This is a genomic window from Brevibacillus sp. 1238 (assembly GCF_029892995.1).
Lineage (GTDB): Bacteria > Bacillota > Bacilli > Brevibacillales > Brevibacillaceae > Brevibacillus > Brevibacillus parabrevis.
Genome location: NZ_JARXWC010000010.1, coordinates 1 through 57523, shown reverse-complemented (window position 1 = coordinate 57523; position 57523 = coordinate 1). Strand labels below are relative to the sequence as shown.

General features: G+C 51.6%; 54 protein-coding genes and 1 pseudogene. 42 read left to right on the top strand and 13 right to left on the bottom strand.

What is annotated here, in order from left to right; translation table 11 throughout:
- Positions 1-31 precede the first annotated feature (31 nt).
- The 3 genes from M2298_RS20365 (at position 32) to M2298_RS20355 (ending at position 5542) form a co-directional block, all read left to right on the top strand.
- Complete coding sequence (locus tag M2298_RS20365; protein ID WP_173596944.1) at positions 32-2257, top strand: MrcB family domain-containing protein; 2226 nt, start codon at positions 32-34, stop codon at positions 2255-2257.
- On the top strand, positions 2229-4646 hold the full coding sequence (locus M2298_RS20360; RefSeq protein ID WP_280649033.1) for a DUF2357 domain-containing protein: 2418 nt from the start codon (positions 2229-2231) through the stop codon (positions 4644-4646). The genes M2298_RS20365 and M2298_RS20360 overlap by 29 nt, the downstream gene beginning before the upstream one ends.
- Positions 4647-4711: 65 nt before the next feature.
- Complete coding sequence (locus M2298_RS20355) at positions 4712-5542, top strand: nuclease-related domain-containing protein (protein WP_280649032.1); 831 nt, start codon at positions 4712-4714, stop codon at positions 5540-5542.
- Positions 5543-5809: 267 nt separating this feature from the next.
- Here M2298_RS20355 and M2298_RS20350 read toward each other — a convergent pair whose 3' ends face one another.
- Positions 5810-6379: a DJ-1/PfpI family protein gene (locus M2298_RS20350; RefSeq protein ID WP_280649031.1), complete on the bottom strand. Its 570-nt coding sequence runs from the start codon at positions 6377-6379 to the stop codon at positions 5810-5812.
- A gap of 604 nt (positions 6380-6983) precedes the next feature.
- On the opposite strand from M2298_RS20350, the gene M2298_RS20345 reads away from it, so the two are divergent.
- The 5 genes from M2298_RS20345 to M2298_RS20325 all read left to right on the top strand — a co-directional run bounded on the left by M2298_RS20345 (position 6984) and on the right by M2298_RS20325 (position 9828).
- A complete protein-coding gene (locus M2298_RS20345; RefSeq protein WP_280649030.1) occupies positions 6984-7328 on the top strand; it encodes a low molecular weight protein tyrosine phosphatase family protein in 345 nt (114 codons plus the stop codon).
- A gap of 152 nt (positions 7329-7480) precedes the next feature.
- On the top strand, positions 7481-7615 hold the full coding sequence (locus tag M2298_RS20340; protein ID WP_256436801.1) for a hypothetical protein: 135 nt from the start codon (positions 7481-7483) through the stop codon (positions 7613-7615).
- A gap of 216 nt (positions 7616-7831) precedes the next feature.
- On the top strand, positions 7832-8530 hold the full coding sequence (locus M2298_RS20335) for a hypothetical protein (RefSeq protein WP_280649029.1): 699 nt from the start codon (positions 7832-7834) through the stop codon (positions 8528-8530).
- Between the two features lie 414 nt (positions 8531-8944).
- The gene (locus M2298_RS20330; RefSeq protein WP_280649028.1) at positions 8945-9238 is read left to right on the top strand and encodes a hypothetical protein; all 294 of its coding nucleotides are present in this window, start codon (positions 8945-8947) and stop codon (positions 9236-9238) included.
- 26 nt (positions 9239-9264) lie between these two features.
- A complete protein-coding gene (locus M2298_RS20325) occupies positions 9265-9828 on the top strand; it encodes a hypothetical protein (RefSeq protein ID WP_173596950.1) in 564 nt (187 codons plus the stop codon).
- 94 nt (positions 9829-9922) lie between these two features.
- Here the strand turns inward: M2298_RS20325 and M2298_RS20320 are convergent, their stop codons facing one another.
- A complete protein-coding gene (locus M2298_RS20320) occupies positions 9923-10099 on the bottom strand; it encodes a hypothetical protein (protein WP_173596951.1) in 177 nt (58 codons plus the stop codon).
- 181 nt (positions 10100-10280) lie between these two features.
- On the opposite strand from M2298_RS20320, the gene M2298_RS20315 reads away from it, so the two are divergent.
- Together M2298_RS20315 and M2298_RS20310 are read left to right on the top strand one after the other, a co-directional pair.
- Positions 10281-10526, top strand: coding sequence for a hypothetical protein (locus tag M2298_RS20315; RefSeq protein WP_280649027.1), 246 nt, complete (start codon positions 10281-10283; stop codon positions 10524-10526).
- Between the two features lie 136 nt (positions 10527-10662).
- Positions 10663-10809: a hypothetical protein gene (locus tag M2298_RS20310; protein ID WP_280649026.1), complete on the top strand. Its 147-nt coding sequence runs from the start codon at positions 10663-10665 to the stop codon at positions 10807-10809.
- A 5-nt stretch (positions 10810-10814) separates the two neighbouring features.
- Here M2298_RS20310 and M2298_RS20305 read toward each other — a convergent pair whose 3' ends face one another.
- The 3 genes from M2298_RS20305 to M2298_RS20295 form a co-directional block, all read right to left on the bottom strand.
- Positions 10815-11039, bottom strand: coding sequence for a hypothetical protein (locus tag M2298_RS20305; RefSeq protein WP_280649025.1), 225 nt, complete (start codon positions 11037-11039; stop codon positions 10815-10817).
- A gap of 602 nt (positions 11040-11641) precedes the next feature.
- On the bottom strand, positions 11642-12028 hold the full coding sequence (locus M2298_RS20300; RefSeq protein ID WP_173596955.1) for a RidA family protein: 387 nt from the start codon (positions 12026-12028) through the stop codon (positions 11642-11644).
- Between the two features lie 309 nt (positions 12029-12337).
- Positions 12338-13234, bottom strand: a complete 897-nt coding sequence (locus M2298_RS20295) for a LysR family transcriptional regulator (protein ID WP_280649024.1) — start codon at positions 13232-13234, stop codon at positions 12338-12340.
- Between the two features lie 122 nt (positions 13235-13356).
- Here M2298_RS20295 and hutG point away from each other — a divergent pair, with 122 nt between their 5' ends.
- Both hutG and gltS read left to right on the top strand, forming a co-directional pair.
- Positions 13357-14343, top strand: coding sequence for a formimidoylglutamase (gene hutG, locus M2298_RS20290; protein ID WP_280649023.1), 987 nt, complete (start codon positions 13357-13359; stop codon positions 14341-14343).
- Positions 14327-15514: a sodium/glutamate symporter gene (gene gltS, locus M2298_RS20285; protein WP_122964861.1), complete on the top strand. Its 1188-nt coding sequence runs from the start codon at positions 14327-14329 to the stop codon at positions 15512-15514. The genes hutG and gltS overlap by 17 nt, the downstream gene beginning before the upstream one ends.
- Positions 15515-15588: 74 nt before the next feature.
- On the opposite strand, the gene M2298_RS20280 is transcribed toward gltS, so the two are convergent.
- Positions 15589-15870: a hypothetical protein gene (locus M2298_RS20280; RefSeq protein ID WP_122964862.1), complete on the bottom strand. Its 282-nt coding sequence runs from the start codon at positions 15868-15870 to the stop codon at positions 15589-15591.
- A 238-nt stretch (positions 15871-16108) separates the two neighbouring features.
- On the opposite strand from M2298_RS20280, the gene M2298_RS20275 reads away from it, so the two are divergent.
- A complete protein-coding gene (locus M2298_RS20275; RefSeq protein WP_217023007.1) occupies positions 16109-16675 on the top strand; it encodes a TetR/AcrR family transcriptional regulator in 567 nt (188 codons plus the stop codon).
- 73 nt (positions 16676-16748) lie between these two features.
- The gene (locus tag M2298_RS20270) at positions 16749-19925 is read left to right on the top strand and encodes a bifunctional cytochrome P450/NADPH--P450 reductase (protein WP_280649052.1); all 3177 of its coding nucleotides are present in this window, start codon (positions 16749-16751) and stop codon (positions 19923-19925) included.
- A gap of 85 nt (positions 19926-20010) precedes the next feature.
- Here M2298_RS20270 and M2298_RS20265 read toward each other — a convergent pair whose 3' ends face one another.
- On the bottom strand, positions 20011-20925 hold the full coding sequence (locus M2298_RS20265) for a DMT family transporter (protein WP_122964864.1): 915 nt from the start codon (positions 20923-20925) through the stop codon (positions 20011-20013).
- A gap of 209 nt (positions 20926-21134) precedes the next feature.
- On the opposite strand from M2298_RS20265, the gene M2298_RS20260 reads away from it, so the two are divergent.
- From M2298_RS20260 to M2298_RS20245, 4 genes are all read left to right on the top strand, one after another.
- Complete coding sequence (locus tag M2298_RS20260) at positions 21135-21638, top strand: Lrp/AsnC family transcriptional regulator (RefSeq protein WP_122964865.1); 504 nt, start codon at positions 21135-21137, stop codon at positions 21636-21638.
- 104 nt (positions 21639-21742) lie between these two features.
- Entirely contained in the window at positions 21743-22537 is a 795-nt protein-coding gene (locus tag M2298_RS20255) for an HAD family hydrolase (protein ID WP_173596960.1), read from the top strand.
- A gap of 174 nt (positions 22538-22711) precedes the next feature.
- On the top strand, positions 22712-24004 hold the full coding sequence (gene hcp, locus M2298_RS20250; RefSeq protein WP_173596961.1) for a hydroxylamine reductase: 1293 nt from the start codon (positions 22712-22714) through the stop codon (positions 24002-24004).
- Positions 24005-24159: 155 nt separating this feature from the next.
- Positions 24160-24669, top strand: a complete 510-nt coding sequence (locus M2298_RS20245; protein WP_173596962.1) for a hemerythrin domain-containing protein — start codon at positions 24160-24162, stop codon at positions 24667-24669.
- Between the two features lie 20 nt (positions 24670-24689).
- Here the strand turns inward: M2298_RS20245 and M2298_RS20240 are convergent, their stop codons facing one another.
- Positions 24690-24944 carry a hypothetical protein gene (locus tag M2298_RS20240; RefSeq protein WP_122964868.1) on the bottom strand — a complete coding sequence of 85 codons (255 nt, stop codon included), beginning with the start codon at positions 24942-24944 and terminating at the stop codon, positions 24690-24692.
- A gap of 245 nt (positions 24945-25189) precedes the next feature.
- Between M2298_RS20240 and M2298_RS20235 the strand changes: the two genes are divergently transcribed.
- Positions 25190-26719 carry a nitrate/nitrite transporter gene (locus tag M2298_RS20235; protein WP_122964869.1) on the top strand — a complete coding sequence of 510 codons (1530 nt, stop codon included), beginning with the start codon at positions 25190-25192 and terminating at the stop codon, positions 26717-26719.
- A 99-nt stretch (positions 26720-26818) separates the two neighbouring features.
- Here the strand turns inward: M2298_RS20235 and M2298_RS20230 are convergent, their stop codons facing one another.
- Positions 26819-27523: a Crp/Fnr family transcriptional regulator gene (locus M2298_RS20230; protein WP_122964870.1), complete on the bottom strand. Its 705-nt coding sequence runs from the start codon at positions 27521-27523 to the stop codon at positions 26819-26821.
- A 201-nt stretch (positions 27524-27724) separates the two neighbouring features.
- On the opposite strand from M2298_RS20230, the gene M2298_RS20225 reads away from it, so the two are divergent.
- The 10 genes from M2298_RS20225 (at position 27725) to M2298_RS20180 (ending at position 36793) form a co-directional block, all read left to right on the top strand.
- Positions 27725-28765 (top strand): hypothetical protein, encoded by a 1041-nt coding sequence (locus tag M2298_RS20225; RefSeq protein WP_173599843.1) that lies wholly within the window; start codon positions 27725-27727, stop codon positions 28763-28765.
- Positions 28752-30926, top strand: coding sequence for a molybdopterin oxidoreductase family protein (locus tag M2298_RS20220; RefSeq protein WP_280649022.1), 2175 nt, complete (start codon positions 28752-28754; stop codon positions 30924-30926). Before M2298_RS20225 ends, M2298_RS20220 begins: the two co-directional genes overlap by 14 nt.
- On the top strand, positions 30919-31488 hold the full coding sequence (locus tag M2298_RS20215) for a 4Fe-4S dicluster domain-containing protein (RefSeq protein ID WP_122964873.1): 570 nt from the start codon (positions 30919-30921) through the stop codon (positions 31486-31488). Before M2298_RS20220 ends, M2298_RS20215 begins: the two co-directional genes overlap by 8 nt.
- 18 nt (positions 31489-31506) lie before the next feature.
- A complete protein-coding gene (locus M2298_RS20210; protein WP_122964874.1) occupies positions 31507-32031 on the top strand; it encodes a Rieske (2Fe-2S) protein in 525 nt (174 codons plus the stop codon).
- On the top strand, positions 32021-32212 hold the full coding sequence (locus M2298_RS20205; protein WP_122964875.1) for a hypothetical protein: 192 nt from the start codon (positions 32021-32023) through the stop codon (positions 32210-32212). The genes M2298_RS20210 and M2298_RS20205 overlap by 11 nt, the downstream gene beginning before the upstream one ends.
- Positions 32205-32504, top strand: a complete 300-nt coding sequence (locus M2298_RS20200; protein ID WP_280649021.1) for a hypothetical protein — start codon at positions 32205-32207, stop codon at positions 32502-32504. The genes M2298_RS20205 and M2298_RS20200 overlap by 8 nt, the downstream gene beginning before the upstream one ends.
- Positions 32505-32629: 125 nt before the next feature.
- Positions 32630-33136, top strand: a complete 507-nt coding sequence (locus tag M2298_RS20195; RefSeq protein ID WP_280649020.1) for a hemerythrin domain-containing protein — start codon at positions 32630-32632, stop codon at positions 33134-33136.
- Positions 33137-33141: 5 nt separating this feature from the next.
- Positions 33142-33903 (top strand): YwiC-like family protein, encoded by a 762-nt coding sequence (locus tag M2298_RS20190; protein ID WP_122964878.1) that lies wholly within the window; start codon positions 33142-33144, stop codon positions 33901-33903.
- Positions 33904-34056: 153 nt separating this feature from the next.
- Positions 34057-35538, top strand: a complete 1482-nt coding sequence (locus M2298_RS20185; RefSeq protein ID WP_280649019.1) for a type I restriction-modification system subunit M — start codon at positions 34057-34059, stop codon at positions 35536-35538.
- Entirely contained in the window at positions 35528-36793 is a 1266-nt protein-coding gene (locus M2298_RS20180; RefSeq protein ID WP_280649018.1) for a restriction endonuclease subunit S, read from the top strand. The genes M2298_RS20185 and M2298_RS20180 overlap by 11 nt, the downstream gene beginning before the upstream one ends.
- A gap of 22 nt (positions 36794-36815) precedes the next feature.
- Here the strand turns inward: M2298_RS20180 and M2298_RS20175 are convergent, their stop codons facing one another.
- Positions 36816-38291 (bottom strand): flavin monoamine oxidase family protein, encoded by a 1476-nt coding sequence (locus M2298_RS20175; RefSeq protein WP_280649017.1) that lies wholly within the window; start codon positions 38289-38291, stop codon positions 36816-36818.
- Positions 38292-38429: 138 nt separating this feature from the next.
- On the opposite strand from M2298_RS20175, the gene M2298_RS20170 reads away from it, so the two are divergent.
- The 5 genes from M2298_RS20170 (at position 38430) to M2298_RS20150 (ending at position 43959) form a co-directional block, all read left to right on the top strand.
- The gene (locus M2298_RS20170) at positions 38430-39017 is read left to right on the top strand and encodes a putative glycolipid-binding domain-containing protein (protein ID WP_280649016.1); all 588 of its coding nucleotides are present in this window, start codon (positions 38430-38432) and stop codon (positions 39015-39017) included.
- Between the two features lie 19 nt (positions 39018-39036).
- Positions 39037-39432, top strand: coding sequence for a hypothetical protein (locus M2298_RS20165; RefSeq protein ID WP_280649015.1), 396 nt, complete (start codon positions 39037-39039; stop codon positions 39430-39432).
- 38 nt (positions 39433-39470) lie between these two features.
- On the top strand, positions 39471-39896 hold the full coding sequence (locus M2298_RS20160; protein ID WP_280649014.1) for an HD domain-containing protein: 426 nt from the start codon (positions 39471-39473) through the stop codon (positions 39894-39896).
- Positions 39897-40389: 493 nt separating this feature from the next.
- Positions 40390-42576, top strand: a complete 2187-nt coding sequence (locus M2298_RS20155; protein ID WP_280649013.1) for an endonuclease MutS2 — start codon at positions 40390-40392, stop codon at positions 42574-42576.
- A gap of 462 nt (positions 42577-43038) precedes the next feature.
- Positions 43039-43959, top strand: coding sequence for a phosphotransferase (locus tag M2298_RS20150; RefSeq protein WP_280649012.1), 921 nt, complete (start codon positions 43039-43041; stop codon positions 43957-43959).
- A gap of 35 nt (positions 43960-43994) precedes the next feature.
- On the opposite strand, the gene M2298_RS20145 is transcribed toward M2298_RS20150, so the two are convergent.
- Positions 43995-45416 (bottom strand): sigma-54 interaction domain-containing protein, encoded by a 1422-nt coding sequence (locus tag M2298_RS20145; RefSeq protein WP_280649011.1) that lies wholly within the window; start codon positions 45414-45416, stop codon positions 43995-43997.
- A 484-nt stretch (positions 45417-45900) separates the two neighbouring features.
- On the opposite strand from M2298_RS20145, the gene fmdA reads away from it, so the two are divergent.
- On the top strand, positions 45901-47082 hold the full coding sequence (fmdA, locus tag M2298_RS20140; RefSeq protein ID WP_122964887.1) for a formamidase: 1182 nt from the start codon (positions 45901-45903) through the stop codon (positions 47080-47082).
- A gap of 46 nt (positions 47083-47128) precedes the next feature.
- A complete protein-coding gene (locus M2298_RS20135) occupies positions 47129-47437 on the top strand; it encodes an FmdB family zinc ribbon protein (RefSeq protein WP_280649010.1) in 309 nt (102 codons plus the stop codon).
- 771 nt (positions 47438-48208) lie between these two features.
- On the opposite strand, the gene M2298_RS20130 is transcribed toward M2298_RS20135, so the two are convergent.
- Positions 48209-50092: a helix-turn-helix domain-containing protein gene (locus M2298_RS20130; protein WP_122964890.1), complete on the bottom strand. Its 1884-nt coding sequence runs from the start codon at positions 50090-50092 to the stop codon at positions 48209-48211.
- Between the two features lie 242 nt (positions 50093-50334).
- On the opposite strand from M2298_RS20130, the gene M2298_RS20125 reads away from it, so the two are divergent.
- From M2298_RS20125 to M2298_RS20100, 6 genes are read left to right on the top strand one after another with little or no spacing between them, the layout of a single operon-like run.
- A complete protein-coding gene (locus M2298_RS20125; protein WP_280649009.1) occupies positions 50335-51921 on the top strand; it encodes an ABC transporter substrate-binding protein in 1587 nt (528 codons plus the stop codon).
- Positions 51922-51952: 31 nt separating this feature from the next.
- Positions 51953-52870: an ABC transporter permease gene (locus tag M2298_RS20120; RefSeq protein ID WP_280649008.1), complete on the top strand. Its 918-nt coding sequence runs from the start codon at positions 51953-51955 to the stop codon at positions 52868-52870.
- 10 nt (positions 52871-52880) lie between these two features.
- On the top strand, positions 52881-53792 hold the full coding sequence (locus M2298_RS20115) for an ABC transporter permease (protein ID WP_173599849.1): 912 nt from the start codon (positions 52881-52883) through the stop codon (positions 53790-53792).
- A gap of 14 nt (positions 53793-53806) precedes the next feature.
- The gene (locus M2298_RS20110; protein WP_280649007.1) at positions 53807-54820 is read left to right on the top strand and encodes an ABC transporter ATP-binding protein; all 1014 of its coding nucleotides are present in this window, start codon (positions 53807-53809) and stop codon (positions 54818-54820) included.
- Complete coding sequence (locus M2298_RS20105; protein ID WP_173599851.1) at positions 54810-55775, top strand: ABC transporter ATP-binding protein; 966 nt, start codon at positions 54810-54812, stop codon at positions 55773-55775. The genes M2298_RS20110 and M2298_RS20105 overlap by 11 nt, the downstream gene beginning before the upstream one ends.
- Positions 55776-55823: 48 nt before the next feature.
- Positions 55824-57005: a M24 family metallopeptidase gene (locus M2298_RS20100; protein WP_173596984.1), complete on the top strand. Its 1182-nt coding sequence runs from the start codon at positions 55824-55826 to the stop codon at positions 57003-57005.
- A gap of 183 nt (positions 57006-57188) precedes the next feature.
- Here M2298_RS20100 and M2298_RS20095 read toward each other — a convergent pair.
- Positions 57189-57350, bottom strand: a pseudogene (locus tag M2298_RS20095) (GrpB family protein); the annotation flags it as partial.
- Positions 57351-57523: the final 173 nt, after the last annotated feature.

Below are 57523 nucleotides of genomic sequence, written 5' to 3'. Positions count from 1 at the left end.
TCCACACAGCCCTAATCACTGGAGGAAACAAATGGCCTTACCAATTACTCTTACAAATATATTTAAACACAAGCAAAAATCATACAAAATGGTCGTAATCCTCTGCCTTCTCGACGAACTGAAAAAAGGGAATCCGTCTTTAGCCTTGGACACTCTCAAGCAAAAATTTCTCACTTACTACCAAGAACGGGAAGCGAAAGGCCTGGTAGTAGATTCACCACCTGCAAAACTAAGTAAACAATGGCGGGAGATTACTTTAGCGCAAATCCACCACATCATCCAGACGCCGCTCCAAGCTCTTTCAGAAGTTTTAATGAATGATCGCAACCATACTGAGTATGGCTTCCGAGCAGATATTTTAGAAGAGCTACGCACACCCCAAATCCAAGAGCTGAGCGAGTATACGATACATGAGCTGGAGAATTATTTTAGTCAGCTGAAACCATCCATTACGTTACGTGATTATTTACATGCCATACTATCTACTTATTTGGAAACAAAGCAGCAGCCTTTCAAAGAGAACGACCTTGGAAAATTAGTGAGGCAGAAGATTCCAAATGAGATTTCAAAACTGCCGTTCTTCCCAGAGGAAGGGAAGGCTCAAGGATCTGTAGGACAAGGAAATTGGGCAGATATACCTTGGATCGCGATTATGGACAAAAGAATAACTACGACTACGCAACAGGGTGTCTACGTCGTTTACCTTTTTTCCCAAGACATGAGTGCAGTTTATTTGACTTTGGCCCAAGGAGTAACAGTGCCGTTAAAACAAGGGAAAAAAGAGGGGTACGCGTATTTAAGAAGAAATGCTCAGGAGGTTCGCTCCGTTATTACATTAGATGGTTTCCAAAAGGATGAGAATATTCATCTAACGGAGAAGGGACTTGGTGAAGATTACCAAGTATCGACGATAGCTTACATGAAATATGAAGCAAGCAACTTGCCATCTAATCAGCAACTACTGGCGGAACTGCAGTCGATGCTGGAGTACTATCGAGAGTACGTGGATTATAGCCACAGCTTAGCAGAGGAGATAGCTACGACAAGCGAATCAAGTGTATCTTTTATCAAGAAGGAGCCACTCTTTGTGCATGATTCGGACGTAAAAGAAGCGATAGATACGATTAAAACTTACATTCGACAAAAAGGTTTCCACTATCCTGATCAACTGATCGAAAACTTCTACCTTTCTATAAAAACAAAGCCGTTTGTAATCCTCGCAGGCATTTCAGGTACGGGGAAAACAAAATTAGTGAAACTGTTTGCTGAAGCTCTTGGAGCAACCAGCGAAAATAGGCAATTTCGACTCATCCCGGTTCGTCCAGACTGGAGTGATCCATCTGACTTAATTGGGTACAAAGATCTTACGGGAAATTTTCGGCCAGGTCCATTGACAGAGGTTCTTGTAGAAGCATCTAATCCGGAACACCAGGATAAAGTCTATTTTATTTGCCTTGATGAGATGAACTTAGCACGTGTGGAACATTATTTTAGTGACATTCTCAGTTTGATAGAAACACAGGAGCGTAAAGATGGTCGAATCGTAACAAATCCATTAATCTCGATGAATCAATTGGGCAAAGATGACCGCGCTATTTATGAGGGGCTTTTCATTCCAAGTAATGTAGTTCTGATTGGAACAGTAAATATGGATGAGACGACGCATCCATTTAGCAAGAAAGTTTTGGATCGTGGAAACACGATAGAATTTAACTATATTCAGCTGGATAATTTTCCTGATGCCGAAGAAGTCCATGAAGCAGATATGGAGTGGACAGCAGCATCATCTTTTTTGTCAAGTGATTACATTACGCTACAAGAGGCTTATAAAGATTATTCGAATCTGATCAAGGAATCTACCGAGAAGCTGATAAAAATTAATCTCATTCTCGAAAATATTCACGCACACATCGGTTTTCGTGTTAGGGATGCGATTTGCTTTTACATGGTCTACAATGAACGTTTTCGCCTGATGTCACAAGACGAAGCATTTGATTTTCAATTGCTGCAAAAAATACTGCCCCGCATACAAGGAAGTAATTTGTCTGTGAAACGCGCGCTCATTGAACTTTTGAAAATCACACTAGGAGATACTCGATTACAAGTGGACGAGCTGGTGGGGGATGCTGCGTTGTTATACGAGTTAGATTTGCAAAAGGAATATCTACATGCACCGTACAAACAAAGTAGTAGAAAGCTACTCTACATGCTCCGGAGGCTAGAAGAAGATGGATTCACATCGTTTTGGATCTCTTAGAGAAAGTGTAGAGTTATTGCGAATCGAGACAGATGTCTTTGACCTTTATATAAAAGGCAAACCGTTTCATCCAACCGTAGAGAAACTGCAGCTTCATCGTGAGAACAACTTAGAATGGGAGCCATCGACGTTACGGGTATCCAGTGATTCTTCTCGGCTTACGATGCAATCAAAGCTTGTTTTCTCACCTATAACAGGTGCTTTGATGAATATAGATGAGGGGGATGCGCTCCCCATCTTTTTCGAAACACAGTCGTATGAATTCGTTTTGGTGCGTAAACAGGAGAAGGAGATCACTTTTTTTCATGAGAATGTTCATCTTCGTCAAGCAATCAAGCCACTTGGAAAAGATATCTTATCTGGAATTTTACATTTTCAAAATGAAGTTGGATTGACTGAAATTGTGATTCAAATGAATCGTCAGCCAGTTTTAAAAATTGAGCTCGAAATATTCCCAGTAAAAATGGATTACCGTAGAGATTACCAAAACCTCTTACGTGAAGTGAATGAACAGGTGTACAACCTGGCTTTCGATTTTATGCGAAAGACACATCAAATGACTGGGCTTACCGAAACTCATTCACAAAGTTTGACTGAGTTTTACTCGATTCTCCAATATGTCTTCCAGCAATTAATAGGTGCGATCGAGAGAATTAAAGCTAACCCTCACCATAAGCTAGAATCCCAGCAAAAGGTCATGGATGCATCTCGGGTAAAGCGGGCGAGCAGGCATAATCAAGCGTTTCTTAGCAAGAATCCTCACAGTCTGCTAGAAGATCATGCCAACGGGTTTTTGAGAATTCAGGATAAGCTGTACCGTCCGTCTTTATTAAAAGAAAGTAGACGAGCGATTAATTACGATACGGTAGAGAATCGTTTTGTTCGCTGGATGCTCGTAAAAATCGTCGCAAAACTAAAAGAAATTCGCCTCCATATAGAAACAAGTAGCCGTAATCGCGACGAAGTATTTTTGCAAAAACTTGATCGAATGGTAGAACAAATCAGGCGGGTATTACAACTCGATTTTCTAGCTGCCGCAACAGGGATGAAGCAACTGTCTGTTACGTTAGTATTGCAAATGGCTCCAGGGTATCGCGAAATTTATAAAGCGTACCTGACATTGATGAAGGGGCTTACAATTCAAGGCGAGCTCTCGAAGCTGTCCATGAAGGACATAGCCCAATTGTACGAATACTGGTGCTTTTTGAAGATTAATCAAATTTTAAGTATGAAGTACAAGCTATTAAAACAAGACTTTGTAAAAGTAAATACAAGTGGACTGTTCGTAACATTGGATCGGAGCCAGTCAGCTCGAATGGTTTATGAAAATCCGGCGAACAAGGAGCGGTTTACTCTTTATTACAACGCGCTGCCGTCGGAAGACAAAAGAAAAGTCCCTACTTTATCACAGCGTCCAGATAATGTCTTAACTTTGAAAAAGAACGACAGTCAGCAAGAATTTAAGTATGTTTTTGATGCAAAATACAGACTTAACCCGGCTTACGAAGGGACTAGCTACTCCCAGAAATATAGATTTCCAGGTCCGGAGGAAGACGATATTAATACTATGCATCGTTATCGTGACGCTATCGTCTATTTAGATGGTACTACTCATGAGTATGAGCGAAGCATGTATGGGGCTTATGTACTTTTTCCTTACCCAAATGAAGAGCAATTTCGTCAGCACCAATTCTATAAAAGCATTGAATTAATTAATATTGGTGCTTTCCCATTCTTGCCAGGAGCTACGTCTCTTTTAGAACAATTCTTAGATGAACTTATTTTAGACAGCCCGGAAAAAGCGTATGAACGCTCTACTCGACCGCGTGGTACGGATCGCTACTACCAGGATAAACTGGGAGGTAAAAATGTATTGGTTGGCTCTTTGCGAACAGGGCAGTTGGAATTGGCCTTAAAGCACAAGTCTTATCATGTTCCTTTAAAAAACTTAAAAGATCATAAAGTGTTGACTCAGATTGAGTATGTTGCTTTGTGCCAGTCGAGAAAACAGTTTAGGGAAAATGGAGGCATTCATTGGTATGGCTCCATCACTGACTGGAAAGTAGTGCGCAGAAAAGATATTTTAGAAAGAACGCCACGTCCTGGAACGGAAGAAGAACTGTACGTACGATTTGAAGTGAATAAATGGATAAAAAGAGAAAAGCCAATCCAATTCGGTGGACAAGGAATTTATACGTTACTTCTAACAACTAAGTACATGTTTGATCGTGCCGATGAAATTAGTGAGCTGCGATTAGACGATGAAGAGCAGTTAAAACAATGGCGTGAGAAACGCCGACGCGGGAAAGTGAAAGTTGTTTTAGATCATGAGTATATTGATTTAGCCGAGAAGGTTCGAGTGGAAGAGGTACCGGAGAATCATAGGTAGGTCGCTTAGTGAAATAGCGCTCCTTTTCTCGCTCATGTAGTATTAAGTAGAAAGGAATATATGCCATGTTATCCAAAATTTTGAGTCTCTTTACAAGCACGAAAAAACCACCGAAGCAACCTGCGGTAGAAAAGACGCCAAGTAAAACAATGAATAATGCTAAATCAATCCGGAAAGGAGAGCTAGGAGAGTATAAGGTTACGATTCAGTTAGATCAAATGGCAAAAGAGTATAGGCATATATCGGATTTACTTCTTCCCAATCCAAAAGCAAAATCAGGGTATTCGCAAATTGATCATATTCTCTTTACCCCGTACGCGATTTTCATCATTGAGACGAAAAACTATTCGGGCGAAATAAAGGGGGGAAGAGAGGACAAGCATTGGACGGTTAATAAGCGATTTAAGATGTTAAATCCCTTTTATCAAAATTACGGTCATATCGAATCCATCCGAAGCATTATCCAGGTAGAGAAAGAGAATGTTGTTTCACTTGTGTCATTTACGCGCCGGTGCACATTCAGTGTAGATCCTGAGCTTAGAAAAATCGGCTCAAATGATTTAATCGTGTACGATATCGAGCTAACAGAATTTATTCAACGTAAAATCAACCGTTTAAGAGAGAGGAACAAAGAGCATCGGTTTACAGCGGAAGAAATAGAGAGCATGTATGAATCCATAAAGCGTGAAAATATTACCAATTCAAAAGTTAGGGCTTCTCATGTAGAAGCGCTCAAAAGTGGCGGTACGCTCACACAAAAAACTGATGCCGTTACGGAACATAAATGCGCAGTCTGCGGGAAGGCAGTCACTGATAAAATTGCAAAGTTTTGTTTGGCCAATGAGTCAAGATTTCAAGGAAGAGTGTATTGTTACGAACATCAGAAGGCCCATTAACAATTGTATGATGAGAAGATTGTGGATGAACGAATAAACATTCGTAGGCAAAAATTTTGATTTTTTTCGGGTCTGTCAAGAATTTTGTGTAAATCCAAACAATCAATAATAGAAAGGCTTCATTCCTGGAGGGATGGAGCCTTTTCATATATTAGGGTAATTGAGTTTACACAAAATTTCGACAGATCCAGATTTCGTCTTTTGGTTGTTCGCTTTGCATTTACCTCACGAGTAGAAGGAGGTGAAACTACCGATAGCAACTTGCACCTACGACATCGACGGCTCTCTAAAGTACTGCAAGGGATTTTTGTCCTCAGGCTCTACACCGCCAAGCCTTCGCAACACTTCCTCCGCAAAATCAAGATAATTGGAGCCTGTAGCTGTAATCACGTTCTTATCGATGACAAGCCGTTCATTCCGCTTGTTTTCCCAATTCATCACGTGCTCGTATTCCAGATCACTCGGTTCAATAGAGGCAGTATAGGCAATTTCATTGAGAATGCCGGCTGCGCCGAGCAAGGAAGGCCCACCACAAATCGCTGCGATTAATTTGTTTTGTTCGTAAAATGACCGAATAACTTGTATCAATTTTTGGTCGTGCAGAAACGGATGGGGGGCGCCGCCCGGAATAACCAGGGCTGCAAATTCGTCAACATCGATATCTTGAACGGATCGGGCAGGAAGGTAACATAGCGTAGATAAGGCTGTAACAGCCTCTCCTTTCGGCTTGGTCGAAAAAGTAACAAGCGTGTAGTCGGTTCTCTTGAGTGCCGTGACTAATGTAATTACTTCAAATTCTGCGAATGAGTCGTAGAGGAACAGCAGCAGTTTTTTCAATCCAATCATCCTTTTGCGGTTTGTGGCGCTTCTTTTGTTCGTTGAATTGTGAATAGTATAACATTTGGGTGCGTCTACGACTTGCTTTTGCATGGAAGTGCTGAAAAAGAAAAAAAGCCCCAAAAGAACTGTTAACGATGGCCAAGCCTTCTTGCTGTGCGCTTCGCATCCCAAGCAAATAAGAGATACGTAATGATTAGCAAGAGCCCGATGCCTCCCAATTGAAGACTAATACCGTACACAAAATGAACATAGATCATTACTGGTATTTCAACAATGAGAATGGTAGCGAATAGCCATTTGAAAAAGGTAAGGATCATGGCATGCTCTCCCTGTTTGTTTTGTTGGCAAGTCTAGGGGATTTTACCATAAGAGTAGAGGCGTATCTCTTTATTCATTAGAAACAAGGTAACTTCGTCTTTTTTTGTTTCGTATGAAAATATCCCCATAAAAATATGAAAATGGTACTATTGTGGTGAGTTTGCTTTTTGGAGGGCGGGATGTCTTGCAGCAGGAGTATTGAGTCGAACGACACGGAATAACCGCTGAACAAATAGCCATTGCACACGAGATGGTGAGTGTCGAGGTTCAGAGCGAAAGTAAAATGGAGGCGGCGAGCATCAAAATCTTGTTCATTTGCAGCAGAAATAAATGGCGCAGCTTAACAGCAGAGAAAATTTTTCACGGATACAATCACTATGATGTGAGATCTGCGGGAACAGAGGAAAATGCGCGGATCAAAGTCACTGCTGGTCATATTGGCTGGGCTGATTTGATTTTTGCCATGGAGAAAAAGCATGTTAGAAGGCTGACAGATAAGTTTGGAGCAAGCCTCGCAGGCAAGAAAGTCATTTGTCTCAGTATACCCGATGATTATGGATTCATGGATGAAGAACTGATCGAGATACTCAAGTCCAGAGTGTCCGAGCACATTGAAGTGCCAGACTAGAGGAAAGTTCTTTTTATAAAAAAGGATCGTGAAAAAAGAAGAAAGTGGTCATCCAAACGGAGCGATCGGCAATAAGACGCCAATTCGTTTAAGTGGTGATTTTGAGCGTAGCTGATCCGATTGCGAAGCGGCATCTGAAGGGGGTGTTTAAAATGAGAAAAATCAGTCTCGGGCTGATGTTGTGCCTTTTATTCGGCTCGGTTGGCAGTGCTTTTGCCCAGAGCGGAGAGCGACCAGTTGCTCCTAAAGCTCCGATCGTGACATATCAAAGCGGAGAGCGGCCATAACGGGAGAACTCTCGCCCACATGCTAATACGATCCTCTCATAGCGCCAGAAAAATCAAACACTTACCTCTGTCTACTTGGGGGGATTTTTTATGGGGCGGCTCAACTCTGGATTCGGGTAAGGATGGAGTCACCACAACCACAGCAGCCAGTAGTCTACACAAGGAGAATCCACAATCAGCGCCCGATGTGTTTCAAGCCGTTTTATCGTTGACTGTATGCCCGCAGCCAACTCAGTTTTCCCCAGAGTATATGTCAGGACTGAATTTCATTACCAAGAGGTTAATGGTACAATCGATGCAGATAGCGATAGAAGAAGACGCCGGAAAACGACGAGGAAACGGGGGAACAGCGTGTCTTTTGTATTATTTTTGCCAATTGGGTTTATCGCGGTGGTTGTTGCCATTGTCATGGCTTTTGTCGGGATGAGGAAGGACGCGCAGAAACAAAAGAATGAAGCCAAACGAATTTTTAAGAGAATGAACATCATTGCGGCTGTAGGATTTGTTTCCATCGCGCTGGGGCTTTTTGCTCCGAGTGGACAGAATGAATCGACGGAAAAGGCAGTTCCGGCCAAGGGGGCGGAGGAGTCCGCGGTCCTTCCGGCTGAAAAATTGGCCGAGCTTGAAAAAGCGATGCTAAAGGACTATCACGAAAATTTCTCGATGACATCGTGGTACCAAAAAGAGCTGAAACTGGCGATCGCGAAGGGCGAGCAAGGTTTTTACAAGCTTGGCCTTTACACCGGATTGGCGGAATCAGAAGAAAGCAAGAAAATCGCTGACCAGCTGACGCATCCGTTTTTGGGCATGGTCAATGAAAACGGAGCCGTGCTCCAGGGGCACGTGCAGACGATCGATATTTTTGGAAAAGAAGATAAGCTGTTACTGAGCGTCAAAAATCCGATAGTGAATTAGCGAACGAGGCGGCTGCGATTGCGCCTCTTTTTTGTCGGCAGAGTGTGCCCCTAATCAGAGAAAAGCGCTTTTTCATGGACCATAAGAATGTGTATCAAGCCAAAGAATGCTATCTTTTTGGGGAAAAGATGAGACGGATCAAAAGCATTGTTGCGAGTAGTGTTAAAATAAGCTCGAAATGTTGGTCAATAAAGATGCCTTTGTATGAACAGACGATTTGAACCGTGAAGTAAAGCGATAACATCAACACCAGCGCCAAAAAGTAGCCCCGCTGATTTCGCCAGTAGTACAAATAAATGCACTCCTTTTGCTTGAAATTGAAATTCGAATTGATTTCGTTTATTGTAAATTATACCAATTTATGAGCGCTCAACAAACAAACTCCCCAATTTTACAAACGGAAGTGAACATACGATGATCCCCTTGAAAGACTACCCGCACACGAAAGAAAGCCTGCTCCACTTGCTAAAGCAATCATGTGCCCAAGCAAACTCGCACACCGCGGCGGAACTGGCGGAATGGTGCTGGCTTTTTTGGTCGCGCTGGAGAGCAGATGAGGATGACTTGTTTCAGCAGACAGACGAATTGACCATAGACATCGTCATGGAGATTGCGGAAAAGTGGGTAAGCCAAGAAGGAGCACACGCTGCCCACGATGTGCAGTTCTCCAAGAAACAACTCGCAAAGTGGCTGGAGCGATTGGGGTAACATTAACCAGAGCAGGGAGAGTGCAGATGATTCCCGATGATGTAAAAGAACAGTTGAAAAAGAAATACAATCTGGAGAAACCAACGCCATTCAACTCGGAGCAACGACTCCCACCTCCGAGAAATAGGACAGAATATCCGGCAACTACAGAGTTTCATATAGACCCATACAAAGGGGCGGGAGAGCTGTTGCTTGGCATGACTCCCGACGAAGTGCAGGCCGTGCTGAATTTTCAACCTCGTGCGGGGCGCAGGTTCCATTATGGTACGGATACATGTGACAAAATGGATGATTACCGTTGTTGTTTTGTGTATTTTAAAAATGATACCAATAAATGTCATTTTGTGGAGTTTTATTCGGAGCGGGTTTCGGTCATGTTTCATGGAAAAAACCTCATGAATATTCCTTACGAGGAAGCAGAAACGTTTGTCAGGCAATATGATCCTGACATCCAAACGAACGGAACGGGTTTTGTTTCATTAGCATTGGGCTTTGGTGTTTATGCCGAATTTGCCTTCGAGAACACAAGTCTTCCCGTTGAAACCGTGTGTGTATTTGAAGAAGGGTATTTTGCTAAGAACAAGGAATAAAGGTGATGCCGTCTTCAAGCCTAAAAAACGGCCAGCATGTCGAGGGGATGGATCAGAGGGCGTAACCGCGTAACAAGTTGGTAAGACAAGATGCCTACTCGTAGTGCGGCGCCGAAGGATGCATATAGTCCAGCAACTCGGCCAGCCCCCACAAAAACAGGAGCATGACAACGAGACACAGCCATTTTCCCGGCAGCGACCTGACCTGTACGATTATACCCCAGGCAAGGAGAAAGATGACGACAAACACGGCAGAGAAAAAGTCATACATACCGAGCGCTCCTTTCGCCATGAAGTACGTGTTTGGATGAGATTGGTTACAGGCAGCGGCAGGTGAACAACCAGGCGAAGCGGGCAAGAGACGCGAGAGCAAGTTTAATCGGCAGCGAAAAGCTGTTTTTATGACAAACAAGCATCCACATGAAAAGGCACTAATCTTCGCGGAGGCGCTTATGGCTTATACATACGACCAATTTACGCATGATTTGTTCCAAGGCAGAGAAGTGGAATTTACGTATAAAGAAAAGCGTTACTCCATCACGAATACCCCAAACGGCCGCTATTTTTGCCAATATGGCGCGGAGGATGCCGCATGCTTTGCCAACCCGCAAGAACTCATTGCCAGGGTCAGGATTGAGGAAAAGTCGTTGGAAATGCTGTTTCGATTGAATGAATTTGTTTTGGAAGTTCTCTATTAAAGAAGCCGGATTGGTAAATACACCATTTCGCAGCCGTTTTTCAGTACATCCGTCAACAGCCTCCGGGATATCCGGGGGTTTTTTCAGGTATGCGGGACTTGGTTCATTTCATGAGGACAGAAAGAGCGGGTCGGCCATGGCGGAAATGGCAGGCAAGGAGAGCAGAGCAGGAGTGGGCAAAGTACGATTGGACAGGGGGAAAAAGCTGGGACAGGCCAGAAACAAACAGACCAAAGACAAACAGACAAAAGAAAAAACCAGGGAGCTGCTCCACTGGCATTAGAAGCGTTATGCACGCACAAAATCCGCAAGCCAAAAAGAATAAACAACAATCCCGAAGAACAAAGCGACAATGCCTTGCGTGCGATTCCCGTATTTCAAGTGAAACACACCCATCGCCAAAAAAGAGAAGAACAGCCCGGAAATCGCCCAAAGCGCTCGCGGCTCGTTGCGAAGCTTTGCTTCTCTGTACAGCCAGATGCTCATTAAGATACTGATAATGGGGAAAAACATAGCTTGCACCTCTTGAAAATGAAAGTATGTGGCACTGATTCAAGCTGTCAATCATCTGTTCCAGTAAACAAGGGAGGGTAAAAGGCATTCCAACTGCACGTGTGCTGGTTGGGAAATTGGGGCTTGTTTGCATGAGAAAGTGGATGTTGGATGCACCTGCAAAAGGGAGCCAGCGCGTGCATGGTGTGGATGCATCTGCAAAAGGGAGCCAGCCTGTGCAAGGTAGATGCCCCTGCAAAAAGAAGCCAACCTGTGCATGGTGCGGATGCACCTGCAAAAGGAAGCCAGCGCGTGCAAGGTGTAGATGCGGCTGCAAAAAGGAGCCAGCCCCGTGGAAGGTGTGGATGCATCTGTTAAAAAGGAGCCAGCGCGTGCAAGGTGTAGATGCAACTGCAAAAAGGAGCCAGCTTGTACATGATGTGGATGCACCTGCACAAGCGAACCACCTCGTAAAAAAAGCCCGAGACATCATCATGCCGGGCACATCCTGGAAAGACAAGTCCACCTTTTTATGCGAACCATTCCACAATGACTGAAAGCGAGACGACAACCATGTACACGGATTCCTGGATTTTTTTAAGCACCTTGGCACCTCCTCATGCTTATCGCGCTGCCCACGCTTCCACTTCTACTTTCAATGCTGGCTGGGCCAGGGCAGAGACGTAGGCTACTGTGGTCGAAGGCGGATTGCCGCCGTGAAATTCGTTCCAGATTGCCTGGAAGCTGGTGCGCTCCAGTTTCTCGGTCATCCAGATGTTGATTTTGACAATTCCGTCCAGCGAGACTCCCTCGCTTTGCAGGATGAGGGCCACATTTTGTAAAGCGTGACGCAATTGTTGTTCGACTTCATCGGGGAGGTTGCCAGACGGGTCCATGCCAACCTGTCCGCTCAGCACGAGCAGCTCGGCATCTCTTGGCAAGATCGTCAAATGCGTGTAGGAGCCTACAGGTGGTGCAACCGTTTCGGGGTTTTTTCGAATAATCGTCAAAATGTTCCCTCCTTTTTGTCTGTTCCAGTATACCACAAACTGGGAAACGGATGAGAACGGCCCGCTTGCGGCTGGGAATGGGAAGTTCCCGTAACGCAAGCGAGTGAGGACCGTTAGTTACGTGTATCGGCAAGGAAATAGGAAGGAAACAGCAAAGAAATAGCAAGGAAATGAAGAAGAAAATTAGCAAGAGCATTCTTACAACCAAAGCGTGGCGAATCAATCATTCGAGCAGGCGGATGAAAAAACTGACCAGATTGAACGCACCCGCAGCAAAAGTCAAACGTTCCCTGCCTTTCCTGACAAAAACTACTCTCGTCTCCCACAACCAAACTCCTCTTGTATCCCTGCCAAAAATGCCCGAACCGCCGGAGTCAAGTAACGATTTTTTAAGTAAGCTAAAAAAACGGTTCTTTGCAAAAATGATGAATCAATTTTCTTCCGCACAATGGACGGGTCGCTTACGCCAGCCAAATAGTTTTCGGGAATGATCGTGATCCCCAGATTTTCCCGGATGAGCGACAGCGCGGTTTCGAAGCGTTCGATCTCGAATTTGATGCGCGGCTCCACATCTTCCGTGGCAAAAGCCGACAAGATGTTTTCCCGAGTCTGGAAGCCTTCTGTGCTGATGATAAAAGGTTCAGCCACCACTTCTTTCAGCGAGACGGACTCTTGCTGCGCTAACGGATGGCTCCTGTGCAGGACAAGCACCAAATTCTCGATGTAGAGCGGAATTGTTTCGAGATCGTCTTCTTGGATAGACTGGTTCGTAATGAGCAGATGGGTGTGGTATTTGCGCAAGGAATCTTTGACAGCCTGTCCGCTCAGGACTTCGATCAGCTTGATATTCATGGACGGGAAGTGTTCCTGATAGTTGCGAATGACTTTGGGCACCCAATGCTTGGCCGACTCGATGATGCCGATGATGAGCTGGCCGCTCCCGGTTTCCTTGACTTCCGCCATTTCCTTTTTCAGCGTGTCCATCTGGGAGAGAAGCAGGATCGCCTTCTGGTACAAAATGTTTCCAGCGTCCGTCAGCTCGATCTTCCGCGTGTTTCTTTCCAGCAGGGGCGAGCCCACCTCTTGTTCCAGATTTTTGATCGCGTTGCTTAGCGAAGGCTGGGAAATGTGCAGCTTTTGTGCGGCTTTGGAGTAGCTCAACAGATCGGAAACCGTGACGAAGTAATGCAATTGCTTGATGTCCACCTGAGTCGCTCCTTCGGATTTATAGCTTCAAGCTATTAATTTATTAAAATTATATATTAGTCATAATAAGTTCGCCATTATATAATCAATAAACAAAATCTACTTCAGAAGGTTCAGAAAGGATGAACATCTTGAGAGAGCATGTTTCAGCGACGATATGGACCGGGCGGACAGACCATCCTACGCAAAGAAGCCATTTTCGCTACCATCAAGTGGTGGAACAGATCGAACTAACGCACTTGCAGGCAACGCCAGGCAGGGCTTGCGCGATTGTCGGCTTTGAATGCGATGAAGGCGTACGCCGCAACCAAGGGCGAGTCGGGGCGGCAAAAGCGCCAAACGCGATTCGGCAAGCGCTTGCAAGCCTGCCGTGGAGGCAAAGCGAAAGCAGCCGTCTCCTGGATGTGGGAAATGTCGCTTGCCCGCATGAACGACTGGAAGAGGCGCAGCAGGAATTGGGGCAAGCGGTAGCGGCGATACTGGCAAAATCAGCAACACCGATCATTTTGGGCGGAGGACATGAGACTTTGTACGGACATTATGCAGGTGTCCGTAGCCATATCGGAACAGAAGCATCGCTTGGCATCATCAATATCGACGCTCATTTTGACTTGCGGGCCTACGATAGGCAGCCTTCATCCGGGACGATGTTTCGGCAAATTTTGGAGCAAGACCCGAACAGCGGCTACTTTGTGCTCGGAATCCAGCGGTTTGGCAATACGCAGGAGCTGTTCGACAAAGCGGACGAGCTGGGCGTCCGCTATATTTTGGAAGAAGAGATGACGGAAGCGGGGATGGCGGACATCGTGTCCCAGCTTAACGCTTTTATGGAAGAACGCGATGCGATCATGCTCACACTGTGCACGGATGTGCTGAGTGCAGCAAGCGCTCCCGGAGTGAGTGCCCCATCGCCTTTTGGCTTGACGCCTTTGATCGTCCGCAGTCTAATTCGTACCGTTGCCGCTCATAAGAAAACGCTTTCTTTCGATGTTTGTGAAGTGAATCCGCTGTTGGATGAAAACGGGAAAACGGTGAAGCTAGGTGCTTATTTGACGAACGAGGCCATCGCGGGATTTTTAGGAGGAGACAACAATGACACTCGCACTTAATCAGGTCAGTACCATTTTTCTGTCTGTCGCTTTGCTCGTTTTGGGAAGCTTTCTGGTGAAAAAAGCAAGCTTGCTGCAACGATTTTGCATTCCGGCGCCCGTGGTCGGCGGGCTGTTGTTTGCGATTGTCGCTACAGTGTTGAAAGCGAGCGGGGCAGCGGAGATTTCCCTGGACACGTCTTTGCAAAGCTTGTTCATGCTCACGTTTTTCACTACGGTGGGACTGGGAGCGAGTTTCAAGCTGATCAAGCTGGGCGGGAAGCTGCTCGTCATTTACTGGATTGCCTGTGGCTTTTTGGCTTTGGCGCAAAATGTGATCGGTGTTTCGCTGGCCTCGCTGTTCGGTATTCACCCGCTCATCGGCATGATGGCTGGCGCCGTTTCCATGGAAGGCGGTCACGGTGCTGCGACGGCTTTTGGTCAAACGGTGGAAGATTTGGGGATTCCATCTGCACTCGCGATCGGGATTGCTGCCGCTACGTTCGGTCTTGTAGCCGGGGGATTGGTCGGCGGGCCGACCGTGAAGTATTTGATTGCGAAGCACAATCTGAAGCCGACGGAAGTGGAGGACACAGCGAAAAACGTGGAAGAGGCGGCGCAGCCTATCGTCACGAACGCTTTTTTCACGCAAGTATTGCTGATCACATTTTGTATGGCGGTGGGCACATACTTGGGCGGACTGTTTTCCACGGCGACGGGATTTGTTTTGCCTGGTTATGTGGGAGCGATGTTCGTTGCTGTCATCGTTCGCAATGTCGTTGACAAATTCAAACCGGATGCGATTGATATGAAAAGCATCAACCTGATCAGCGATGTGACACTCGGAATCTTTTTGTCCATGGCGCTGATGAGCATCAAGCTGTGGGAAGTAGCTGCCCTGGCGCTTCCGATGCTGGTGATCGTGTTCGTGCAAGTGGTCTTCATCGTCTTGTTCGGCATCTTCGTATTGTTCCGTTTGCTCGGCAAAAACTACGATGCGGCTGTAATGGTGGCGGGCTTTACGGGTCATGGCCTCGGTGCCACGCCGAATGCGATGGCGAATATGGCGGCAGTGACGGAGCGCTTCGGCCCATCGCGAAAAGCTTATCTGGTCGTGCCGATTGTCGGGGCCTTCCTGATCGACGTGTTTGCGATGCCGATTATTATTACGACGATAAACTTGTTGAAGTAAGACGAGAAAATCCCTGTCCATGGTGTGATCCGCGGACAGGGATTTTTACGTGGGGCTTGCTTATTGCAGCAGCATCAACCGTTTGCGCTTGTGAAAGCGGGAAATACCCGTTGGTAGCGCATGCTTTGCTCGCCGACGACGTAGTAAAAGAGGTTGACGGCTCGGCATGCGTAATTGTAGCACTGAGCTCGGGCGCTCAGGTACAGCTGCTTTTCCTCTCCCCCCTCCACTTTGTTCAAAAGCCTCACCTCAGCGATTGTGCCAAACGTAGATGAGTTTCCGACCGGGCGAATGTGCACGTTTATTTTGATGGCTTGATTGCAGGAAAAACATTTTGGAGCATCCGTGAATTTCACGAACAATCCCCCCTCGATTCGTTTTGAAACAGTATACAATTCATCCTTTTTTTCTCAAATAGTTCCAAAGAAGCAGTTCGGTTTGCAAGCCAGCCGATTCTTGAACAATCCGTGACCAATGCGGTTCTTGTGTTGAAAGAAATTGGAAGTTGATATACATTTGTATCGAATGATAGATAAAACTATCAAAAACAAGCATGAATGTGCGACCATGAGCATGAGAAAGTAGGGCTGCCGAGTGAACCATTCCCGATCTGCCATAAAAGAAGCGCGGCTTCGCGCCATTTTGGATGCCGCTACCGAGTTGTTGATTCAAAAGCCGACAGCGTCGCTGAACGAAATCGCCGAATATGCGGGGATTGGCATCGCTACGCTGCATCGGTACATCGAGAGCAGGGAGCAACTGATGCTTCAGTTGGGGCTGCGTGCCCTTCAAGTTGTGGGGGAGAGCATGCGACAAATCCCGCTTGATGAGGAAAAGCTGGAGGACTACATCCCGGCGCTGATCGAGGCGCTGATTCCGCTTGGCGACAAAATTTACTTCCTGACGCACGACGCGACGCTTTATTACAGCGAGGAAATTATCGCGGCCGAGCACAAGCTCAAAGAGCCGGTTTGCCACGCGATTCGCCTGTTGCAGGAAAAAGGGGCCGTGCGCCAGGACATGAGCGTGGATTGGGTCTGGAATGCGCTGTACATGCTTGTTTTCATTGCGTGGCAGCAGGTGCAGGATGGGCGTCTCGCCAAAAGGCCGGCAGCGCAACTGGTCACGGATACATTGTTTCACGGGGTAAGCGCCAGGTAACGAAGTCATCGCCGTCCGACAGGAAGCAAGGCCATTTCATTGCGAGAGGATGTTGCATGTGAGCGAAGCAGTCATGATTCCGCAACCGAAAACGTACGGTCCACTTGGCAATTTGCCGTCTATCGACCAAAGTCAACCGATTTTGTCCATGGGCGATCTGGCGAAGGAATACGGCCCGATCTACCGTCTTACGCTTCCCGGTTTCACTACTTTGATCGTCACAGGGCACAAGCTGGTGGCAGAAGTATGTGACATTACCCGCTTTGACAAGGAAGTCAGCGGAGTGCTGGAAAATGTGCGCGTATTTGCAGGGGATGGCTTGTTTACGAGCCGGACAACCGAGCCGAACTGGCGAAAGGCACACAACATTTTGCTGCCGACGTTCAGCCAGCAAGCGATGAAGGGCTACCACGACATGATGGTCGATATCGCTTCGCAACTGGTGCAAAAGTGGGCGCGACTCAATCCAAACGAGACGATTGACGTGGCCGACGACATGACCCGGCTCACCCTCGACACGATCGGGATATGCGGCTTTAACTACCGCTTCAACAGTTTTTACAAAGAAAAGCACAGCCCGTTTATCGAGAGCATGGTGCGCGCGCTGAACGAAGCGATGCACAAAAGCTCGCGGCTCGCGATCCAGAATATGTTGATGGTGAAGACGCGCCAGCAGTTCCAGGAAGATATCCAGACGATGTTTTCCTTGGTCGACAAAATCATCGAGGAAAGAAAGCGGAACGGAGATCGCGGTGAAGCCGATTTGCTGGCACGCATGCTCCATGGCAAAGATCCGGAGACAGGCGAAGGGCTGGACGACGAGAATATTCGTTACCAGATCATTACGTTTTTGATCGCCGGACACGAGACGACGAGCGGACTGCTTTCCTTTGCGCTGTACTACTTGCTGAAAAACGAGAGCGTGCTGCAAAAGGCATACGAGGAAGTGGATCGGGTGATGACGACGCCGATCCCGCAATACGAGCAAGTGCAAAAGCTCAAATACATCCGGCTGGTGCTGAACGAAGCTTTGCGCCTGTGGCCGACCGCGCCCGGGTTCGATTTGTTCGCCAGGGAAGATACCGTGATCGGCGGGATGTATCCGGTCAAAAAAGGTGAGACGGTCAGCGTCATTTTGCCGCAGCTTCATCGGGACAAGGATGCGTGGGGCGAGGATGCGGAAGAGTTCCGTCCCGAGAGGTTCAGCGATCCGGCAAAAGTGCCGCATCATGCCTACAAGCCGTTTGGAAACGGCGAGCGTGCATGTATCGGCATGCAGTTTGCGCTGTATGAGGCGACGCTCGTGCTCGGGATGATTTTGCAAAATTTCCGGTTGGTCGACTACGCCAACTACCAGTTGAAAGTAGCGCAGACGCTCACGATCAAGCCGGATGGCTTTACGATTCGCGTCCGGCAGCGCACAGACAGAAGCGCAGTGAGCGTACCTGCCGACAAGCACCGCGAGCAGGCAAAAGGAAACGCACAAGCTCCCGTGAAGCCGCAAGCAGCGAAAACGCCAGTAGGTGCCACGGCCATTCCGCTGCTCGTCCTGTACGGATCGAATCTCGGAACGGCCGAAGGCAAAGCGCGTGAGCTGGCGGATGCGGCGCGCCAGTACGGTTTTGCCAGTGAAGTAGGCGTTCTCAACGACTGGGCGGGAAAGCTGCCGACAAAAGGAGCTGTTCTGATCGTAACCGCGTCCTACAACGGCAGACCTCCGCGAAATGCGGCCGGCTTCGTCAAGTGGCTGGAGCAGGTGCAGCCGGGGGAGCTTGCGGGCGTGCAGTTCGCTGTGCTCGGATGCGGGGATCGGAACTGGTCGAATACGTATCAAAGTGTCCCTGTGTTCATTGACGAGCAGCTCGCGAAAAAGGGCGGCACGCGACTGTCCGGGCGCGGGGAAGCCGATGCGGGCGGAGATTTTGAAAAACAGGTGGACGACTGGCGCGAGACGATGTGGAACGACTTGACGGACGCTTTTGGCCTGCATCGGGAAGAGCAGGCAGAAGGCGAGCAGACGGAGCTGCAAGTCCAGTTTGTGGCAGGACATCCAACCGTTCCGCTGGCGGAAGCGTATGATTGCGTCCAGGCGACTGTGCTGGCGAACCGCGAACTGCAACAGCCAGGCAGCGGTCGCAGCACGCGGCACATCGAGCTTGCCTTGCCAGCGGGAGTCATCTATCAGGAGGGCGACCACATCGGCATCTTGCCGAACAATCGTCCGGAGATCGTCGAGCGGATTTTGCGCCGATTCCGTTTGCAGGGCACGGAGCAGTTGATTTTGCGCGTTCACGGGCGAAGCGCCGTCCATCTCCCTTTGGATCGTCCCGTCAGCTTGCGCGATCTGCTGTCGACGAGCGTCGAGGTGCAGGAAGCAGCTACCCGCGCCCAGTTGCGAGCGCTGGCCGCCTGCACGGTTTGCCCTCCGCACAAGCGGGAGCTGGAAACGCTGCTGGACGAGACGGTCTACGCCGAGCAAGTGTTGAAAAAGCGGCTCACGATGCTCGAATTGCTCGAAAAGTACGAGGCTTGCGAATTGCCTTTTGCCAAGTTCCTGGACCTGCTGCCGCCGCTAAGGCCCAGGTATTACTCGATCTCCAGCTCTCCGATGCACTGGGAAGATCAGGCCAGCTTGACAGTGGCAGTAGTGAACGGGCCTGCCTGGAGCGGCCAGGGGCAATACCACGGAGTAGCTTCTACCTTTTTGGCAGAGCGCAGCGCCGGAGAAAAAATATGGATGTTCGTCCGTACTCCCGAGTCGGGCTTTCAGCTGCCAGAAAATCCGCTGCTGCCGATCGTTATGGTCGGTCCGGGAACCGGGATCGCACCGTTTCGCGGGTTTTTGCAAGCGAGAGCTGCTTTGAAAGAACAAGGAGTGCCGCTTGGCGAAGCCCACCTTTATTTTGGCTGCCGAAACGAACTGGACTTTTTGTACCGCGAGGAGCTGGAGCAATACCAAAGAGACGGCATCGTCACCTTGCATACGGCTTTTTCCCGCTCTCCCGGCATGGTCAAAACGTACGTCCAGCACCTGCTCGAACAAGATGACGTGTACTTGGTCGACTTGCTCGATAACAGAGGGCGCTTGTATGTGTGCGGGGATGGTACGCACATGGCGCCGGATGTGGAAGCGACTGTGTTGCGGATTTACCAGCGCGTCCGTGGCGCGGACCCGGCGGAGGCGCAAGCGTGGCTTGAGCAGCTGCAAGCGGAAGGCCGATACGCCAAAGATGTCTGGTCGCGGACGTAAACGAGTCGTTGCGGCCAGGAGCTTTGGGGGAAGGCAAAAGCATAAAAACCGACCTGTCGTTAAAACTGGGTCGGTTTTTTCGTGTTTACGTTTGCCGGGCGGTCAACTGGCTGGTCGCCACTGCTTTTGCTTTCGTTTTGCCATATGAAAACAGAAAGCATCCCGCAATCACGATGCTGCTGCCCACTCCTTGAATCCACGTCATCTGCTCGCCGAGAAACAGGAACGCCAAGATTGAAGTGAAGATCGGATTGAAATTGAGGAAAAGGCCGGAAGTAGTCGCGCCGAGCTTTTGCACTCCGATGTTCCACAACACCATGCACACGACCGTGGAGATGACCCCGGTATACAAAAGCGAGCCGACAAACGAGCCATTCCAATCAGATACGGCGAAGTCAGCCAGGTTAAAAGGCAGGAGGATCACCAGGCCGAAAACAGCCGAGTAAAGAATCGACATCATCGGAGTCGTCTTCGTCATGGCCCATTTGCTGCAAATCGAGTACACGCCCCAGACGCCAACAGCGGCCAGCATCCACAAATCACCCGAGTTGAATCGCAGGGAGAGCAAGTAGTCGGCATTGCCTTTGGACAAGACGAGCAGCACGCCTGCGAGCAAGAAAACCATGCAGCCGATTTGGAACATGTTGATTCGTTCCTTCAGAAAGAGAAAAGAAAACAGCGCAATCGAGATCATGTTTAACGTCGAAATCAGTCCGACATTCGTCGCAGTTGTCCTCTCCAGCGCAAGAAATTGAAACAGATTGAAGAGGACGACACCTGTAACGCCCATCAGTACGAGCGGCAGCACGGCTGCTTTTGGCGGCAAAAGCTTTTTTTCCTTCCACCAGACCATTGGCAACAGACACACGATCGCAATTAGCCAGCGCAGGCTGGTCAACGTAAGCGGGGAAGCGTGCCCGACGAGCGATTTTCCCAGGACGAAGTTTCCGCCCCACAACAGGCTGGTGAGCAATAGCAACAGTACATAACGATTTGGCATAGCAAATAGCCCCTTTTTCATGAACGGTGTCGTTTGGAATCAGCTTGTTAATGAACATAACATTTTTGTTGAACATTCAAAATAAGATTCTGTATAATAAGGAAAATTCGAAATAAAACTCACGTAAAGTATCTGTACAGGAAATTTCATTCGTTACAGACAAGGAATCTTTGGCGTTTTTGGAAGAATGAAAAGAGGGGGGGAACCGCATGGAAGCATTTGTAAGCAAGGTGCTGGATCAGGTCGACATTCACATCCTGGATGTGCTGCAAAAAGATGCGACGATCAGCAATGCCGAACTGGCGCGGAGAGTGAGTTTGTCGCCTCCCGCGACGCATACCCGGGTGAAGCGTCTGGAAGCGGAAGGCTATATCAATCGGCAAGTGGCGATTTTGGATCAGGAGAAGCTCGGCTTCGACCTTTTGTGCTTCGTGTTTATCAGCACGAACATTCACCAGGAAAAGGAGCTGGAGACGCTGGAGAGCGCCCTGCGTTCCATGCCGGAGGTGCTGGAATGCCACTGTTTAACCGGGGAGTACGATTACTTGCTCAAGGTCGCCATCAAGGATCGCAAAGGGTTGGACAGCTTCATCCGCAAGCTGAACCGACTGGGCATTTCCCGGTTGCAGACGAACCTGTCGCTGCGAGAGATCAAATCTTCGACCGTCTTGCCGATTGCGGCGGAGGAACAGGAACAGCCTGACAGCTTGTAGGAAGCTTCGGCTGATTTTTCGCAGAAGTCTGTTGATAAAACAGCCGATTTCCGTAATCATAGAGGGAGAGACAGATGACGAGCAGGAGAAGGGGACCGAGAGAAATGGCAATCAAAGCGGTTTTATTTGATCTGGACGATACGTTACTGTGGGATGAGCGCAGTGTAAAAGAGGCGTTTCAGGCGACTTGCGGGGAAGCTGCCAAGCATTACGAGCTGGACGGGGAACGTCTGGAAGCGGCCGTGCGCCAGGAAGCACGGGCGATGTACGAAGCGTTCGAAGCATTTCCTTTTACGAAAATGATTGGCATTAACCCGTTCGAAGGGCTGTGGGCGCAATTTGCAGAAGGCAAGCAGCAGGAATTTCGCCAGCTGCAATCGTTCGTTCCGACGTATCGGAAGGAAGCCTGGACGCGCGGCCTGCGTGCGCTTGGCATAGAAGACGAGGAGCTTGGACACAAGCTGGGAGAACTGTTCGTCGCTGAGCGGAGAAGCCGCCCGATCGTCTATGAAGAAACGTTCGAAGTGCTGGACCAGTTGAAAGCGAAGTACAAGCTGTTGCTGCTCACAAACGGTTCGCCTGACTTGCAAAAGGAAAAGCTGGCTGGCGTGCCAAACCTCGCCGCTTATTTCGACCATATCGTCATCTCCGGCGATTTCGGACGAGGCAAGCCCGCGGCGGAAATTTTTGAACATGCGATGAGTCTGCTGGGCATTACAGCGGAAGAGGGCGTCATGATCGGCGACAAGCTGACGACGGATATTCAAGGCTCGAATGCAGTCGGCATGCGCAACATGTGGATCAATCGGCACGGCGCGACTTTGGCGGGAGATATCGCCCCTGTGCACGAAATCGTGAGCTTGCGCGAGATTCAGACGATTCTCGATACAGTGGAGTAACACGGTTCCATTCACGTGGAAAAGACAAGCCCGCCAAGCGATTTGGCGGGTTTTTTGCCGTGAAGAAGCTGATTTTTTCAAAGCGTCCGAAAGTGTGATGTTTATCACCACGCCCAAGTCGCAGCCGCCGTATGATCAAGAGGAAGATCAGCCAACACAGAGGAGGAAATAAAGATGTTTTGTTATCAATGTGAGCAAACACCGACGGGCGGCTGCAAGGTAATCGGCGTATGTGGCAAAAACGAGGAATTGGCGAGCATCCAGGACACGATCATTTTTGCCCTGAAAGGGATCGCCGCCTATGCGACACATGCGAGACAATTGGGGTACATCGATCCGGAAGTGGATGGGATCACGCAGGAAGCTTTATATTTCACGCTGACAAACGTTAACTTTAACTTAGAGGAACACTTGCAAATGGCAATGAAAGTCGGGGGCGCAGCCATCAAAGTGATGGAATTGCTGGACAAGGCGCACACAGATCGCTTTGGCATTCCAGAGCCGATTACCGTCTCCCAGAACAAAATCGAGGGACACTGCATCGTTGTGACCGGGCACAATCTGTTTGCGTTGCGGGAACTGTTGGAGCAGACCGCAGGCAAAGGCATCAATATATACACCCACTCGGAGATGCTGCCAGCGCACGGTTATCCCGAACTGAAGAAGTACCCGCATCTGAAAGGCAATATCGGCAAAGCGTGGTTTGACCAACGGAGATTGTTTGAAGAGTTTCCGGGGGCGATCCTGGCGACGACCAACTGTGTGATGCCGATCAAAGGCACTTATGCGGACCGCTTCTTCTCCTACGATATTACGGGGCTTGAGGGCGTGACCAAAATTGAACACGACGATTTTACGCCACTCATCGAACGGGCGCTTGCCTTGCCAAAAGCCCATATCGAATCGGAGCAGACGCTGACGACCGGATTTCATCACGAGACGGTATTGGGAATCGCGCCGGAGATTATCGATGCTGTCAAGGCTGGGCAGATCAAACGCTTTTTCGTCATCGCCGGATGTGATGCGCCAGGCAAAGGCGGCGACTACTATCGGGAATTGGCTACTTCCTTGCCGCCAGAAACCGTCATCCTGACGACTTCCTGTGGCAAGTTCCGCTTCAACGATGTGGATTACGGCGTCGTTCCGGGCACCAATATTCCGCGCTACATCGACCTGGGGCAGTGCAACAATTCCGGTTCTACAGTCAAGATCGCGACAGCGCTGGCGGAAGCGTTTGGCTGCGGGGTCAATGAATTGCCTGTGAGCATCGTCCTCTCCTGGTTTGAGCAAAAGGCCGTCGCAATTTTGCTCGGATTGTTCAGCCTGGGCATTCAAGATATCCGAATTGGTCCCAAGCTGCCGGAGTTTATCCAGCCAGGCGTTCTCACCGTGCTTCAAGATTTGTTCCGGATCAAATTGATTGGCGATGCGCAAGAAGACATGAAAGAAATGCTTGGCGTGCACTAATGGCAGGAAAAGATGGCTGTCCCTTGTGGGGCGGTCATTTTTCTTTGTTTGCCGAAAAAAGGGGGGGGCACAAGGGGGAAGGTGTGACGTACTTAACAGCGTCTCTCCCTCTTTTCCATTACAGTAGATTTGTGAAAAGAAAAGGGAGGGGAAGCATGATGCCGTTTGGATGTTCCATGGGAATGACTCCGGAAGAAAACGCTCTTTGTGCCGCTTTAACCCAACTGAAAACAGAACACGGTCCGCTCGTGGAAAAAATGGTGGAACTTCAGCGACTTGCCACACAGTTTGTGGCTGCCGACGCGATTCGCAAAGAAGAATTGCTAACGGAACTGCAAACGAACGCAAACGCCTTTATTGCCGAGCTTGAGCCTCACTCCGCGAAGGAAGAGGACGTATTGTTTACGATGATGGCCAAGTATGTCGGGAGGGAGGCGGGGCCTATTGCCGTGATGGAATACGAGCACGAACAGGCGAAACGCTTTCTGAACCGCTTTTTGGAGGATGGCTTCCCTGACTATTTGCAAAGCGCTGTCGAGGTTTTGCTCCAGCATTTTCAAAAAGAAGAGCAAGTGCTGTTTCCCATGGCCCAACAGCTGCTGAATGAAGAGGAAAAGCAGGAGCTTCTGGAAAAAATCGCGCCGCAACACCCAGAGCGCTTGTGAGCACAGCGAAGGCAAGCCCTCTAGTCAACCAGGCTGTGCTCGATGAATTGCTCTTCAAGCGCTTTCAGATCGTGCGCCCAAAACTTGATGACTTCCAGGGCAATCTGGTGTTGAAGCTCCGCCTTGCTTGTCAGCTGGAGAACCACCTTTTTCCGATAGTCGGAATGGATGCTGTAAAACGTACAGTCTGCCTGCTGTCCCTGGATCGATAGCTGCTTGTAATAGGGGAAGCCGCATAGAAAAAAGACATCTTGTATATCGGCAATTGTCATCATCTCATGTCACCTCGAACTCAGTCGTGCCCCAAGCATAGGTCAAGACGAGCTGGATTGACTGTGCGTACGATCACACGGTTCCAAACGATTTTGTGAATGAGCGCGATTGTGATTTTCCTCACAACGAAGCGTCGAGGATGAGGATAAGGTAAAAAGGGGGATGAGCATTGGGAGTTCGGCCTGACACAGAAACATCCTCGTCTGGCGGACTCCGTTTTTTTCCTAACGAAAAGGAGTGGTGATAGATGGTTCGCAAAATTCAGCTACCCTTGCAAACATTCAGCCTCGTTGCTGGATTCATGGTCTGGGTCATCTTGTCTTCTTTGATGCCGTTTATGAAAGAGGAATTGCAATTGTCAGCAGGACAAATCGCCTGGATTACGGCGATACCTGTCTTGCTAGGCTCCTTGTTGCGTATTCCGATTGGCTATTATACGAATCGCTTCGGGGCGAGACTGCTGTTTACCGTCAGCTTTCTTCTGCTGCTCGTGCCTGTGTACTACATAAGTGAAGCACGTTCGGCGGCGGATTTGATGATCGGAGGGTTTTTTCTGGGGATTGGCGGCGCGATCTTCTCGGTAGGCGTGACTTCCTTGCCCAAATATTATCCGAAGGAAAAGCACGGCTTCGTCAACGGCATTTACGGAGTAGGCAATGCCGGGACCGCGCTCTCCACGTTTTTCGCGCCCATCGTGGCGAAGCAGATTGGCTGGTCAGGCACTGTGAAGCTTTATCTGGGGTTGCTCGTGCTGTTTGCACTCCTTAACTTCGTCTGGGGCGACCGTAAAGAAACGCGGGTTAAAACTCCCGTGATGGAGCAGATCAAAGGGGTTTACCGAAATGAAAAGCTGTGGTTTCTCAGCCTGTTTTACTTTATTACGTTTGGCTCGTTCGTCGCTTTTACCGTCTATTTGCCAAACTTTCTCGTCAGCAGCTTCGGGTTGGATAAAATAGACGCGGGCATGCGGACAGCGGGATTCATTGCGCTGGCTACCATCGCCCGGCCGCTGGGAGGCTGGCTCGGAGATCGCTTCAATGCTTTGAAGGTGTTAATGGTGGTCTTTGCCGGACTGAGCTTGTTCGGGGTCGTTCTGTCGTTCTCGCCGTCGTTGCAGCTGTATTCGATCGGATGCCTGGCGATTGCTGTCTGCGCGGGAATCGGGAACGGGACGATTTTCAAAATGGTTCCGTACTACTTTTCCAAGCAAGCCGGGATCGTCAACGGGATCGTTTCCGCGATGGGCGGGCTTGGCGGATTTTTCCCGCCATTGATTCTCTCGCTATTATTTAGCCTTACAGGTCACTACGCTATCGGGTTCATGGCCTTGTCCGAGGTAGCGTTAGCCAGTCTGATCCTCGTCTTCTGGATGTACTATCAGGAAAAAATGCAGTTGGCCAAAACGATCGTCGACAACACGGGAGAAGCCATCGTCATCACCGATACGAAAGGGATCATCCGCGATGTAAATCCCGCTTTTTCTGCGGTGACGGGCTACGAGCGTCACGAAGTGGTCGGCAAAAATCCGAAGCTGTTAAAATCCGGGATGCAGGAACCGGGCTTCTACCAGCAGATGTGGCAGCAGATTGCCGCCACAGGCTTTTGGCAGGGCGAAATCTGGAACAGGCGCAAGAGCGGCGAGGTTTATCGCCAATGGCTGACGATCAGCTCGATCCGGGATGAAGCGGGAGACGTCCAGTATTACGCAGGCATGTTTACCGAGTTGACACCACAACAGCTTCAACCAGGCAATCCGGCAGTTTCTGCGACCAGCTAGAAAAAAAGGCAGCCATGTTCGCGTGGCTGTCTTTTTTATACAAAAAAACGCTGCACGCGCTCTCCTGCTTGGAGGAGACAAACGGTGCAGCGTTCGTTGTTACATTTGGCAAATTTCCGGCGGGCAATCGTCACAACAGATTGCTTCTTTCAAATACTCCACATCTTTGATCAACAGGTATCCGTGCGGCATGATCTCGATGACATCCAGCTTTTTCAAATCGGCGAGCATCCGGTTGACGCTTTCGCGGGTGAGGCCGATGAATTGGGCAAGATCGCGATTGGTGAGAGAAAGCTTGATGAGAATGCCGTCCTCTCGTTCTTCTCCGTACGTATTGCTCATGCGGATCAGCGTGGAGTAAAAGGCTCCGATTTTGCCGTTCAACAGCAAGTCGCGGAACTTGGATTGGATTCTCCGGTTCATGATGGCCATCCAGCGCAAAAAGTCGACGCAAAACTCACCGTTTTCCAAGAGCAGCTTCTCCAGTGCGCTCCGCTGGATGACGTTGACCTCGCCCGGCTCGTGCATGGTCGCTGTAGACGTATAAGTAACGCCTGACTCAAAAAGCCCGACCATTCCGACCAGCTCGCCTGGCCCAAATACTTGCAAGGTCAATTCCTTGCCGTCGGCTGTTGCTTTGGTCAGCTTGATTTGTCCTGATTCCAGCAAGTACAACTTATCTGCAACTTCCCCATCGATAAACAGGACGGACTCTGTAGGGGACATTTTTTTCTTCGTGCCGATTTGTGCCAATTGATGAACAAAAGCAGGAGAAACCTGCTCAATAAACGTGAGACTTTTCATGAATCGTTGCACCTCTGCTTTCCTTGCCGCTCTGCTCTCGCATAACCTGCTGCCCCATTATAGCACGGAGATTTTGACAAAGGCGTGTCATCTTCTGGGCGATCGCATGCAGGTGTGAGGTATGTCACTTTGGAGCGCCAGCGGCCTTGTTACAATAAAGCCAACGATCGACAAAGCTTTGTACCAGAGGAGGTTGTTCGCATGGAGCGGGCATTTGCGTCCAAAGTGGCCAGAAGGGCTTTCTATACAGTCTGTGTGTTGTTTTTGGCTTCGTACCTAGGTTCTCGTTTTTTTACCCACATGGATTTTGCCTTGTACGGTTACATGGTGGGAACAGTCGTGTTCATCGGCGGGTTTCTTTATCGGTTCTCGGCTTGGGCTGACCGACCGCCAACGAACATTATCCTGAAAAAAGGGTTGCGGCTGTTGCTGCGCAAAAGCACACCGCAAACGGCAGTGGATCATCTGGCGACCTACCGCTTTATCTGGAATCGCGGCTGGTATCGCTGGACCCAGCACATCCTGCTTGGCTGGGGCTGCATTCTCTCGGCACTGGTGACATTTCCGCTCGTCTTCGGCTGGATGTACTTCACCATGGGGGATAACGGCACCTACACCGTCGTCGGGATGGGCATTGATCTTTTGCAAGTCAAAGCGGATGGCTGGATTGCCTTTTTGTTCTACAACGCGCTTAACATTACGGCGTTCATGGTGATCGCAGGAGTGTGCATGGCGCTGTACCGCCGCTTGAAAAACTGGCAGGCCCGTGCGGAGCAAAGTTTTCTGTACGATTTCTTGCCGCTCTATCTGCTTCTGTTCATCAGCATCACCGGCTTGCTTTTGACGGTGAGCAACCTGTTTCTCCACGGCTTCGGCCATCCGGTGATGAGCATGATCCATCAGTTTTCCGTCATCGTCACCTTGATTTATTTGCCCTTTGGCAAGCTGGCGCACATTCCGTTCCGGCCGATGAGCGTCTTCGCCCGCAATTATCGCGAGCATTATGCCGAGCAGGAAATGAAGCATTGCAAGGTGTGCGGAGAGCGGTTTGTGTCCGCCGAGCAGTCTGGTGACGTGATCGACGTCTTGCAGGAAAACCAGATTCGCTTCGAAACGGCAGAAGGCTTCCATCTTGCGGAGTTGTGCCTGCCTTGTCGCAGAAAATATCGCATCTTCCGTTTTACCGGCATTCCTACCCATCACCGATCGGAGAAAGAGGCGAACCAGCATGCAAAAGGATAAATTTTTCAAGGAGATCCAAAACAAGCTCCATCCGGGAGAAAAGCTGGTCAGCACGCATTGCAGCTATTGCGGCATGCAGTGCGGGATGAACCTGCGTGTCGATACGAGAACGAATACGATTATCGGGGTAGAGCCGCGTTACGACTTCCCCGTCAATTTAGGCAAAATGTGCCCAAAAGGGGTTACCGCTTATCAGCAGGTCAACCATCCTGACAGGATCAAAAGGCCGCTCATCCGCCGCAATCCGGCATGGAAAGGAACGGCGGAAGGCTTCGAAGAGGTGTCCTGGGACGAAGCGCTCACTTTCATTGCAAGCCGATTCACGGAATTGCAGGAAGCATATGGCAAAGATACGCTGTCAGTCTACTCCGGAGTTTCGATGACGAACGAAAAATGTTACTTGACAGGCAAATTCGCCCGCGTGGGGCTGCAAACGCGATATATCGATTACAACGGGCGGTTTTGCATGTCGTCAGCAGCTGCCGGGTTTAACCGCAGCTTTGGCATCGACCGTGGCTCAACCGTCCCGTGGACAGATATTCACCAAACCGATTGTTTGCTGATTGCCGGTTCCAATGCGGCGGAATGCCATCCGACCAGCATGTTTCGGATTTGGGAAGTGCAAAATCGCGGCGGCTACTTGATTGTAGTGGACCCGCGTGAGACACCGCTTGCCCGCCGCGCTGACGTCCACCTCGATTTGCGGCCAGGGACAGACCTCGCATTGGCGAACGGACTGCTGCACCTTTTGATCGAAAATGGCGCCATCGACGAGGAATTTATTCACAATCACACCAATGGCTTTGCCGAAACAAAAGCGTTGGTCGAAATGTATACACCTGAGGTCGTCAGCGAGATTACAGGCATTGCGCAGGAAAAAATCATTCGCGCAGCCGAGATTTACGGCAAGGCACCTGAGGCCATCGTGATGTTTTGTCGGGGTGTCGAACAGCAATCCAAAGGAACGGATAACGTATCGGCCTATACAAATTTGGCGCTTGCGACGGGCAAGATCGGCCGTCCGAAATCAGGCGTGGCGACCTTTACTGGACAGGGCAACGGCCAGGGAGGGCGGGAACACGGTCAAAAGGCAGATCAGCTGCCTGGCTATCGGAAAATGGATAATCCGCAGCACGTGCAGGAAGTGGCTTGCGCCTGGGGGATTCCCGTGGCGGAGATGCCGCAAAAAGGCGTATCTGCCTACGAAATGTTTGAACTGATGCACAACAAGACGATTCGCGGGATGTACTTGCTCTGTTCCAACCCGGCGGTCAGTGCCCCCAATCTGAACTATGTCCGGGAAGCTCTGAAAAGTCTCGATTTTATGGTCTGTTCGGACTTTTACCTGTCGGAATCGGCTGAGTATGCGGATGTCGTGCTGCCGACGACGAGCTGGGCGGAGGACGATGGCACCACGACGAATCTGGAAGGGCGCGTCATCCGCCATCGCCAGGCCCAAAGCTGGTATGCCGAGTCCAGGCCGGATTGGTGGATACAGATTGAAATTGCCAAGCGGATGGGCCGCGGTCAATACTTCGAGCATCTGAGCGGGCCGCGTGAAATTTTCGATGAGCTGCGCCGCGTTTCCCAAGGCGGCACCGCTGACTACTACGGAATTACTTACGAGAAAATCGAAGAGCGGCAAGGCGTGTTCTGGCCGTGCAGGGATGAACAAGACCCGGGACAGCCGCATTTGTTTCTCGACAAAACGTTTTACCATCCGGACGGCAAGGCGAAAATTTGTGCGCTGCCTTATCGTCCGCCAGCCGAAGAACCGGATGAAGAGTATCCGCTGCGCCTGACGACAGGCCGCGTCGTCTATCACTACCTGTCAGGGAATCAGACAAGGCGAATCCCGTTTTTGCGTGACATGTACCCGGACCCGCTGTTGGAAGTGCATCCTGATACCGCGCAAAAATACGGAATCGCCCACGGCGAAAAGGTTTTGCTGAAAACAAGACGGGGCGAAGCGGTATACCAGGTAAAAGTCATCGCGGCGATCCGGCCGGATACAGTGTTTGTCCCGTACCACTGGGGCAAGCATGAATCGATCAATTTGCTCACGAACCCTGCCCTTGATCCGTACAGCAAAATGCCGGAATTTAAGGCGTGCGCAGCCGAGATCGTCAAGCTCGAAGAGGAGGAACGGCAGCATGGCTAAACAACTGCTCTACATCGAAATGGACAACTGCATCGGCTGTCGCAGTTGCCTGGCTGCCTGCACGCAATGCGGCGGACACGACAGCCGAAATCGCAACTACGTCATGGATGTCGATCCGATGCAAACGCGTCAGACGATCCCGCTGATGTGCCTGCACTGTGTCAATCCCGCTTGTGCGCGAAGCTGTCCGGCGCAAGCGATCCAAATCGCCGACACTGGTGCAGTGCTCTCGGCGCTCGTAGAGAAGTGCATTGGCTGTCAAAACTGCACGATTGCTTGCCCGTACGGGATTCCCAAGTTTGATCAGGAGCAAAACCTGATGTACAAATGCGATCTGTGCTACGACCGGACCAAAGATGGAATCCCGCCGATGTGCGCTTCGGTTTGTCCGACCAATACGCTCCAGTGGCTAACGGAGAGCGAGCTTGCCGAGAAACAATCCGCGCACCGGCTCGCAGGCGGCAAATGGATCGCCAGTCAAAGCCTGGAGCCGCTGGAGAGCGAGACGAACGTAAAAATCAGTCTGCCCGGTATTTTGCAAGGGGTGCAGAAGCTTTTCTAGTCGAAGGAGGTCTGCAGCATGAACGAAGAGAAACAACCACGATCCGATCGGAATGATACGTATACCCACAACATCGTCAAGTCGAACGAGCGGAGTCTCGATCGGCGGGGCTTTATGAAAACGCTGGTCGGTGCTGCCGGATTGTTCGCCGTCTCCACTCTCCCGTGGGGAGCGATGGCGGCCCAGAAGCTGCTGCATGGGGAAGCAGGCGAGCAGCCGAGGCAAAAAATTGCGGAAGTGGCTGCATTGCGAGCAGGGGATGCCAAGGAATTTGCCTATCCGGGAACGCATGACAGCGCCCTTCTCGTCTGTGTTCGGGAAGGCGAGTACAAAGCTTATCAAAACGCTTGCACCCATCTGAAATGCCCGGTGTTCTGGAGCAAGGAAAATCATGAGCTGCTCTGCCCGTGCCATCATGGCAAATTTGATGTCGAGACAGGAAATCCGCTGGCGGGCCCGCCGCGCCGACCGCTTCCGGAAATCGAGCTGGCGGTTGAACATGGCGTGATATACGCGATTGGGGTGAAGCCGTATGAAGCGTAGCTATCGCGGGGTACTGCTGCTTTGTCTCGTGCTGTTTGCCAACCTGATCTGCACCCAATATACCGTCAACCTGTTTTACTTTGCGCGATATGAAGAAGTGATTGGGCTTTCCGTCGTCAATCTGCTGCTGTTTCCGCTGGCAGTATTTCTTTATCGAAAAGAGGGGCGCAGCCATGAATAAGCTGATGCTCGACCAGCAGCTGTCACAGCTGACAAACGCTCGCATGCGAATCGGCATTACAGACTTGGCGGAAGATGCAGAGCTTCAACCAGCCCCGATCATCGAGAGACATTTGGCGAAATGGGAGTTTACAGAAGAAGGTGAGCATGTTCGCCTGTATTTTAACCCTTGCCAGTTTCTCGCTGTTCCGGTTCAAGAAGAAGTTGGATTCGCGCTGGAAAAGGACGCGATCGTGCTCACCGCACTTGATCGCAGGGGAAAACTCAAGTACACGATCGCTTTTGCCAAATGAAGTCAACCGTTGCATGATAGGTTGGCTTTTTTTTCCTAGCGTCTTATACTCCAATTGTAAGGGTGTTCACAGCTTGTAAGGCACTTAAAAGAGGTCTTTGAGAAAGCGGCGGGGGAGGGACCCGTATGAACGGTCAACAAACGGATGGAGAAGAGCGGCTTGGTCATTTGTTTTCTTCGGAGCACGCAAGCTTGGAGCAATCGATGGAAAAGCTGAAACAGCTCGTCTATCAAAGCCGAATCATGAGCGCGCAAACGGTGGAAGAGTTTCGGCTGACAATCGCACAGCTGGTGGACAGCTTGCAGGAGCATCACAGACGGGAAGAGGAGCTATTGTTTGTCGCCTTGACGGAGTCGCTGGGGTACACGGCGCAGCCTGTCCAGATGATGATGGAGGAGCACCGCCAGCTTGTCAGCCAGCTGAGCAAATTGCGCGAAGAAACCGTATGTTGCCAATGTGTCGGGCGCGAAACGACGAGACTGCGCGAAGTCACGACGACGCTGTACCGACTTTTGCACGATCATTTTCATAAAGAAGAAAAGCTGCTGTTTCCGATGGCAGAGCATGTGCTGGATCAAGCGAAAAAAGCGGCGATCATGGAAGCCGTGAAAGAAACAGGAAGAGGGGTGTAACAAAGGTGGCGAACGGAAAAAGAGGCGGGGCTTCCCTGGTAATGCCCCGCGAACACGGTGTCTGGGCCATGTTTGTCGTGCCGTACTTGTTCGGCGTATTTCTGGTGGAAAACAATGTTTTGCATTTGCTGGCCGGACCGGGCTTGCTCTGCGGCTTTATCGCGGTCAACGCGGCACTGGTCTTGATGCGGCAGCCAAAGCTCGCGCGTCAAGTGTTGCGCACCTTGCTCGTATTCGGAGGAGTGGCCGCCATATGTTTGGCCTATCCGCTGCTGCATAACGCGCTGGCCTTTTGGCCGCTCGTCGTGATGGGAATCTGCGCCGCGGGCAGCATCTGGTTTATCCGCAGCAAGCAGGAGCGGCATTTTCTCAACGATTTGCTCGGAATCGTCGGATTGACGATGCTGCTGCCTGTCTCCGCTGCGCTTGGCGGAGGCGCTCCCATGCAGGAACTGCTCACAGCGATGGCGTTGAACGTGGCGTATTTCACAGGGAGCGTCTTTTTCGTGAAAGCCGTGTTCCGCGAAAAGAACAACCGGATGTTTCAAAGCGTCGGCATCGTCTATCATCTGCTTTTGCTCGCACTGCCCTTGGTGTTGCCAGTTCCTGCGCTTTTCAGCCTGATTTTTGTTCCAGGCATCGTCAAAATGGCGATCGCGGCGAAAAAAGTCAAACTGCCTGTCAAAACAGTCGGGATCATGGAAATCGTCAACGTTCTCTGGTTTTTGGCCGGGGGTTACGTAGTGCTCGGTACGAAGCTCTTCTGAGATCCTGTTTTCAAAATGTGTTCGCTAGTAAACATGGGGAAAATCGGCTAAAGTGAAAATCGAGCAACAGAACTCATCCCTTTTATGCTCATGCGAGGACAGGGAACCACTATGAATGAATAGTGGTTCTTTATGGTAAATCGGGAGGTCAGCATGTCCAAACTAACGCTATCGCAACTGGAGTCTCACCTGTGGGAGTCAGCCAATATTTTGCGCGGAAGCATCGACTCCGCTGACTATAAAAACTATATTTTCGGACTGCTTTTTCTGAAGCGCCTGAACGATGTGTTTGAGGAAAGCCAGGTGCATATTGCGCCAACAACAGGCGAGGAGGCGCGGCAGGCAGAGCATGACGCTCACCAGTTTGTCGTTCCGGCAAGCTCTCGCTGGGAGCGAATCCAGAGCGTGACGGAAGGAATCGGCGAGGCAATCAACGAAGCGCTGGCGGCATTGGAACAGGAAAACGCCACGCTTTCCGGGGTGCTGGCGACGATCGATTACAACGATTCCGAACGTTTGCCCGACCGGCTGTTGCAGCAGCTGATCAAGCACTTTTCTGCGATTTCTTTAGGAAACGCCAGTCTGACCGAGCCGGATATGCTGGGACGGGCGTACGAATATTTGATCAGACAGTTTGCAGACGATGCGGGAAAAAAGGGCGGGGAGTTCTACACGCCGAGCAAAGTGGTAGAGTTGATCGTCAAGCTGATCAAACCGGAGGAAGGCATGCGCGTGTGTGACCCGACGGCAGGGTCTGGCGGGATGCTGATTCAAACGGCCGACTACATCCGGGCAAAAGGCGGCAATCCGCGCCGTATCGCGCTGCATGGACAAGAGCGCAATCTGAAGACGTGGGCGATTGGCAAGATGAATTTGCTCTTGCATGGCCTGTGCGACCACCGGATTGAAAAAGGCGATACGATTCGCGAACCGAAGCTGCTTGCAGACGGAGAGCTGATTTTATACGACCGGGTGATCGCCAACCCGCCGTTTAGCCTGAGCAACTGGGGGCAGGAAGAAGCGAAGGCAGATAAACTGTCCCGCTTTCGCTTCGGGATTCCGCCCAAAGACAAAGGCGATCTCGCCTTCGTCCAGCACATGGTCGCAACGCTCAACCCAAACGGCAAGGCAGGCGTCGTCGTGCCAAACGGGGTGTTGTTTCGCAGCGGTGCAGAAGCGGCCATCCGCAAAGGACTTTTGGCAGAAGACCTGGTGGAAGCGGTGATCGCCCTTCCGCCGAATTTGTTTTACGGCACGGGAATCCCGGCTTGCATTTTGCTGTTGAACAAAAACAAAGAAGCGGCGAAAAGGCAGCATGTCTTTTTCCTGAATGCCACCGGAGGCTACCACGAAGGAAAAAACCAAAACTTTTTGCGCGATTCCGACGTGGAGAGCATCGTGTCTGCCTACGAACGCGGGGTGGACATCGAAAAGTATTGCAGGCTGGTCCACGACAGCGAAATTCAGGCAAATGACTATAATTTGAATTTGGCACGCTACATCGATTCGTCCGAGCAGGAGGCGCAGATTGATGTGGGGGCAGCGCTTGTCAAGCTGCGCAGGCTGGAGGAAGAACGCAGCGAGATCGAGGGCAGAATGCTCGGCTTTTTAAAGGAGTTGGGATATGATGCCTGAGTGGAAAAAAGGGCCGCTCGGCTGGGCTGTGCATGTCCAGGGCGGTTATCCTTTCCCCTCCGCTGCGTTCGTGGACGAAGGGATTCCCGTCGTGCGGATGAGCAACATGAAGAACGGCCGCCTGGACTTGACACAGGCCAAATGTATGGACGAAACCGCTCTGGCTGGGCACTCGGCGTATTTGCTGAAACCGGGTGATCTGCTGCTCGGCATGTCAGGCAGTATCGAAAACTTTGCCGAGGTCAAAGCGACCGACCTCCCCGCGCTATTGAACCAGCGGGTAGGCAGGTTGCAAATAAAAGACAGCTCGTTGCTGCACAGCGAATATTTGAAATACGTGGTGACCTCCAAGTGGTTTCGCGATCAAGTGTGGACGATGGCGGCTGGCGTGGCCCAGCTCAATATCAGCACGAAGCAGCTTGAATCCATTCCGGTTTGGTATCCGCCGTTGGCTGAACAGCAAAAAATCGCCTCCATTCTCGCCGCAGTAGATGGGGTGATCGAGAAGACAGAAGCGATGATCGAACAAGTCGAGGTCGTGAAAAGAGGGCTGATGCAGCAGCTGTTTACGCGTGGAATCGGTCACACTTCTTTCCGGCAAACCGAGTTGGGAACGATCCCGGCGGACTGGTCGCTGGTCAAGCTCCAGGAGATTGCCAGAGTCAAGGGCGGGAAAAGAGTGCCCAAAGGCTACAGCCTGCTGGAAGAGCAGACTCCGTATCCGTACATCCGCGTGTCCGATTTTCGCGATTATACCGTGAGCCAAAAACAGCTCAAATACGTGAGCGAAGAAATTTACGGCAAAATCAAGCGCTACACGATCTCCAAGCAAGATATGTACTTGTCGATCGCGGGCATTTACCTCGGAGTGGCGGGCCGTGTTCCCGACTGTCTGGACGGCGCTCTTTTGACAGAAAATGCGGCCAAGATCACCCCGACCTCCGACCGGATCGACCTTGATTTTTTGATGTTTGCCCTTGGCTCGGAGCTTTGCCAGAAACAGATTGCCGCGTTAAAAGGCGTGACGGGAGTGCCCAAGCTCGGTTTGAAACGGGTGGAGACGCTCCTGATTCCTTTGCCGAGCCTCACCGAGCAGCACAAAATCGTGGCCGGGATCAAAAGCGTGCTCGCAAAACTTGCGATGGAAAAGGCCAAACAAACACAGCTCATCGCGATCAAAAAAGAGCTGATGCAAAAGCTTTTGACGGGCAGTGTGCGAGTGCAGGTGGATGAACGGCAGAAGGAAATGGTCTGATCGAGCTTTCCGTCTCAGACATTTAGAAATCGCCGATGCGCGAGTGATGTCCCTGCACAGCCGCGCGCACTCCCGACTCGATCGCGCCTTGAATCCAGCCGTGATAAGCGGGCGAAGTATGCTCTCCGGCGAAAATGACTGGTCCTTCCATCGAGGTCAAGGCTGCCGACAGCTCCGTCTCCTGAAACGGCTTGAACAGGGCGAAGCCGCCACCCGCGTAAGGTTGCAGCAGCCAATGATGGGTAACTCCGGTCACAAACGTCTTGTAGACTTGCTCGCCGAACAGGACCGCAAGCTGGCGCAGCGCTTGCCAAATTTTTTCGTCATGGGACAGGCAAAGCCAGGGGAGCGCATCGTCTTCCCACGTGTAGCTCGCCAGAACGACTCCGCCAGACTGGTCAAATCCATGGCTTGGAAAGTAGGAAAAGCGCAAAGGCAGGTCTGAGATCGCTTGCCCGCCGTACAGACCAGCTTCTTCCCAAAAGCGGCGGGAAAATTGCAAGGCGATCTTCGTCGACGAGACGTAGTGCAACTGGTGGATGGCTTTCCATTTGCCAAAAGAAAACAGGTTCGACGGCTCGACGTCGATAAATTGCAGGACCGGAAACGGAATCGTAATAATCGCGATGTCGCCTGTCAGCTCAAACGGCGTTCGTGTGGCGGTGTCCACCCCGGAAAAGGCGATTTGCTGCTCTTTTTGGCTGATTCGGTCCACTTTGTGATGGAAGCGGATACGTTCGTTCAGGGAGGGGGCAAACGATTGGGGAAGCAAGTCGAATCCACCCGTGATCTCATAGAAGCGGGTGGGCGTATCGAACAGGATGAAATCGCGGAAAATCTCCAGAAAAGACAGCTCCGGGAATCCTTCGAAGCCGCTCATCACTTTGATTTTGTCGACGGCAGCGGCTGAGAGCGACGTGCTGATCGGATTGTGGCGCAAAAAGTATTCCATCGAGTAGCGGTCGTATTCCTTGATGACGATGGGCCAATGCTTGGCGGGATGTTTTTTGATGAAATCGATAAGCGGCCGGATGGCCATGAGGGCAAGGGCATCGGCTGACTTGCCTTTTTCGTGCGGAGCGACGGGAAAGTGCAACAGATCAGGATTTTGCTCGTACAGACGGCGGCGTGTTTTGATCCCGTTTACGTAAATGAGGTCGTTCGGTGTACTGTTGATGAACTCGTTGAGTGGCAGGCCGAATTTGGAGATATACGCCATCGTCAACAAGTGAGTGTTCGGAATGCGCATCGCTCCTGCTTCCACGTAGTGCCCGTCTGTAAAAGGGGCGCGCAGCGTAAGCACTCTCCCTCCCACTCGTTCCGAGGCTTCCACGATCGTGACATGATGCCCGGCTTGTTTCAGCAGCGAGCCGGCTACCAGACCGGCGATGCCAGCGCCTGCGATCAAAACCTTTTTCGGTTGTGTTGTCCGAGGCAGGCCATCGCGAATGATCGATAGCATCTGCGCTTCGCTCAAGGGTGATGAAGTCTTTTCCATGCTGCTTCTCCTTTTTCTGCTTGTGAAAATAGCGTATTCTGCGCTGGGCGCAATTGTGTTTGCTAGATTCCAATTCCATCCAATGCGTGGTAAACTGGGGATGGAAAGAAATGAGAACGTGTGATCGGGGGTATAGGCATGCTGCCTGCTAATGTGATTTGGAAGCCGCATAGCGGATTGGGCTTCGAGCATCTGGAAATTAGCGAGAGCAATGAGCGGTTGATTTTTGACAGCCTTGTAATGGGGATGAACGAACAGGGCGAATGGGTGAGAACCCACTATGTCACTGAACTGGATAGCAAGTGGGCGACGAGAAAAGTAACGATTCGTCACCTGGGAAAAACAGACGGACTGTGCCTTTTGTCAGATGGGCAGGGGGAGTGGACAAATGCGGAAGGTGAGCCAATCCCCGAACTGGCGGGCTGTGTGGATATTGACATTTCCTGCACGCCGTTTACGAATACGCTGCCGATCAGAAGGCTGTCATTTGCCCCGCATGTGCCGCAGGAGATTGACGTCGTGTACTTTTCGGCTTACGAGTTGACCTGGCGGCGAGCGAGGCAGCAATATACGCTGCTTTCGGCTGATGCGGGTTCGTCTGTCTTTGAGTATCGGGCGGGTTCATTTGTGGAAAACATCACGGTCGATGAGCAGGGGCTTGTGCTGGCGTATCCGGACTTGTTTGTGCGCGAAAATCTGGCAGTGGCGGAAGCAGGCAAGGCATAGGAAGGGGGAATGTTTCGTCATGGCAGACCGTTTTATAGCCGCTGTGATGACCAGCTTCCTGTTTACGCTCGGCGCCGCACTCGTCTTTTTTCACGATCGCTTCATGATGTTGCCTACAGCCATGATTACCTTTCCGCTGGTTTTTGCGTGTGGCATCCCTGCTTCCCTCGTGATCGATCGGTTGATGCGATTGCTGCGTCTGAACAGGAGTGCCGGAGCGGTTTTCGTGGAGCTGGCTCTTTACGGTGCAGCCGGAATAGGCGTGACCGTCTTGTTGTTCTGGAAGGTCGGCGGGGTATTTTTTAGCGCAGGTTCGCCTATGTATTACATGGGCGTGGCAGCTTCTGTACTGTATGGATTGTGTCTGTTTGCCCTCAGAAGAAAAAGGCGGTCTGAGGTGGAGCGCTGCTCATAGAAGGACAAGGGCTTATTAGTGTCAAGGAGGCGAGGACGATGGGAACGCTGGAAAAAGCAATTGCACTTGCGGCTCAAGCGCATGCGGGCCAAACCGACAAAGGCAATCACCCGTACATCCTGCATCCGTTGCGGGTCATGCTGAAAATGCCGACGGACGAGACGCGAATCGCGGCGGTTTTGCACGACGTTTTGGAAGACACGGCGATCACGGAGGAAGATTTGCGGGCAGCAGGTTTTTCCCAAGCGATTGTTTCAGCCATGATTGCCCTGACCAGACGCGAAGGCGAAAGCTATCCAGACTTTATCAGGCGGGCCAGCGAAGACCCGATTGCCCGAGTGGTGAAGCTGGGCGACATCGAGGACAATCTCGACTTGTCGCGGATTGCAGTGCCTACCGAGCAAGACCGGGAAAGGCAGAAGCGCTACGAGGAAGCCGCGAAGCTTTTGCGGCTGCGCTCCTAGTGCGAAGCGCAACAGCCAGTCAAGAGCGATGGGTCGCTGTCATTCTTGACGGCTGCCGGAACGGTGCGCTATAGTGAAACTAACCTTATCAAGGGAGAGATGTTGATGTCGGCGGTAGTTCTTAACTAGATCAATTCCATATCGAAGGCAAGGAGTAATCCCACCAAAATTTTGCGCTGTTTGCAAAGTTTATTTGCGTTGGCCCATTTCCTGCCTTGGAATTAGTTAAGAACAACGGATATCATCACTGCTCCAGGTTTTCAACCTATCATTGCGCCCAAATCCGTGCTGTGTTCAGCGCGGTTTTTTTATTCCCTTTTTGGATCGTTTGCCTGCTTTTTGATCAAGCGGCTGACGGTCTTGTTAGGGTACGGTTTGCGTGCGCATCGGTAGGGATGGACCCAAAAAGAGGGCGGAGAATGACGTTTGTTCATTCTCCGCCCTTTTTTTCGTTGAGGGGCATACACGATAAAAGCAAAAGGAGCGATTTACTTTGAACGAAAAAGCATTGCAACGACTGGAATACGACAAAATCAAAGCAACATTGATGGAGTACGCCGTATCGTACGCCGGGAGGCAGCACGTCGAACAGCTGCAGCCGCTCGATTCAGCCAAAGTGCTGCGCAAAAAACTGGACGAAACCGCCGAGGCCAAAGCGCTGTTGCAGCAAGGGGCGAGCGTTCCTGTTCCTTCGCTGGAAGGAATGGAGATGATTTTGTCCCTGCTGGGAACGGGGTATGTGTTCACGGAACAAGACTTTTCTCATCTGCATCAGTTTCTCGTGAGCTGCGCCCAGCTTTCCAAGTACATGGCGAGCAAAGCGGAAGCGGCGCCGCGTGTCAGCTCTTACGCGACGACGATGTACACGCTGAGTCGGTTGAAGACGGAAATCGAGCAGTGCATCCGGCACGGTCAGGTGGTGGATACGGCGAGCAAAGATTTGCTGAAAACACGCAAGCGAATCGTCGTCTTTGAAGAGCGGCTCAAACGGCAGCTCGATACACTGATGAACAAATACCGCTCGATTTTGCAAGAAAACATGATCAGCATGCGCAACGGAAGATACGTGCTGCCGATTAAAAAAGAGCATCGCCGACAAGTGGCGGGCAGTGTGCTGGACGAATCGGCGAGCGGGCAAACGGTCTATATGGAGCCTGCGGAGATCGGAGCGGTGCAGTTCGAGCTGTCCGCGCTGAAAGCAGAAGAGGCGCGGGAAGTGACGAAAGTGCTGATGCAGTTGTCGGCAGTGGCCGAAGAGTTTTCGCATGAGCTGCATGTGAACGTGGACACAGTCGGGATGTACGACTTTTTGTTCGCCAAAGCGAAGTACGCCTTGGCGTTGGGCGCAGTGAATGTGGAGTTGAATGAACAGGGACGGATTGACGTCAAGGAAGCGCGTCACCCGTTAATGGGGCGGCAGATGGTTCCGCTCGATGTTCAGATTGGCAAAAGCTTTCAAACGCTGGTCATTACCGGGCCGAATACGGGTGGAAAAACGTTGACGCTCAAAACGGTCGGCCTTTTGACCGCGATGGTGCAATCGGGCTTGCTGGTGCCTGTGAAGGAAGGCAGCCAGTTTGCCATTTTCCGCAACATCGCCGTCGATATTGGCGACGGGCAGAGCATCGAGCATGCGTTGAGTACGTTTTCCGCGCACATTCGCAACGTCATCGAAATTTTGCAGGTCACCGATCATTCGACTCTCGTGCTGATTGACGAGATGGCTTCCGGCACCGATCCGGGGGAAGGGGTGGCTTTGTCGATTGCCATTTTGGAGGAGCTACACAAGCGGGGCGCAACGGTGATCGCGACGACTCATTTTAACGAGATCAAAAATTTTGCAAGTGCGACCGCAGGCTTCCAAAATGCGCGCATGGAGTTTGACGAAGAGACGTTGCAGCCGCTCTATCGCTTGCGGATTGGCGAGGCGGGCCACAGCTATGCCTTTTTAATCGCGATGAAGCTGGGGATTCCGCGAGCCATGATCGAGCGTTCGCGGGAGATTAACCAGCATGGTTTTGCCCGGACGCAAGCGGGGATGGCTTCCGAGGTGGGGCAAGCAGGAGGGGAGGATTTTGTTCATCGGGTCGAGGAGAAGGAAGAGGAGAGGGAGGCAGGGCGAGGGCAAGGCTTCTTGGGGGGAGCTTTGGTGGAGCAGATGGGTTCTGCCGAACAGGTGGTTGCGGTAGAATCGGAGTTGTTGGGTAGCTCAGAGTGGCTGGGTAACGCGGAACGGTCAGGTGGTGGAGAACGACTGGATAGCGGAGAACGGCATGGTGACGGAGAACGGTCAAGTAGCGAAAAAAGGTCTGATAGCTCAGCTCGATCAGCCAGCACAGAACTAGCAAAGCAAGAGTCACAGGCAGACTCCCCCACCCCCGCGCTCAGCGGCAGAAAGCGTTTTGCCATCGGAGATTGCGTCTTCGTGTCTTCGTTAGGCCGGACGGGTATCGTGTGCACGGTGGAGGATGGCAAAGGGAACGTGGGCGTGCTGATTCAAAATCAGAAATTCAAAATCAACCAAAAGCGTCTCACCTTGCACATTGAGGGCAAGGAGCTGTACCCGGACGATTACGACATGGACATCGTGTTTGAAACAAAAGAAAACCGTAAAAAACGCAAACTGATGGCGCGCAAGCATGTGGACGGACTTTCTATCGAAACGAAGCGGGAAGAATAAGCGCTCAAAGCGATAGGGATAGCTTTAAAAGGTTGTTTGAAAAAACTGGGAGAGAGACTGAATCGGAGGTCAAGACGGAAAGGCGTAGCCCCCGAAGGTTGTTTGAAAGAATCGGGAGAAAAGAGCGGTCAAGGCGAAAGGTGTAGCCCCCGATGATGGTTTGAAAGAACCGGGAGGAGTAGGCGGGTCAGAACGACAGTCACACTCTCCCGTAGATCGTCCATAAAACCAGGCTGAACCAAAGACAAGGTGGAGCAAAAACGCGCGCGCCGTTCCATCGCTCCACCTGCCTTCAGCCGGAGAGAAGCCCGCTGGCGATCTACAGGAAAAACAACTCAAATGCCGCTCGCATCTGACGTATAATGGAAAAGCTTTGGCGCGTGGCTATTAGCAGCAAGCGAGACTATTTTGCCTGCGGGATGCCATGTTGCCAGTTCATTCAACCAAAAAAGAGGTGAGAAAATGACACAGGCAAATCCGTGGAAAGCGGAGTGGGACGTCACGCAGGAGCTGGCGCAAGCATTGATCTACAGCCAGTTTCCCGCGCTTTCGTCCATGCGGGTAGAGCGGCTGGGAGACGGATGGGACAATACGGTCTATCTGGTTGGAGCAAAATACGTCTTTCGCTTCCCGCGCAGAAAACTCGCCGTGGAGCTGATCGGACGAGAAGGCCGCCTTTTGCCCAAGCTTGCTCCGTACGTAACACTCCCGTATGCAAAGCCGCTTTTTTACGGGGAAGGGACGCCCGAGTATCCCGTGCCGTTTTTGGGGTACGTGTATGTGCAGGGAGAGTTCCCTGTAGGGCTGACAGACGAGCAGCGGGCGTCATCCGGGCCGCTCCTGGCGCGATTTTTAAAGCGGCTGCATGCCTTTCCCGTAGCAATTGCCAAAGAGAACGGCGTGCTTGCTGATCACCGGGCCTTGCTGGATGTTGCGGCTCGAAAAGCAAAAATGGTCCAGCTGCTGGCTGATCCGCACTTGCCTTTCGAGGAAAGCGACCGATCGCTCCTTATGGATTACTTGCACGACCTGAATGCGGAACGTCTGCAGCCGAGGGAAGTGTTCATGCATGGCGATCTGCACTTCAAAAATATGCTGGTGACTCCAAACGGGCAGATCGCAGGAATCATTGATTGGGGAGACATGTGCATCGGACATCCCGGCTGTGATCTGAACATCGCCTACAGCTTTTTGCCGCCAGAGGCGCGGGATGATTTTTTCCGTGAATACGGCGAAGTGGACGAGGAAACGAAGCTGTTGGCTCGTCTGATGGCTGTGTACATTCCGATGTTGATTTACAGGCAGGCAAAAGACACGGGCGATACACGGGTGGCACAAGAGGCGAGGGACATAATCAAGCGCGCCCTGGCCGAATCTTGCTAAGGCTTGCGGGCGCGCCATGTATGGAAAAGACGTTTTCAGGCTCGGCTATCGCCCAGCTGTCCGATCCCCAGCTCGCCCATTTTTCGATACAGGGTGCTGCGGGCGATGCCGAGCTTTTTCGCTGCGGCGCTCATGGAAGGAGCATCCTGAATCGCCTGGAGAATGGTTTGCTTCTCCAACGTCCGCAGCAACGGAGACGGATCGTCTGCCTGCGGTGCTTGCTCAGTGCTGGTCGTCCAAGCCCACTCTGGCGGCAGGTGTTGGACGGAAATCCTTGCTTCGGAAAAGGCGTGCAAAAAGGCGCGTTCCATCACATTTCGCAACTCGCGGATATTGCCCGGCCAGGAGTGCTGATGCAGGGCGAGCAGGGCCGTTTCGCAAAGGGCGTTTGGCCCGCCTTTGTATTGTTCATGCAGTTGCCCGAGAAACTCCTTTGCCAAAGCGGCGATGTCTTCCTTTCGCTCGCGCAGCGACGGGATGCGAATCGGCAGGACGTTTAACCGATAGAACAGGTCAGCGCGGAACAACCCGTTTCGCACATCCTCCTCCAAAAGTCGATTGGTCGCGGCGATGATCCGCACATCCAGCTCTTTTTCCGTATGGGAGCCAAGCCGCGTGACTTTTTTCTCCTCCAGCACGCGCAACAGCAGCACCTGATGTTCAAGCGTCATTTCTCCGATTTCATCGAGAAACAAGGTGCCGTGGTTTGCCGCTTCGAATTTTCCGATTTGCCCGCCCTTTTTTGCCCCCGTAAAGGCACCATCTGCATAGCCGAACAGCTCGCTCGCCAGCAAATCTTTGGGGAGCGAAGCGATATTGACCGCGATGAACGGCCCGTCTTTGCGTGGGCTGGAATCGTGGATCGCTTTGGCTAACACTTCTTTGCCGCAACCTGTTTCGCCCAATAACAGCGTATGGGAAAGCGAAGCCGCGGCAATCCGCGCTGTTTGCAACTGCTTGCGGTATAGCGGACTGTTCGTGGCGATCGCCGGGAAAACATGCGGTTCTGTGCGGGCAGGCAAGGGAGCGGTTCGCGTGCGCAACAAATAAAGCCGCGTCCCGGCAGCATCCTCCAAGGACTGTTCTTCGATGCTCCAGTCTTTTTCCAAGGAAGTCCACCATTGTTCTTCCAACGTCATTCCGGTGTGAAGACCGCATTGCTCACGAGCCGTGCGGGAGGCGAACACGACCGTGCGGGCTGCATCCAGCGCAAGGATCGGCTCGCGACTTTTTTCTCCCCATAAAAAGAGCAAGCGGCGCCAATCGGGCTGCGGATGGATGGACAAGCTTGAGGCAGTGTCAGTGTGCTGCGCGACATGCAAGCTAGTAGCTGACTCGGACAGATTGCTTGCTTGAGAAGGTGTGTTGGGACGAGAGGCAGGGCAAAAGCTTGAACCTGGTGTGAACAAGAACGGCAGCGGTGTTTTGGAGCAGGCAGGGTTGTGCCATTCTTCCATTCGCTGTAAGCGGTGTATAGGGCAAAGGCTGTCTGGCATGGCGGAGGAAGAGCAGGCAGGAGCCGTGCATGACAAAAGAATCGTTTGCACATGTGAATGGTGGTGCAATCTGTGCTGGTAAAAGGAATCAGGAGGGTGATAGAGTGCGTGAGAGACAGCGCGATGATGCGAACGCCCGATGACGGATGAAGCTCCGATTAACGAGAGTAGCACGCCGGCTTCAGTAATGGTACTCGCATCCCTTCTTGGTAAAATGGTTGATTGTGGCTGTCCGATTGTGGGACAAGTGTACGAAAAGAAAACAAGCATGGGCAGTCGCAAGCTGACCTGTTTTGCGACAGGCTCTCCACTTAGTATACAGGAAAATATAGGCAAAAGAATCGCGGATGGTTAATTTTTTAGAATTTTCCGTCATTGGCATGCATGTTGCTTCCATCCTTCACTGAGCAGCACTCATTCTACAGCAGATAAAGGAGGATGCAGCATGCCAGAAGTATTATTTCGCGTCGACTTGAACAAACCGATGGAGGAACAGGATACACCCGGACACAATCGATGGCATCCTGACATTCCCGCGACAGTATCCGTCAATCCCGGAGCGGTTTTCCGCATCGAATGCAAAGACTGGACGGATGGACAAATCAGCAACAACGACGATCCGTCAGATATACGCGACGTCAACCTCAATCGCGTGCACGTGCTGAGCGGGCCGATTTGGGTCAACGGAGCACAGCCTGGCGATCTTTTGGTCGTCGATATTTTGGATATTGGAGCGTTGCCGCAATCGGAATGGGGCTTCAACGGCATTTTCGCCAGGGAGAATGGCGGCAGCTTCCTCGTCGATCACTACCCGACAGCCGCGAAATCGATCTGGGATTTTCACGGCATCTACACCTCTTCCCGCCACTTGCCGGGAGTCAAATTTCCGGGGATTCTCCATCCCGGCCTGATCGGAACGGCGCCGTCTCATCAGCTGCTGGATCGCTGGAACCGCAGAGAACGCGATCTGGTCTTGACCGATCCGGAGCGCGTGCCGCCGTTGGCGAATCTGCCCACCCCGCACAGTGCTGTTTTGGGCAGCTTGAAGGGAGCCGAGTTTGAGCGAATTGCGCGGGAAGCGGCTCGTACCGTGCCTCCCCGCGAGCACGGCGGCAACTGCGATATCAAGAACTTGTCCAAAGGGACGAGAATTTACTTCCCTGTCTATGTGGAAGGCGCGAAGCTGTCTATGGGCGACCTGCACTTTTCGCAAGGGGATGGAGAAATTACGTTTTGCGGCGGCATCGAGATGGCGGGCTGGCTCGACTTGCATGTCGACGTGATCAAGGGCGGCATGGCGAAGTACAACATCATCAACAATCCGGTGTTCAAGCCAGGCCCGGTAGAGCCGCACTTTACGGAATACCTCGTGTTTGAAGGAATTTCCGTACACGAGACGACCGGACAGCAATTGTACATGGACGCGCATGTTGCCTATCGCAACGCTTGCCTGAACGCGATTGAGTATTTGAAAACCGTGATGGGCTTTACGGGCGAACAGGCGTACATGCTGCTGGGAACCGCGCCAGTGGAGGGACGGATCGCCGGAATCGTCGACATTCCGAACGCTTGCTGCACGATTTCGATCCCGACCAGCATCTTCGACCGCGATATTTTGCCGAGGTAAAAGGCGACCACCGAGCGGAAAAATTGCCGAAAAAGGAGCAGAGACGATGCCGAGATACGACTATTTGTGCGAACAATGCGGCCCGTTTATCCAATGGTTGAAAATAAGCGAAGTGACCGAGTGCGTCGACTGCCCGGAATGCCAAAAGCAGTCAAAGCGGCTGTATTCCGCTCCGGGACTGATTTTTACGCCACAAGCACTGCGGCAAAGAATCGAGCGCGGCGTGGAGCCGAAAGTGGTGCAAAAAGAGTCGCATGGACATCACGGAGCGGGATGCAACCACGGACATGCACACGGGCAGCACGCACCTGCTCGCCAGCACGGGAGCAAGCGGCCTTGGATGGTGGGGCATTAGTTCGTCAGTTCGACAAGTGACGCATTTGTAAAAAAGTATGACTTGAAGCTTGCGATGGATGATTGTATCTGTAAACATGAAGCAACCTGAGTTCGATGAATGCTGAGCTCAGGTTGCTTCATGGATTTTTATTTCCTGTCTTCCTGACAAATTAATTTTTGATCCATAGACTGTTAAGTAGTAAAAAGTGGTAGTAAAGAATTGAGGGAATGATATAAATAAAGAATCCTTCAAAATCGAGTAATCTCAACAGGATGTTTCCTTTCGAGAACAAAGAGAAAAATAAGGCTACCATGATCCCCGATAGGATATATAGACCGACATTAAACCAATACCTTTTGACAAGAGAGGTAAATGCTATTCTACTTTCCATTTTCTCAATGAAGATGGAGAAAGGTATCCCGACGATTATCAAAAACGGAACCGAGTACGTGAGATATATAAGCAGTAAACTAAAGTATGAAAAGTAATATGTATTTGCTTCGCGCATATTCATTGGAGTGTATTCTATAAAAGCCAACAAGGCACAATAAAAAATAGCAGTAAATAGGGCTGATAATAGTTTGTTCACCTTTATTTCCCCCTTGAACCTACAACCGTAAGCGTTTCTAGAAAAAATGAAGTAACCTGAGTTCGTGATTCATTCAGACGGACAGACTCAGGTTACTTAACGTGTTTATTTGTTCCTGTCTATTTTACAGAGGGCAGCTCAGAAGCGAGACTCTCGCTTTTTTTCATAGCAAATCAACCATGACAGGCACACCAGCCACACTAACGGGCAGGCGAAAGCAACTGACTCATCCGCTGCTCGACTTGCACCTCCAGCAGCCCGTACACTTCGATCGCGAGACAGACGTCCATGAAGTGCTTGTTGACAGCCAGCGAGATACCGAGTATTTCCTCGATGCGCCTGATCCGGTAAATAAGAGTGTTAAGATGGATGTTCAAGCTTTGCGCCGTTTCTTTCATTTTCAGGCTGTTGGCTACATAGGCAGCAAGCGTTTGCAAAAATTCCCGTTTGCGCGATTTTTCATAGGAGAGGAGCGGCCCCAATACTTCCAGCACGTAGTCGGTCAGCTCGTCCGCACTGTTTTGCAAGAGCAGGCGCTTGCCTCCCAGCTCGCTGTAGCTGATGTAGGACGAGCCTGTTTTGTAATTTTTCAAAAATTGCAGGCACTTGACCGCTTCTTCCGACGATTTGTACACCTCGGAAAGCCCGCGCTTGACGCTGCCGATTCCAAAGGCTGCACGCAGCCCCCACTTTTTGTTCGCCACGTAGTCGGCAAACATTTGGCACTGTTCCTTCAAGTAGCGTTGAGCCTCTGCTTCGGCAACCGATTGCGGATAGGACAGCAGCAAAATGAGGTGATCGTGTCTGGCTACGATCAAGCCGTGCGGGAAGCGCTTCAGGAACAAGTCTGCCGCCAGCTGTGTCAAGTGTCTGCGTACCGTCAAAATCAAAGAGTACAGCTCGGCAAAGTCGAGCTTGTCTGCTTCGAAATGAATCGTCAGTACCTGATAAAACCGACTCGCATCCAGCTGCAAATGCTTCGCCTGCTCAGTCAGCTGCTCGCTCATCCTGCCCGCAAACAATTCCTCGATAAACTGCCCTTTCAAGTTTTGCTCGGTTTCAAAAATCGCCTGTTTCTTCACCAGCTCAAAGGAAATGACGGTGCTGGCATGCTCCAAAGCTGCGCGATCGACTTCTTCCAGCGCTTCCGTGGTGACGATGACGAGATAGCCGAGAAAATTCGCTTTCGCCCCGATCGGGAACAGGACGCAATCGATCAAGGTATGGGGCGCTTCCGGCAGCGGGAGCGAGGTCGCCTTGACGAGCAGCGGGTGGAGAAAAGCGCGGAGGTTGGCAAGCTGATTTTGCGTAGCTGCTGGAAGCGGCTCGACCGAAGCGACAATCAGTTCACCCGTCTGATCCAGCAACAGGCACGTTTTTCCCAGCAACTGATGCAAATACGTAAAGATCGCCTGCAAGCCTTCTCCGTGCAACACAAGTCGCGCCAGGTGCTGATGAATTTCCAGCGAGCGGTTCAGCAGCTGGTTTTGCCGATTCATTTGCACGTTCAGTTCTTCCAGCAAGGAAATCGAGTTTTCTTGCGCCCGGTACAGATTGGCTTTTTCCAGCGCGACAGCGGCTTGATGGGAGATCGCCTCCAAAAGCTGCAAATCTTCCGGCTGAAACGATTTGTGCGGGTGGAAGCAATCCAGCGTGATGACTCCGATGCACTCGCCGTTGGTCATGATCGGGGCACAGGCAGCTGAGTACGGAAAAATCGGATCGGCTGCCGTGAGCCTGGCCTGGTTGCCCGGTGACATGGTGCGCGTAGCCTGATAGACACTGTCCCGGTCAGGGAAATGCGTGCAAGCCTTGTTCAAAAAAGTGATGCCGGTCATCGATTCTCCCGGCTTGAGGCGGACGACGGAGAGAATGTCGTTGCTGCGCAAGAAAATGCTTTTGGCGACGAGCATGTCTTCCTCTGGATCGTACAAAAACAAATAGCCTTCATCCGCAGCTTCGATGACGGCCAGCGTCTCCCGCATAATCGTGTTGAAGACCATATCGAGATTCAGGGTAGAGTTGATCGCGTTGGACACTTGAATCAGCATTTGCAACTGTCTGTGACTCAGCTCTCGTTTCATAGGGCCACCCTTTTGTTTGCAAAATTTTGATAATCGCTTATGGAAGCTTCATCCAACTTTCATTATAGAAAATCCCGGGGGCAATGACTATGGCGGTCTCGCTTTTTTCGTTAAAACTTACAAGTTTTCCTCGCGAAATTCATAGAAACATACGTAGCAAGAAACAGTCACTTTGTTAAAATGTAAGTTAATTCGGAATTTTTCGTTATATCACTCCGAAATACAAGACGAGGGGGATGAAAATGTTACGAAAAAATCATTTGTTTCTGCTCTTGTTCATCTGTTTTACCGTTTTGCTCGCCGCCTGCACACCGGAGACGGCGGGCACCACGCCTACTGCGCCAGCCACTCCACAGCCTGTAGGCGGAACCGAAAACACCGTAGCCCCCGCTTCCGTTCCCGAAGAGCTGGTGATTGGCTTCGAGGCAGATGCTGCCACGATGCTGGCGAATACGGACGTGAACTACGTGACAGATATTCAAATTCGCAACATATACGATCCGCTCATCGACCGAGATGCAAAAGGCGCGTTGATTCCGGTCCTTGCAACGGAATGGAAAAACATCGACCCGCTCACATGGGAGTTCAAGCTGCGTCAAGGGGTGAAATTTACGAACGGCGAGCCGTTCAATGCCGAGGCGGTCAAATTCAATATCGACTACATTTTGGATGAAAAAAACAATTCGTTTTACCGCTCCAGATGGAAGGACGTCAAGGAAGTCAAAGTCATCGACGACCAGACTGTTCAAGTGATTACATCGCAGCCATTCCCGACGCTTTTGCTCAGGGTCGCCGATGATTTGTTGATTATGGCCCCGAAGCATACAAAGGAAGTCGGCCTGGAAAAAGCGGCTACAGACCCGGTTGGCACAGGCGCTTACAAATTTGACAAATGGACGCGGGACGATTCGCTCAAGCTGGTCGCCAATGAAGAATACTGGCAAGGAGCGCCGTCGATCAAGCGGGTAACCTTCCGGATTATTCCCGAGTTTAGCGCACGGCTGTCCGCTTTTCTCGGCGGGGAAATTCACTTGTTCAAAAACGTGCCGGTCGACTCGGTCGAGCGCGTAAAAAGCAGCGAAAACGGCAAGATCGAGCTGGTCGGATCTTCGCGGATCAACTATTTGGCGCTGAACACTTTTTATGAGGGGCCGCTGAAAGACAAGCGTGTGCGTCAGGCGCTGAACTACGCGATTGATGTGGACGAACTGCTGAAATCCGTGCTGAACGGAAACGGGACGAAGATGACAGGCCCGCTCTCCAAAGTCAATGCCGACTATACGGAGACGAAAGATTACGGCTACGATCCGGACAAGGCGGTTGCTCTGCTCAAAGAAGCGGGGATCGATCCGAAGACGTTGAAGCTGACTCTTGATACGCCGAACGGCCGCTATCCGATGGATACGCACGTCGCGCAAGCCATCGCTTCGCAATTGCAACGGATCGGGATTCAAGTAACCGTGCAGGCGAACGAGTGGGGGAACCATCTCGCGAAAATTCGCCAGCATGAAATGAAAGACATGTTCATTCTCGGCTGGGGACCTGCTTTTGACGCGCAGGGAACGATTGAGAACTTGTTTACGGAAAAAGCACCGTACAGCGGCTTTTACGACAAAGACGTGGAAGCGATGATTCAAAAAGCGTTGCCGATTTTCGATCCGGCAGAGCGCAAGAAGGCGTTTGACGAGCTGCAGCATCGTCTGGTGGAAGAAGCGGCTTGGGTGCCGCTCTGGCAGCAGGGCGACCTGTACGCGGTGGCCAAAAACTTGCAGTTTGCGCCAAGACCGGACGAGAAGTTCCTCGTGTTTGAAATGAAGTGGGGGCAGTAAGCGAAAGCCGTCTCATGGAAGGGGGGATACGATGCTCGATTATGTCATCAAACGAACGGGTCAAGTCGTAGTCGTCTTGTTCCTGGCACTGACTGCTGTCTTTTTCATCATTCGGCTGTCAGGCGATCCTACGGCGCTCTTCCTGCCGCCTGATGCCCCGCGCGAGCAGCTGGAACAGTTTCGCAAGCAGCTCGGATTCGATCGGCCTTTGCATGTGCAGTACACCGAGTTTATGACCAAAGCATTCCAGGGAGATTTCGGAACGTCGTTGCGGACGCGCGAGGATGCGCTGCAAATGGTGATCAACCGGATTCCGGCGACGTTTCAGCTTGCCTTTACCTCGCTCGGGCTGTCGCTTTTGATCGCGATCCCGATCGGCATCCAGTCCGCTTACAGGCGCAATACGTGGTTCGATCAGGCTGGAGTGGCCGCGACCGTGCTCGGTCAAGCGCTGCCAAGCTTTTGGCTCGGACTGATTCTGATTTACTTGTTTGCGGTCCAACTGCAATGGCTGCCGACAGGCGGGGGCGGCTCCCTGGTTCATTTGATTCTCCCGGCGCTGACTTTGGCGGCGTACAGCGTGGCGAGGTTTGCCCGGTTTACACGCTCCACGATGCTCGATGTATTGCGCAAAGACTACATCCGTACAGCCAAGGCGTCCGGTGTGCCGACCTACAAAATTCTCTCGGTGTACGCGCTGAAAAACACGCTCATCCCGATTATTACACTCGTTGCACTCGATTTGGGCGTGTTGCTCGGCGGGGCGGTGATTGTCGAGGTCGTCTTTTCCTGGCCGGGAATGGGGCGGTTATTGATGCAGTCTTTGTTGAACCGCGATTTTCCTGTCGTCATGGCCGGGGTCTTTTTGATCGCCTTTATTTACGCCGTCATCAATTTTGTCGTGGATCTGCTCTACGCTTACGTCAACCCGCAAATTCGCTTCAAATAGGGGGTGCCGCATGAATCAATCGACGCTGACAGAAGCCGCTGCGAATCCACGCCCTGCCTCACTTTCCCGAAAAAGGGAGCCAGCGTGGCGAACCTACATGCGGCGGCTGGTCAAAAGTCCGACAGGGCTGGCTGGCTTTCTCATCATTTTCGTAGTGGTCATCCTCGGCATATTCGGCCCGTGGCTTGCTCCTTACGATCCGAACCAGGCTGAATTTGCCAAAAAGCTGCTGCCGCCGCTGACGGATGGTCACCTGCTCGGGACGGATCAGTTGGGACGAGACATCTTTTCCCGGCTGATTCATGGCACGAGCGTGTCGCTTATCATCGGGAGCTGCACGGTCCTTTTCGCCGGACTGATCGGGACGATTCTCGGAGTCGTTGCCGGATACTTTCGCGGCTGGGCAGACATCATCATCATGCGCATTGTCGACGTCAAGCTGAGCTTCCCGTTCATTTTGCTTGTACTGGTCATCAATGCCGTGATCGGAGCGGGACTGCAAAATATCATTATCTCGCTCGTGTTCGCAGGCTGGATCGTCTATGCGCGTGTCGTGCGCAGCGAAGTGCTGGCGTTGCGCGAAAAGGAATTTATTTTGTCCTGTGTGGCGACAGGCGTCCCGCGCTGGGAAATCATCGTCAAGCATATCGTCCCGAATTTGTTTACGCCGATCATCGTCCTGTCGTCGTTGCAGATCGCTACCTACATCATTGCCGAGGCGTCGATCAGCTTTCTCGGCTTTGGCGTCCAGCCGCCGCAGCCAGCCTGGGGCAATATGCTCAGCGAAGGCAAAGACTACATTTTCAGCGCGTGGTGGCTGATTACGTTTCCTGGCGTCGCGATTGTCATGACGGCTTTGGGTGTCAATCTGTTCGGGGATTGGCTGCGCGATGTGCTCGATCCGGAACTGAAAGGACATTGAAGGAGGTGAGCAGCATGGGCAATCGTTCCCCGATTTTGGAGGTGCGACAGCTTCAAACCCATTTTCGCAGCGGCCATGGCGTCGTCAAAGCGGTGAACGGCGTGGATTTGACCGTATATGCAGGGGAAACGGTGGGGCTTGTCGGCGAATCAGGCTGCGGCAAGAGCGTTACATCGCTGTCGGTGATGGGGCTGCTCCCCAAGCCGGCCGCGGCGATTGTGGGGGGCACGATCCATTTTGCCGGGCGCGATATTACCCATCTCCCCGAAAAGCAGATGCGCAAGCTGCGCGGAAATGAGATGTCGATGATTTTTCAGGAGCCGATGACTTCGCTCAATCCGGTGTTTACGATCGGACAGCAGATGGCGGAACCGCTCAGGCAGCACACGAGTCTGACGAAGCGGCAAATCCGCGAAAAAATGGTGGAAATGCTGCAATCGGTAGGGATTCCCCGCGCTGGGCAAATCATCGACGAGTATCCGCATCAGCTGTCGGGCGGGATGCGTCAGCGTGTCATGATTTCGTTGGCGATGCTGTGCCAGCCCCAGCTTTTGATCGCCGACGAGCCGACGACCGCTCTGGATGTGACGATTCAAGCGCAAATTTTGCAGCTGATGAAGGAGATCAAGCAAAAGCAGCAAATGGCGATGCTGCTCATCACGCATGACCTCGGCGTCGTCGCGGAGATGTGCGACCGGGTTGTCGTCATGTACGGCGGGCAGGTGGTGGAGAGTGCGGAGGTGCGGACGATTTTTGACCAGCCGCGCCACCCGTACACACAAGGCTTGCTGGCCTCGATGCCAAATGCCAACGAGCGCAAGGGGGAGCTGAAAGCGATCCCGGGAAGCGTCCCGCGCCCGGATGAGGTCGGGCAAGGCTGCACCTTCGCGCCGCGCTGCTCGCAGGCGATGGAACGGTGCCGTCATGACAGGCCGCCACTTGTGGCTTTGCCGAGGCAGTCATGTCGCTGCTGGCTGTATGCGGGCGAGGAGGAGACTGCATTGGAGGAGGTGGCCCATGCGACCTGAGCCGCTTTTGGAAGTCAAGCATCTGAAAAAATATTATGAGTTGAAAAAGGGCTGGTTTTCGCCCAAGCAGCAGGTGAAAGCGGTCGATGACGTCTCGTTCACAGTGTATCGCGGCGAGACGTACGGGCTGGTAGGGGAGAGCGGATGCGGCAAATCGACGACGGGCCGGGCGATTTTGCGGCTGCAAGAGGCGAATGCGGGCGAAATCTGGTTTGCCGGGGAAAATGTCGCGCGATTGCCGTATGAAAGGATGCGCCGCCTCCGCCGGAGGATGCAGATGGTCTTCCAGGACCCGTACGCTTCGCTCAACCCGAAGAAAACGATCTTGCAAATTTTAACCGAGCCGCTGCGGGTGCACGGCCTGTACAGCCCGGACGAACGCGTGAAAAAGGCGAGCGAGATTTTAAAAATTGTCGGCTTGTCTGACTATCATCTGCATTCGTATCCGCACGAATTTTCCGGCGGACAGCGCCAGCGAATCGGGATCGCCAAGGCCGTCATCCTCCAGCCTGACCTGATTGTGGCGGATGAGCCAGTATCTGCGCTGGATGTATCGATCCAGTCGCAGGTGATCAATCTGCTGCTGCAATTGCAGCGCGAGTTTCATTTGACCTACATTTTTATTTCCCACGATCTGGGTGTGGTTCGCCACATCACGGACCGGGTCGGAGTCATGTACCTTGGCAAGCTGGTAGAACAGGCGCAGACGGAAAAGCTGTTCCAAGAACCGAAGCATCCGTACACACAGGCGCTTTTGTCTGCCGTTCCGATCACGCATCCAGACGATACGAGAGAGCGGATCATCCTCAGCGGCGATGTGCCAAGCCCGCTCGATCCGCCGCAAGGCTGCACGTTTCACCCGCGCTGTCCCGCGTGCATGGAGGTTTGCCGGACGGAAAAGCCGCCCGTCGTCGATCTGGGCGAGCACATCGTCGCCTGCCACCTGTACGCGTAAATCCCATTTTGCCGATCTGACCATTTTGAGAGAAAAGAGGAGATGTTCATGTTACTCGCGATTTCCAAAGCCGAAATTTTGCAGCGCCAGCAAACGTTTTTTGCCAAAGTCCAGGAGAAGCAGCTCGACTGCGCGATCTTGTTTGGGGTCACCGATATTTTTTATTTGACGGGCTTTCATTTCCACCCGACAGAGCGGCCGATCGGCTTTTTCATCGCACCGAATCAGGAAACCCATCTGTTCGTTCCTGCCCTGGAGCATGAGCACGCAGAAGAGTTTGCCTGCGTCGACAAGGTGCACTCGTATCCGGAATACCCCGGACTGCGCCACCCGATGGAGTATTTCAAGGACGCGCTCGTAGAAGCTGGCTTTGCGGGAAAACGCGTAGGGTTTGACGCAGATGGTTACGGCTCTTCGATGGGGTATCGCGGGCCGAAGGTGAGTCAGTTTTTGGAAGCAGAGTCGTTTGCGTCGATATACGGTGTCGTGGAAGAAATGCGCGTGGTCAAATCGCCAGCGGAAATCGAGCTGATCAAGGAATCGTGCCGCTGGGGCAACCTCGCCCACCGCTTGCTGCAAAAGTATTCGAAGCCGGGATTAAGCGAGATCGAGATTACGACTCGCGCCAGCTCCGAGGCGACGATGGCGATGATCGAGACGCTGGGGCCGGATTACAAGCCGCACGGCAACACGGCTTACGCGATTTTCCGCGGACAGGTAGGCGCGATGTCGGCCTTCCCGCATGCCGTGACGCAGAATCTCGTTCTGAAAAAAGGCGATACGCTCGTCACGGGGGCGGCAGGAGAAGTGTGGGGCTACCACAGCGAGCTGGAGCGGACGATGTTTGTCCAGGAAGCGAGCAAAGAGCAGGAAACGTATTTTCAATACATGCTGGAAGCCCAGGACGTCGCTTTTCAACACATCAGGCCGGGTATCCCGATGTCGCAGGTGGAAGAAGCTGTGCAAGCCTATTTTAAAGAAAAAAATATTCAGCATCTGACCGCACACCATACAGGACATGCAATCGGGCTGCTCGGTCATGAAGCGCCGTTTTTTGACCTGGGCGACCATACGATCATTCAGCCAGGCATGGTGTTGACCGTAGAGCCGGGAATATACGTGCGCGGCCTGGGCGGGTTCCGCCATTCGGACACGGTGGCCGTTACGGCAGACGGCATCGAGATGCTGACGTACTATCCGCGCGACCTGGCCTCGCTGATTTGCGTGTAGACGCCAGCCATTCGGCAAACGCATCATGTATGCACGAGAGGCATTTACAAAAGAACACCTTCGCTCCTGCTTTGGGCGAGGTGTTCTTTTGATGTTTGGCTGCGCTCTTTCTGAGGCCATTGCTTTTGGTTCCAAGGACAGTGCCAGATCATGTTTTCCTTCGACGTAGCCTGCGGGGTGCAGCATGTCGATAATCGGTTTGGCTTTCAGACCAGGAACAGCTGTGCTGCCGATATGGTGGATGGTGACGAGATTGTCTTGAAACACATTCCGCAGCAGTTCGGCCTCCTTGGCAAATTGTGCAGCCCAACGCGGGTCATAAGGATGTACTTCGATTTTTCGCACGACAGACTCATTCGTTTCGGCGGCGAGGTTATTTTCGTTCGTGACAGAAAAAGGCCCGGACTTTCTGGATGTGCCAAAGGGACTGACCCCCGTCCGTAGGACAGGGATCAAAACACCTTAGCTATTTAAGCAGCCAGTTGCCGAAATTGAATCGGTGACTGGTTGTTTAGTTT

Excerpts from the sequence above, each read along its gene's own strand:
- M2298_RS20310 (WP_280649026.1), top strand. The coding sequence starts at position 10,663 with ATGGCGGAAATGGCAGGCAAGGAGAGCAGAGCAGGAGTGGGCAAAGTA.
- M2298_RS20210 (WP_122964874.1), top strand. The coding sequence starts at position 31,507 with ATGAACGAAGAGAAACAACCACGATCCGATCGGAATGATACGTATACC.
- M2298_RS20200 (WP_280649021.1), top strand. The coding sequence starts at position 32,205 with ATGAATAAGCTGATGCTCGACCAGCAGCTGTCACAGCTGACAAACGCT.
- hutG (WP_280649023.1), top strand. The coding sequence starts at position 13,357 with ATGAACATCTTGAGAGAGCATGTTTCAGCGACGATATGGACCGGGCGG.
- M2298_RS20355 (WP_280649032.1), top strand. The coding sequence starts at position 4,712 with ATGTTATCCAAAATTTTGAGTCTCTTTACAAGCACGAAAAAACCACCG.
- M2298_RS20120 (WP_280649008.1), top strand. The coding sequence starts at position 51,953 with ATGCTCGATTATGTCATCAAACGAACGGGTCAAGTCGTAGTCGTCTTG.
- M2298_RS20180 (WP_280649018.1), top strand. The coding sequence starts at position 35,528 with ATGATGCCTGAGTGGAAAAAAGGGCCGCTCGGCTGGGCTGTGCATGTC.
- M2298_RS20270 (WP_280649052.1), top strand. The coding sequence starts at position 16,749 with ATGATTCCGCAACCGAAAACGTACGGTCCACTTGGCAATTTGCCGTCT.
- M2298_RS20215 (WP_122964873.1), top strand. The coding sequence starts at position 30,919 with ATGGCTAAACAACTGCTCTACATCGAAATGGACAACTGCATCGGCTGT.
- M2298_RS20195 (WP_280649020.1), top strand. The coding sequence starts at position 32,630 with ATGAACGGTCAACAAACGGATGGAGAAGAGCGGCTTGGTCATTTGTTT.
- M2298_RS20175 (WP_280649017.1), bottom strand. The coding sequence starts at position 38,291 with ATGGAAAAGACTTCATCACCCTTGAGCGAAGCGCAGATGCTATCGATC.
- M2298_RS20340 (WP_256436801.1), top strand. The coding sequence starts at position 7,481 with ATGAGAAAAATCAGTCTCGGGCTGATGTTGTGCCTTTTATTCGGCTCG.
- M2298_RS20145 (WP_280649011.1), bottom strand. The coding sequence starts at position 45,416 with ATGGAAGAATGGCACAACCCTGCCTGCTCCAAAACACCGCTGCCGTTC.
- M2298_RS20225 (WP_173599843.1), top strand. The coding sequence starts at position 27,725 with ATGGAGCGGGCATTTGCGTCCAAAGTGGCCAGAAGGGCTTTCTATACA.
- M2298_RS20105 (WP_173599851.1), top strand. The coding sequence starts at position 54,810 with ATGCGACCTGAGCCGCTTTTGGAAGTCAAGCATCTGAAAAAATATTAT.
- M2298_RS20320 (WP_173596951.1), bottom strand. The coding sequence starts at position 10,099 with ATGTATGACTTTTTCTCTGCCGTGTTTGTCGTCATCTTTCTCCTTGCC.
- M2298_RS20240 (WP_122964868.1), bottom strand. The coding sequence starts at position 24,944 with ATGATGACAATTGCCGATATACAAGATGTCTTTTTTCTATGCGGCTTC.
- M2298_RS20365 (WP_173596944.1), top strand. The coding sequence starts at position 32 with ATGGCCTTACCAATTACTCTTACAAATATATTTAAACACAAGCAAAAA.
- fmdA (WP_122964887.1), top strand. The coding sequence starts at position 45,901 with ATGCCAGAAGTATTATTTCGCGTCGACTTGAACAAACCGATGGAGGAA.
- M2298_RS20330 (WP_280649028.1), top strand. The coding sequence starts at position 8,945 with ATGATCCCCTTGAAAGACTACCCGCACACGAAAGAAAGCCTGCTCCAC.
- M2298_RS20135 (WP_280649010.1), top strand. The coding sequence starts at position 47,129 with ATGCCGAGATACGACTATTTGTGCGAACAATGCGGCCCGTTTATCCAA.
- M2298_RS20335 (WP_280649029.1), top strand. The coding sequence starts at position 7,832 with ATGCCCGCAGCCAACTCAGTTTTCCCCAGAGTATATGTCAGGACTGAA.
- M2298_RS20130 (WP_122964890.1), bottom strand. The coding sequence starts at position 50,092 with ATGAAACGAGAGCTGAGTCACAGACAGTTGCAAATGCTGATTCAAGTG.
- M2298_RS20150 (WP_280649012.1), top strand. The coding sequence starts at position 43,039 with ATGACACAGGCAAATCCGTGGAAAGCGGAGTGGGACGTCACGCAGGAG.
- M2298_RS20265 (WP_122964864.1), bottom strand. The coding sequence starts at position 20,925 with ATGCCAAATCGTTATGTACTGTTGCTATTGCTCACCAGCCTGTTGTGG.
- M2298_RS20255 (WP_173596960.1), top strand. The coding sequence starts at position 21,743 with ATGGCAATCAAAGCGGTTTTATTTGATCTGGACGATACGTTACTGTGG.
- M2298_RS20325 (WP_173596950.1), top strand. The coding sequence starts at position 9,265 with ATGATTCCCGATGATGTAAAAGAACAGTTGAAAAAGAAATACAATCTG.
- M2298_RS20100 (WP_173596984.1), top strand. The coding sequence starts at position 55,824 with ATGTTACTCGCGATTTCCAAAGCCGAAATTTTGCAGCGCCAGCAAACG.
- M2298_RS20360 (WP_280649033.1), top strand. The coding sequence starts at position 2,229 with ATGGATTCACATCGTTTTGGATCTCTTAGAGAAAGTGTAGAGTTATTG.
- M2298_RS20315 (WP_280649027.1), top strand. The coding sequence starts at position 10,281 with ATGGCTTATACATACGACCAATTTACGCATGATTTGTTCCAAGGCAGA.
- M2298_RS20230 (WP_122964870.1), bottom strand. The coding sequence starts at position 27,523 with ATGAAAAGTCTCACGTTTATTGAGCAGGTTTCTCCTGCTTTTGTTCAT.
- hcp (WP_173596961.1), top strand. The coding sequence starts at position 22,712 with ATGTTTTGTTATCAATGTGAGCAAACACCGACGGGCGGCTGCAAGGTA.
- M2298_RS20245 (WP_173596962.1), top strand. The coding sequence starts at position 24,160 with ATGATGCCGTTTGGATGTTCCATGGGAATGACTCCGGAAGAAAACGCT.
- M2298_RS20205 (WP_122964875.1), top strand. The coding sequence starts at position 32,021 with ATGAAGCGTAGCTATCGCGGGGTACTGCTGCTTTGTCTCGTGCTGTTT.
- M2298_RS20160 (WP_280649014.1), top strand. The coding sequence starts at position 39,471 with ATGGGAACGCTGGAAAAAGCAATTGCACTTGCGGCTCAAGCGCATGCG.
- M2298_RS20235 (WP_122964869.1), top strand. The coding sequence starts at position 25,190 with ATGGTTCGCAAAATTCAGCTACCCTTGCAAACATTCAGCCTCGTTGCT.
- M2298_RS20115 (WP_173599849.1), top strand. The coding sequence starts at position 52,881 with ATGAATCAATCGACGCTGACAGAAGCCGCTGCGAATCCACGCCCTGCC.
- M2298_RS20220 (WP_280649022.1), top strand. The coding sequence starts at position 28,752 with ATGCAAAAGGATAAATTTTTCAAGGAGATCCAAAACAAGCTCCATCCG.
- M2298_RS20185 (WP_280649019.1), top strand. The coding sequence starts at position 34,057 with ATGTCCAAACTAACGCTATCGCAACTGGAGTCTCACCTGTGGGAGTCA.
- M2298_RS20345 (WP_280649030.1), top strand. The coding sequence starts at position 6,984 with ATGGAGGCGGCGAGCATCAAAATCTTGTTCATTTGCAGCAGAAATAAA.
- M2298_RS20305 (WP_280649025.1), bottom strand. The coding sequence starts at position 11,039 with ATGTTTTTCCCCATTATCAGTATCTTAATGAGCATCTGGCTGTACAGA.
- gltS (WP_122964861.1), top strand. The coding sequence starts at position 14,327 with ATGACACTCGCACTTAATCAGGTCAGTACCATTTTTCTGTCTGTCGCT.
- M2298_RS20170 (WP_280649016.1), top strand. The coding sequence starts at position 38,430 with ATGCTGCCTGCTAATGTGATTTGGAAGCCGCATAGCGGATTGGGCTTC.
- M2298_RS20165 (WP_280649015.1), top strand. The coding sequence starts at position 39,037 with ATGGCAGACCGTTTTATAGCCGCTGTGATGACCAGCTTCCTGTTTACG.
- M2298_RS20110 (WP_280649007.1), top strand. The coding sequence starts at position 53,807 with ATGGGCAATCGTTCCCCGATTTTGGAGGTGCGACAGCTTCAAACCCAT.
- M2298_RS20260 (WP_122964865.1), top strand. The coding sequence starts at position 21,135 with ATGGAAGCATTTGTAAGCAAGGTGCTGGATCAGGTCGACATTCACATC.
- M2298_RS20125 (WP_280649009.1), top strand. The coding sequence starts at position 50,335 with ATGTTACGAAAAAATCATTTGTTTCTGCTCTTGTTCATCTGTTTTACC.